Annotated in this window: 56 protein-coding genes (2 of these 56 only partly in view); 27 read left to right on the forward strand and 29 right to left on the reverse strand. The window is 65.1% G+C overall.

Annotated features, from left to right (window positions below; translation table 11 throughout):
* The 6 genes from B5M41_RS18470 to B5M41_RS18495 form a co-directional block, all read left to right on the forward strand.
* On the forward strand, positions 1–330 hold the 3' portion of the coding sequence (locus tag B5M41_RS18470; protein ID WP_134649312.1) for a COG4223 family protein. It extends 888 nt beyond the left edge of the window; the window shows 330 of its 1,218 coding nt (coding positions 889–1,218); the start codon falls outside the window, past its left edge; it ends in the stop codon at positions 328–330.
* Between the two features lie 13 nt (positions 331–343).
* Positions 344–1,960 carry a heme biosynthesis protein HemY gene (locus B5M41_RS18475; protein ID WP_134649311.1) on the forward strand — a complete coding sequence of 539 codons (1,617 nt, stop codon included), beginning with the start codon at positions 344–346 and terminating at the stop codon, positions 1,958–1,960.
* A 104-nt stretch (positions 1,961–2,064) separates the two neighbouring features.
* Entirely contained in the window at positions 2,065–2,553 is a 489-nt protein-coding gene (locus B5M41_RS18480; RefSeq protein ID WP_134649310.1) for a tellurite resistance TerB family protein, read from the forward strand.
* Positions 2,554–2,556: 3 nt separating this feature from the next.
* Complete coding sequence (locus tag B5M41_RS18485; protein WP_134649309.1) at positions 2,557–3,273, forward strand: glutamine amidotransferase; 717 nt, start codon at positions 2,557–2,559, stop codon at positions 3,271–3,273.
* 99 nt (positions 3,274–3,372) lie between these two features.
* Positions 3,373–3,666, forward strand: a complete 294-nt coding sequence (locus B5M41_RS18490) for a YggT family protein (RefSeq protein ID WP_134649308.1) — start codon at positions 3,373–3,375, stop codon at positions 3,664–3,666.
* 4 nt (positions 3,667–3,670) lie between these two features.
* Positions 3,671–3,997: a DUF167 domain-containing protein gene (locus B5M41_RS18495; protein WP_230640219.1), complete on the forward strand. Its 327-nt coding sequence runs from the start codon at positions 3,671–3,673 to the stop codon at positions 3,995–3,997.
* 2 nt (positions 3,998–3,999) lie between these two features.
* On the opposite strand, the gene ppa is transcribed toward B5M41_RS18495, so the two are convergent.
* Positions 4,000–4,533 (reverse strand): inorganic diphosphatase, encoded by a 534-nt coding sequence (gene ppa, locus B5M41_RS18500; protein WP_134649307.1) that lies wholly within the window; start codon positions 4,531–4,533, stop codon positions 4,000–4,002.
* A 135-nt stretch (positions 4,534–4,668) separates the two neighbouring features.
* On the opposite strand from ppa, the gene B5M41_RS18505 reads away from it, so the two are divergent.
* The gene (locus tag B5M41_RS18505; protein WP_134649306.1) at positions 4,669–5,283 is read left to right on the forward strand and encodes a hypothetical protein; all 615 of its coding nucleotides are present in this window, start codon (positions 4,669–4,671) and stop codon (positions 5,281–5,283) included.
* 6 nt (positions 5,284–5,289) lie between these two features.
* On the opposite strand, the gene B5M41_RS18510 is transcribed toward B5M41_RS18505, so the two are convergent.
* From B5M41_RS18510 to B5M41_RS18525, 4 genes are all read right to left on the reverse strand, one after another.
* A complete protein-coding gene (locus tag B5M41_RS18510) occupies positions 5,290–5,796 on the reverse strand; it encodes a GNAT family N-acetyltransferase (RefSeq protein WP_134649305.1) in 507 nt (168 codons plus the stop codon).
* Positions 5,797–6,000: 204 nt separating this feature from the next.
* Entirely contained in the window at positions 6,001–7,827 is a 1,827-nt protein-coding gene (typA, locus tag B5M41_RS18515) for a translational GTPase TypA (RefSeq protein WP_134649304.1), read from the reverse strand.
* A gap of 134 nt (positions 7,828–7,961) precedes the next feature.
* Positions 7,962–9,524, reverse strand: coding sequence for an alkaline phosphatase D family protein (locus B5M41_RS18520; protein ID WP_134649303.1), 1,563 nt, complete (start codon positions 9,522–9,524; stop codon positions 7,962–7,964).
* A gap of 270 nt (positions 9,525–9,794) precedes the next feature.
* Positions 9,795–11,855 (reverse strand): M3 family metallopeptidase, encoded by a 2,061-nt coding sequence (locus B5M41_RS18525; protein WP_134649302.1) that lies wholly within the window; start codon positions 11,853–11,855, stop codon positions 9,795–9,797.
* Between the two features lie 379 nt (positions 11,856–12,234).
* Here B5M41_RS18525 and B5M41_RS18530 point away from each other — a divergent pair, with 379 nt between their 5' ends.
* Positions 12,235–13,353, forward strand: coding sequence for a DUF475 domain-containing protein (locus B5M41_RS18530; protein WP_134649301.1), 1,119 nt, complete (start codon positions 12,235–12,237; stop codon positions 13,351–13,353).
* A 122-nt stretch (positions 13,354–13,475) separates the two neighbouring features.
* Here B5M41_RS18530 and B5M41_RS18535 read toward each other — a convergent pair whose 3' ends face one another.
* The 5 genes from B5M41_RS18535 to B5M41_RS18555 all read right to left on the reverse strand — a co-directional run bounded on the left by B5M41_RS18535 (position 13,476) and on the right by B5M41_RS18555 (position 18,006).
* Positions 13,476–13,640, reverse strand: a complete 165-nt coding sequence (locus B5M41_RS18535; protein WP_167719080.1) for a hypothetical protein — start codon at positions 13,638–13,640, stop codon at positions 13,476–13,478.
* A 153-nt stretch (positions 13,641–13,793) separates the two neighbouring features.
* Positions 13,794–15,311 (reverse strand): tripartite tricarboxylate transporter permease, encoded by a 1,518-nt coding sequence (locus B5M41_RS18540; RefSeq protein ID WP_134649300.1) that lies wholly within the window; start codon positions 15,309–15,311, stop codon positions 13,794–13,796.
* Positions 15,312–15,321: 10 nt separating this feature from the next.
* A complete protein-coding gene (locus tag B5M41_RS18545) occupies positions 15,322–15,810 on the reverse strand; it encodes a tripartite tricarboxylate transporter TctB family protein (RefSeq protein WP_134649299.1) in 489 nt (162 codons plus the stop codon).
* On the reverse strand, positions 15,807–16,751 hold the full coding sequence (locus B5M41_RS18550; RefSeq protein ID WP_134649298.1) for a Bug family tripartite tricarboxylate transporter substrate binding protein: 945 nt from the start codon (positions 16,749–16,751) through the stop codon (positions 15,807–15,809). Before B5M41_RS18550 ends, B5M41_RS18545 begins: the two co-directional genes overlap by 4 nt.
* Before the next feature lie 211 nt (positions 16,752–16,962).
* Complete coding sequence (locus B5M41_RS18555; protein ID WP_413713181.1) at positions 16,963–18,006, reverse strand: ABC transporter substrate-binding protein; 1,044 nt, start codon at positions 18,004–18,006, stop codon at positions 16,963–16,965.
* A 100-nt stretch (positions 18,007–18,106) separates the two neighbouring features.
* Between B5M41_RS18555 and B5M41_RS18560 the strand changes: the two genes are divergently transcribed.
* Positions 18,107–18,781 carry a response regulator gene (locus B5M41_RS18560; protein ID WP_134649296.1) on the forward strand — a complete coding sequence of 225 codons (675 nt, stop codon included), beginning with the start codon at positions 18,107–18,109 and terminating at the stop codon, positions 18,779–18,781.
* 5 nt (positions 18,782–18,786) lie between these two features.
* Positions 18,787–20,169, forward strand: a complete 1,383-nt coding sequence (locus tag B5M41_RS18565) for a sensor histidine kinase (RefSeq protein WP_413713182.1) — start codon at positions 18,787–18,789, stop codon at positions 20,167–20,169.
* Between the two features lie 99 nt (positions 20,170–20,268).
* Here B5M41_RS18565 and B5M41_RS18570 read toward each other — a convergent pair whose 3' ends face one another.
* The gene (locus tag B5M41_RS18570; protein ID WP_134649294.1) at positions 20,269–20,910 is read right to left on the reverse strand and encodes a LysE family translocator; all 642 of its coding nucleotides are present in this window, start codon (positions 20,908–20,910) and stop codon (positions 20,269–20,271) included.
* A gap of 177 nt (positions 20,911–21,087) precedes the next feature.
* Between B5M41_RS18570 and B5M41_RS18575 the strand changes: the two genes are divergently transcribed.
* On the forward strand, positions 21,088–21,573 hold the full coding sequence (locus B5M41_RS18575; RefSeq protein ID WP_134649293.1) for a MarR family winged helix-turn-helix transcriptional regulator: 486 nt from the start codon (positions 21,088–21,090) through the stop codon (positions 21,571–21,573).
* Complete coding sequence (locus tag B5M41_RS18580) at positions 21,570–22,805, forward strand: multidrug effflux MFS transporter (protein WP_134649292.1); 1,236 nt, start codon at positions 21,570–21,572, stop codon at positions 22,803–22,805. Before B5M41_RS18575 ends, B5M41_RS18580 begins: the two co-directional genes overlap by 4 nt.
* Before the next feature lie 51 nt (positions 22,806–22,856).
* Here the strand turns inward: B5M41_RS18580 and B5M41_RS18585 are convergent, their stop codons facing one another.
* Positions 22,857–24,080, reverse strand: coding sequence for an argininosuccinate synthase (locus B5M41_RS18585; RefSeq protein WP_134649291.1), 1,224 nt, complete (start codon positions 24,078–24,080; stop codon positions 22,857–22,859).
* A 184-nt stretch (positions 24,081–24,264) separates the two neighbouring features.
* Here B5M41_RS18585 and B5M41_RS18590 point away from each other — a divergent pair, with 184 nt between their 5' ends.
* Positions 24,265–25,116 (forward strand): SDR family NAD(P)-dependent oxidoreductase, encoded by an 852-nt coding sequence (locus B5M41_RS18590; protein WP_134649290.1) that lies wholly within the window; start codon positions 24,265–24,267, stop codon positions 25,114–25,116.
* Between the two features lie 83 nt (positions 25,117–25,199).
* Positions 25,200–25,841, forward strand: a complete 642-nt coding sequence (locus tag B5M41_RS18595) for a LysE family translocator (RefSeq protein WP_134649289.1) — start codon at positions 25,200–25,202, stop codon at positions 25,839–25,841.
* Positions 25,842–25,872: 31 nt separating this feature from the next.
* Here the strand turns inward: B5M41_RS18595 and B5M41_RS18600 are convergent, their stop codons facing one another.
* The 8 genes from B5M41_RS18600 to B5M41_RS18635 form a co-directional block, all read right to left on the reverse strand.
* Positions 25,873–26,667, reverse strand: a complete 795-nt coding sequence (locus tag B5M41_RS18600) for an ABC transporter ATP-binding protein (RefSeq protein ID WP_134649288.1) — start codon at positions 26,665–26,667, stop codon at positions 25,873–25,875.
* Positions 26,667–27,545: an ABC transporter permease gene (locus tag B5M41_RS18605; protein ID WP_134649287.1), complete on the reverse strand. Its 879-nt coding sequence runs from the start codon at positions 27,543–27,545 to the stop codon at positions 26,667–26,669. Before B5M41_RS18605 ends, B5M41_RS18600 begins: the two co-directional genes overlap by 1 nt.
* A gap of 125 nt (positions 27,546–27,670) precedes the next feature.
* Positions 27,671–28,624, reverse strand: coding sequence for an ABC transporter substrate-binding protein (locus B5M41_RS18610; protein ID WP_134649286.1), 954 nt, complete (start codon positions 28,622–28,624; stop codon positions 27,671–27,673).
* A 118-nt stretch (positions 28,625–28,742) separates the two neighbouring features.
* Entirely contained in the window at positions 28,743–29,393 is a 651-nt protein-coding gene (locus B5M41_RS18615; protein ID WP_134649285.1) for a septation protein A, read from the reverse strand.
* The gene (ftsY, locus tag B5M41_RS18620; RefSeq protein WP_134649284.1) at positions 29,390–30,901 is read right to left on the reverse strand and encodes a signal recognition particle-docking protein FtsY; all 1,512 of its coding nucleotides are present in this window, start codon (positions 30,899–30,901) and stop codon (positions 29,390–29,392) included. Before ftsY ends, B5M41_RS18615 begins: the two co-directional genes overlap by 4 nt.
* Positions 30,902–30,913: 12 nt before the next feature.
* Positions 30,914–32,191, reverse strand: coding sequence for a tRNA (N(6)-L-threonylcarbamoyladenosine(37)-C(2))-methylthiotransferase MtaB (gene mtaB / locus B5M41_RS18625; RefSeq protein ID WP_134649283.1), 1,278 nt, complete (start codon positions 32,189–32,191; stop codon positions 30,914–30,916).
* Positions 32,188–33,087, reverse strand: a complete 900-nt coding sequence (dapF, locus tag B5M41_RS18630; RefSeq protein WP_134649282.1) for a diaminopimelate epimerase — start codon at positions 33,085–33,087, stop codon at positions 32,188–32,190. Before dapF ends, mtaB begins: the two co-directional genes overlap by 4 nt.
* 78 nt (positions 33,088–33,165) lie before the next feature.
* Positions 33,166–34,248, reverse strand: a complete 1,083-nt coding sequence (locus tag B5M41_RS18635; RefSeq protein WP_134649281.1) for an MBL fold metallo-hydrolase — start codon at positions 34,246–34,248, stop codon at positions 33,166–33,168.
* Between the two features lie 307 nt (positions 34,249–34,555).
* On the opposite strand from B5M41_RS18635, the gene ffh reads away from it, so the two are divergent.
* From ffh to trmD, 5 genes are all read left to right on the forward strand, one after another.
* On the forward strand, positions 34,556–36,112 hold the full coding sequence (ffh, locus tag B5M41_RS18640) for a signal recognition particle protein (RefSeq protein ID WP_134649280.1): 1,557 nt from the start codon (positions 34,556–34,558) through the stop codon (positions 36,110–36,112).
* An 11-nt stretch (positions 36,113–36,123) separates the two neighbouring features.
* Positions 36,124–36,450 (forward strand): chorismate mutase, encoded by a 327-nt coding sequence (locus B5M41_RS18645; protein WP_134649279.1) that lies wholly within the window; start codon positions 36,124–36,126, stop codon positions 36,448–36,450.
* A 36-nt stretch (positions 36,451–36,486) separates the two neighbouring features.
* On the forward strand, positions 36,487–36,849 hold the full coding sequence (rpsP, locus tag B5M41_RS18650; RefSeq protein ID WP_134649278.1) for a 30S ribosomal protein S16: 363 nt from the start codon (positions 36,487–36,489) through the stop codon (positions 36,847–36,849).
* A gap of 137 nt (positions 36,850–36,986) precedes the next feature.
* The gene (gene rimM / locus B5M41_RS18655) at positions 36,987–37,568 is read left to right on the forward strand and encodes a ribosome maturation factor RimM (protein WP_134649277.1); all 582 of its coding nucleotides are present in this window, start codon (positions 36,987–36,989) and stop codon (positions 37,566–37,568) included.
* Between the two features lies 1 nt (position 37,569).
* Complete coding sequence (gene trmD, locus B5M41_RS18660) at positions 37,570–38,265, forward strand: tRNA (guanosine(37)-N1)-methyltransferase TrmD (RefSeq protein ID WP_134649427.1); 696 nt, start codon at positions 37,570–37,572, stop codon at positions 38,263–38,265.
* Here trmD and B5M41_RS18665 read toward each other — a convergent pair.
* Positions 38,247–38,993, reverse strand: a complete 747-nt coding sequence (locus B5M41_RS18665) for a sulfite exporter TauE/SafE family protein (RefSeq protein ID WP_134649276.1) — start codon at positions 38,991–38,993, stop codon at positions 38,247–38,249. The two genes, trmD and B5M41_RS18665, sit on opposite strands and share 19 nt — an antisense overlap.
* A 286-nt stretch (positions 38,994–39,279) precedes the next feature.
* On the opposite strand from B5M41_RS18665, the gene rplS reads away from it, so the two are divergent.
* From rplS to B5M41_RS18690, 5 genes are all read left to right on the forward strand, one after another.
* Positions 39,280–39,816 (forward strand): 50S ribosomal protein L19, encoded by a 537-nt coding sequence (gene rplS / locus B5M41_RS18670; RefSeq protein WP_134649275.1) that lies wholly within the window; start codon positions 39,280–39,282, stop codon positions 39,814–39,816.
* A 149-nt stretch (positions 39,817–39,965) separates the two neighbouring features.
* Positions 39,966–40,763, forward strand: a complete 798-nt coding sequence (locus B5M41_RS18675) for a basic amino acid ABC transporter substrate-binding protein (RefSeq protein ID WP_134649274.1) — start codon at positions 39,966–39,968, stop codon at positions 40,761–40,763.
* Positions 40,764–40,772: 9 nt separating this feature from the next.
* Positions 40,773–41,588, forward strand: a complete 816-nt coding sequence (locus B5M41_RS18680) for an amino acid ABC transporter permease (protein ID WP_134649273.1) — start codon at positions 40,773–40,775, stop codon at positions 41,586–41,588.
* A gap of 230 nt (positions 41,589–41,818) precedes the next feature.
* Positions 41,819–43,228 carry a 3-isopropylmalate dehydratase large subunit gene (gene leuC / locus B5M41_RS18685; RefSeq protein ID WP_134649271.1) on the forward strand — a complete coding sequence of 470 codons (1,410 nt, stop codon included), beginning with the start codon at positions 41,819–41,821 and terminating at the stop codon, positions 43,226–43,228.
* An 89-nt stretch (positions 43,229–43,317) separates the two neighbouring features.
* Positions 43,318–43,830 carry a SixA phosphatase family protein gene (locus B5M41_RS18690; RefSeq protein ID WP_134649270.1) on the forward strand — a complete coding sequence of 171 codons (513 nt, stop codon included), beginning with the start codon at positions 43,318–43,320 and terminating at the stop codon, positions 43,828–43,830.
* A gap of 210 nt (positions 43,831–44,040) precedes the next feature.
* Here B5M41_RS18690 and B5M41_RS18695 read toward each other — a convergent pair whose 3' ends face one another.
* Positions 44,041–44,871 carry an aldo/keto reductase gene (locus B5M41_RS18695; RefSeq protein ID WP_134649269.1) on the reverse strand — a complete coding sequence of 277 codons (831 nt, stop codon included), beginning with the start codon at positions 44,869–44,871 and terminating at the stop codon, positions 44,041–44,043.
* 102 nt (positions 44,872–44,973) lie between these two features.
* A complete protein-coding gene (locus B5M41_RS18700) occupies positions 44,974–45,519 on the reverse strand; it encodes a L,D-transpeptidase family protein (RefSeq protein ID WP_134649268.1) in 546 nt (181 codons plus the stop codon).
* A gap of 111 nt (positions 45,520–45,630) precedes the next feature.
* Between B5M41_RS18700 and B5M41_RS18705 the strand changes: the two genes are divergently transcribed.
* Positions 45,631–46,314, forward strand: coding sequence for a response regulator transcription factor (locus tag B5M41_RS18705; RefSeq protein WP_134649267.1), 684 nt, complete (start codon positions 45,631–45,633; stop codon positions 46,312–46,314).
* A 69-nt stretch (positions 46,315–46,383) separates the two neighbouring features.
* Positions 46,384–46,839 (forward strand): cyclic nucleotide-binding domain-containing protein, encoded by a 456-nt coding sequence (locus B5M41_RS18710; RefSeq protein WP_134649266.1) that lies wholly within the window; start codon positions 46,384–46,386, stop codon positions 46,837–46,839.
* A gap of 151 nt (positions 46,840–46,990) precedes the next feature.
* Here the strand turns inward: B5M41_RS18710 and B5M41_RS18715 are convergent, their stop codons facing one another.
* The 6 genes from B5M41_RS18715 to tesB all read right to left on the reverse strand — a co-directional run bounded on the left by B5M41_RS18715 (position 46,991) and on the right by tesB (position 54,420).
* The gene (locus B5M41_RS18715) at positions 46,991–47,797 is read right to left on the reverse strand and encodes an exodeoxyribonuclease III (RefSeq protein WP_134649265.1); all 807 of its coding nucleotides are present in this window, start codon (positions 47,795–47,797) and stop codon (positions 46,991–46,993) included.
* Positions 47,798–47,883: 86 nt separating this feature from the next.
* A complete protein-coding gene (locus B5M41_RS18720) occupies positions 47,884–48,558 on the reverse strand; it encodes an outer membrane lipoprotein carrier protein LolA (protein WP_167719077.1) in 675 nt (224 codons plus the stop codon).
* A 122-nt stretch (positions 48,559–48,680) separates the two neighbouring features.
* Complete coding sequence (locus B5M41_RS18725) at positions 48,681–51,332, reverse strand: FtsK/SpoIIIE family DNA translocase (protein ID WP_134649263.1); 2,652 nt, start codon at positions 51,330–51,332, stop codon at positions 48,681–48,683.
* Between the two features lie 241 nt (positions 51,333–51,573).
* Complete coding sequence (locus tag B5M41_RS18730; RefSeq protein ID WP_134649262.1) at positions 51,574–52,935, reverse strand: ammonium transporter; 1,362 nt, start codon at positions 52,933–52,935, stop codon at positions 51,574–51,576.
* 30 nt (positions 52,936–52,965) lie between these two features.
* Positions 52,966–53,316 carry a P-II family nitrogen regulator gene (locus B5M41_RS18735; protein WP_160872107.1) on the reverse strand — a complete coding sequence of 117 codons (351 nt, stop codon included), beginning with the start codon at positions 53,314–53,316 and terminating at the stop codon, positions 52,966–52,968.
* A gap of 216 nt (positions 53,317–53,532) precedes the next feature.
* On the reverse strand, positions 53,533–54,420 hold the full coding sequence (gene tesB, locus B5M41_RS18740; RefSeq protein ID WP_134710992.1) for an acyl-CoA thioesterase II: 888 nt from the start codon (positions 54,418–54,420) through the stop codon (positions 53,533–53,535).
* 84 nt (positions 54,421–54,504) lie between these two features.
* Here tesB and B5M41_RS18745 point away from each other — a divergent pair, with 84 nt between their 5' ends.
* A protein-coding gene (locus B5M41_RS18745) for a ubiquinone biosynthesis hydroxylase (RefSeq protein WP_134649259.1) crosses the window boundary here: on the forward strand, positions 54,505–55,288 show its 5' portion. 455 nt of this gene lie beyond the right edge of the window; 784 of the gene's 1,239 nt are visible here — the first part of the coding sequence; it begins with the start codon at positions 54,505–54,507; the stop codon falls past the right edge of the window.

Genomic DNA, 55,288 nt, shown 5'->3' on the forward strand with positions numbered 1-55,288 from the left:
ACGGCCGACGCCATTCTCGACGCGGTGCACCAGCCGGACGGCGAGCAGGGCATCATGAGCCGCCTGATGGCGAGCGCCGCTTCGGCCATCCGCGTTCGCCCGGTCGGCAGCATCGAGGGCGACAGCCCCGAGGCCGTCGTCGCCCGCATCGAGAACAAGCTGCAGAACGGCGATTTCAAGGGCGCGCAGATCGAATGGCAGACCCTGCCCGAAAAAGGCCAGGCTGCCGGCGCGGATTACAAGCGCAAGCTCGACGAGCGCGTCGCGGTGGAGGAGCTGATCGGCAACGTCGTGTCCGGCGCGCTCAACGCAACGGCGAAACAGGGCTGACGGGAGAAGCTTCATGATCCGCATACTCGTTTTCGCTCTCTTCGTCCTCGCGCTTGCTGCCGGCTTTGCCTGGCTCGCCGATCGTCCGGGCGAACTTTCCATCATCTGGCAGGGCCAGCGCGCCGATATGAGCCTGATGGTGGCGGCGACGCTCGTCGTCTCATTGATCGCGGCCGTGATGTTCTGCTGGTGGCTGGTGCGGGTCGTCTGGACCTCGCCGCACTCCATCCAGCGCTATTTCCGCGCCCGCAAGCGCGACCGCGGCTATCAGGCGCTGTCGACCGGCCTGATCGCCGCCGGCGCCGGTGATGCCGCCGGTGCCCGCAAGATGCTGTCGCGCACCAGGGGCCTGCTCAGCGCCGACCAGGAACCGCTCATCCACCTGCTCGAAGCGCAGGCCGCGATGATCGAGGGCCGCTACGACGACGCGCGCAAGAAGTTCGAACTCATGGCCGATGACCCGGAAACGCGCGAACTCGGCCTGCGCGGCCTCTATCTCGAAGCCCGGCGGCTCGGCGCCAACGAGGCGGCGCGGCAATATGCCGAGCGTGCTGCCGAAAAGGCGCCCCAGCTTCCCTGGGCGACGGAAGCCGCGCTGGAATATCGCTCGGAAGCAGGCGATTGGGACGAGGCGCTGAAACTGCTCGGCGATGGCCGCTCCGGCTCGCCGGAGGACAAGAAGACCTTCGCCCGCCGCAAGGCCGTGCTGCTCACCGCCCGCGCCGCCGACAAGCTCGACGCCGACCCGAAGGGTGCGCGCGAGGATGCCCACCAGGCGCTGAAGCTGGACGAGACCTTCGTTCCCGCCTGCCTGATCGAGGCCAAGGCCTATCTGCGCGAAGATAACCTGCGCAAGGCGGCCGGCATCCTCGAAAAGCTCTGGAAGGCGACGGCGCATGCCGACGTGGCCAAGCTCTATGTCCGCGCCCGCAGCGGCGATTCGGCCACCGATCGCCTCAAGCGCGCGGAAAAGCTGGAGGCGCTGCGCCCCAACAACGCCGAGGCGCTCTATGTCGTGGCCGAGGCCGCGCTGGAAACGCGCAACTTCCCGCTTGCCCGCGCCAAGGCCGAAGCCTCCGCACGGCTTTCGCCGCGCGAAAGCGTCTTCCTTCTCCTGGCCGATATCGAGGATGCAGAGACCGGCGATCAGGGCCGTATCCGCCACTGGATGAACCAGGCGCTGAAGGCGCCGCGCGATCCGGCCTGGACTGCCGATGGCATCACATCGCCGGAATGGCGCGCCGTTTCGCCCGTCACGGGCCGCCTGGATGCCTTCGAATGGAAGACGCCGGTCAGCGAATTGCAGGCGCCCGTCGAAGACGGCGCCGCCAACTCCGTCGAGGAGGCGATCCGCACCCTTCCTCCGCTCGCAATCGAGACGAAACCCGTCGCGGTCGTCGAGAACGTCGTGACCGTCGCCAAGGCCGAGCCCGAGAAACCCGTCGTTGTCGCTGAAACGGCGGTCGAGCCTGTCACGGTGAAGAGCACCAGAACGGAGACCGCCCCTGAAAAGGCTAAGCCGGCACCGGTCGAGCAGGAAGAACGTCCCTTCTATGGCCTGCCGGATGATCCGGGCGTCAAGGAAGGTCCGCTCAAGCGTGACGGCACGAGCGGGTTCAGGCTGTTCTAGAAGGCGAAGTCTGCCGGGTCGGGGGGCGGGCGACGGACATGACAACAGATGGGCGCCTGCCGCAAGAAGCGGACAGGGCCTTGCGACAATGGGGCTGATAGCAGATGTTCGAACGCCTGCAGCACTTTCTGGCGAGCCTTTCCGGCGGAGACGACAGACGGGCCTTTGCCGTCGATGACCCGCGCGTGGCGGTCATGGCGCTCTGCATCCAGGTGATGGAGGCCGACGGCAAGGTGCTGGATGTCGAGAAGGCCGCACTGCGCGCCCGCTTCAAGGACTATTACGACATCGATGAAAAGGAACTGGATGCGCTTGTCGCCGCCGGCGCCGACGCCGAAAGCGAGGCCATCGATTTCTTCCACTTCACCTCGGAATTGAAGCGCCAGCTTTCGGAAGAACAGCGCATCGGGCTGATCGGCCTGCTCTGGGAAATCGTCTATGCGGATGGCGAGCGCAGCGAGATGGAGGATCACGCCATCTGGCGCATCGCCGACCTGCTCGGTGTCTCCGGCCGCGAACGCATCATGAAGCGGCAGGAAGCGGCCCAGCGCGCCGGCGCACAAGCGGCGCACGAGGAGACCGGCGAAACCTGAACCATGCCTGATCTGTCCAATTTCCCACCGCGCAAGCGCCCGGTTCTCGTGGTGCTGCACCAGGAGAGATCGAGCCCCGGCCGTGTCGGGCAGATCCTGGAAAGCATGGGCCACGCGCTGGATATCCGCCGCCCGGTGCTCGGCGATCCGCTGCCGGCAACGCTTGCCCATCATGCCGGCGCCGTCGTCTTCGGCGGGCCGATGAGCGCCAACGACGACGAGCCCTATATCCGTGACGAGGTCGACTGGCTCGCCGTTCCGCTGCGCGAGAACCGTCCCTTCCTCGGCATCTGCCTTGGCGCGCAGATGCTCGTGCGCCAGCTCGGCGGCAGGGTTTTCGGCCATAGCGAGGGCTGGACGGAAATCGGCTGGTATCCGCTGAATGCCACGCAGGCCGGCACCGCCCTGATGCCCTGGCCCGACATGGTCTACCAGTTTCACCGCGAGGGCTTCGATCTGCCGTCCGGCGCCACCCTGCTTGCCACGGGCCATCACTACGAGAACCAGGCCTTCCGTTACGCCGACAATGCCTGGGGCATCCAGTTCCACGGCGAGCTGACGCTGGCCATGATGCACCGCTGGGTCGTGCACGGCGCGCATCGTTTCGAGCTGCCGGGCGCGCAGGTGGGCAGCCTCCATCTCCATGGCCGCCTGCTGCACGACGCCGCCCTGCGGCTCTGGATGACCGCCTTCCTGGAAAGGGTCTTCCACGAGGATTGAGCGTCCGCGTTAAACATGTTGCCGCGGCGTCCGGCGCCGGCCTTGCTGGCTGCGCCCGCAATGGCTACATGTCAGCACGAAAACCATTTGGAGACATCAATGATAGCGGTCATCAACACCCTATTGTTCATCATCAATATCGCCTGGTTCCTGGTGATCGCCTCGGCGATCTTCTCCTGGCTCTATGCGTTCAACGTGATCAACACGAACAATCAGGTCATCGCCACCATCGGCCGCTCGCTCTACCAGCTGACCGAACCGATCTACCGGCCCATCCGCCGCGTGCTGCCCAATTTCGGCGGCGTGGACCTGTCGCCGCTCGTCGTGCTCGTCATCCTGTTCTTCCTGGAGCAGGTGATCCGCACGGTCCTGGCCCCGGCTCTCCTCTCCTGACCCCGTGACGACCGCGCCGGGCGCCGCGATCCGGCGCCGTGACGACCATGTGCGCCTGTCGGTGCGGCTGACGCCGAACGGCGGGCGCGATGCGGTCGACGGCTGGGAAACCGGCGCCGACGGCGAAGGCTACCTCAAGGCCCGGGTCAGCGACCCGCCCGACAAGGGCAGGGCCAACAAGGCTTTGATCGCTCTTGTCGCCAAGGCCGCGGGCGTGGCGAAATCCGCCGTCAGCCTGGTGAGCGGCGATACCCAGAGAAAGAAAATCCTCCGGATCGAGGGCGACCCGGAGGATATCGTCTTGAGGCTGGACGCCGCCGTGCGGCGCTGAGCTTACTTCTGCGCGTTGTAGCGCTCGACGGCTTCGAGGATCAGCTTCTTGGCCACGGTCACGTCCTGCCAGCCGCCGATCTTCACCCACTTGCCGGGCTCCAGATCCTTGTAGTGCTCGAAGAAGTGCTCGATCTGCTTCAGCGTGATTTCCGGCAGGTCGGTATAGTTCTCGACCTTGTCGTAGCGGCGCGTCAGCTTCGGCACCGGAACGGCGATGATCTTCTCGTCCTGGCCGCCATCGTCTTCCATGACCATGACGCCGATCGGGCGCACGTTGATGACGCAGCCGGGGATGAGCGGACGCGTGTTGCAGATGAGAACGTCGATCGGGTCGCCGTCTTCGGACAGCGTGTGCGGCACGAAGCCGTAATTGCCCGGATAGGTCATCGGCGTATAAAGGAAGCGGTCGACGACAAGCGCGCCGGCGTCCTTGTCCATTTCGTACTTGATCGGATGACCGCCGACCGGCACCTCGACAATCACGTTCACGTCATCAGGCGGATTCTTGCCAACGGAAATCGCATCGATACGCATGGGGGCTCCCTCGATTGGAAAAGCAATGATTTGCGGGCTTCCTAATGCGAATCCCGCTGCGGCGCAACATGACTTTCGCCCAAGCCGAATAGACCGGGTCCAAGCCCCGTCTTCCCCCATGACCGGAGGATCCCCATGCGCCTGACGTCCCTTCTTCTTTCCGCCGCTTTCGTCTTCGGCCAGACCGCTGTCGCGAGCGCCAACGAAAGCACCTATACGGACCGCAATCTCGATGCCTGCAAGACGATTGCGCAGGAGGATGAAGGGCCGAGCGTCACGCTGCAATGCGCCGGCTACAAGGACCTCTCCGTCTATTTCAAGGAGGGGGACCTGCGCCAGAGCCAGGCCTACGGGCCGATCGGAAAGCCCTATCTCGACCAGGCCTTCGAGACCTTCGGGCCGTTCAACCATACGGGTGCCAAGATCGAGTGGCGGCTGGGTGCCGACGGCACGCCGATCGCCGCCGTCGCGCGCTGGTTCGTCGCGGACCCGGAGCAGACCGACAGCGCCGATACCCGCTACGGCCAGATCCTCGTCGTCTCCACGATTGCGACGGCAAAGAACCCGACAAGCTGCGTCGTGGGCTATGTCGATGCGCTCGAAAACAAGGACGCCAACGCGCTGGCCCGCGACATCGCGGACGAAAAGGCCGCCGGTTTCATTTGCGGAACGTCGCAGCCGCAATGGCGCGGCAAACAGGGGAAGTTCTCAGAACAGCCGATGCGCTATCTGCCCGACGCGGTGCAATAGGACCGCCTAGGGCCAGACAAAGCCGACCTTCTTGAGGTCCTTCTCGCCGAAGTTCTCCATGCCCTCGGCGATATCGCGACCGCCGGAGGAGCGGAAAAAGCGATAGGCGTGCTCGCTGTCCTCCAGGCACCAGACGATGAGGCCCTTGCAGCCCAGCGACTTCAGCAACAGTTTCGCCTCGCCGAAAAGCTGCCGGCCAAGGCCGATGCCCTGATATTCCGGCCGCAGGTAGATTTCGTAGATTTCCCCTTCCTGGGGGAGCGCACGGGCGCGGTTCAGGCCGAGCGTGGCATAGCCCGCGACCGTTCCGGCGACATCCAGCACGAGCAGCGTGGCCGGGCCGCGGGTCGCCTTGCGCCACCACGTCTCGCCGCGGCGGTCGACCATCTGGATCAGCGGCTTGTGCGGGATGAGGCCGGCATAGGCTTGCAGCCACGAGATCCGGTGCGTTTCGGATATCGCGCGTGCGTCCTGCGGCTCGGCGCGCCGCACGTCGATCGACAGTGTCTTCATAACACCACTCATATTCCTGCACCGACTCCACCGGAATCCCGCAGGACCTGAAGGCATGCATTGCCCACAGCCGAGTTCCGGACGGCGCATGGAAAAGTTAACGCATTTTTAACAAGCGTCACAAGCCGTAAAAAGACGGCACACACATGAAAAACCCCGGCACGAAGGCCGGGGTCCAATGTGTTCCGATACGGGAAAGAGCGATCAGGCGGCGCCGGCGGCACGCTGCTTGTCGAATCGCTTGCGGTCGTTGGCATCGAGGAACATCTTGCGCAGACGGATGGACTTCGGCGTCACTTCCATCAGCTCGTCGTCCTGGATCCACGACAGCGCGCGGTCGAGCGTCATGCGGATCGGCGGGGTCAGCTTCACGGCTTCATCCTTGCCGGCAGCGCGGATGTTGGTGAGCTGCTTGCCCTTCAGCACGTTGACCTCGAGGTCATTATCACGGGTGTGGATGCCGATGATCATGCCCGCATAGACCTTTTCGCCCGGCTCGATGATCATCGGGCCGCGGTCTTCGAGGTTGAACATGGCATAAGCGACGGCTTCGCCCGAACCGTTCGACAGCAGCACGCCATTGACGCGGCCACCGATGGCGCCCTTGTAGGGCTGGTAGTCGTGGAAAAGGCGGTTCATGACGGCCGTGCCGCGCGTGTCCGTGAGCAGTTCCGACTGGTAGCCGATCAGGCCGCGGGTCGGTGCCAGGAACTTCAGGCGAACGCGATTACCGCCCGACGGACGAAGCTCGGTCATCTCGGCCTTGCGCTCGGACATCTTCTGCACGACGATACCCGAATGCTCCTCGTCAACGTCGATGACGACTTCTTCGATCGGCTCGATAGTCGTGCCGTTCTCGTCTTTTTGCATCACGACGCGCGGGCGCGATACGGCCAGTTCGAAACCTTCGCGGCGCATGGTTTCGATGAGAACCGCGAGCTGAAGTTCACCGCGACCGGAAACGTAGAAAGAGTCCTTGCCTTCGGCTTCTTCGATCTTGAGCGCGACGTTGCCTTCGGCTTCCTTGAACAGACGGTCGCGGATGACGCGGCTCGTCACCTTGTCGCCTTCGGTGCCGGCAAGCGGGCTGTCGTTGACGATGAAGGACATGGTGACGGTCGGCGGGTCGATCGGCTGCGCAGTCAGCGCTTCGGAGACCGATGGGTCACAGAACGTGTCGGCGACCGTGCCCTTGGAGAGACCGGCAATCGCGACGATGTCGCCTGCATGGGCTTCGTCGATGGCCGTGCGTTCGATGCCGCGGAAGGCGAGGATTTTGGAGATACGGCCGGTTTCGATGAGCTTGCCGTCCTGGCCGAGAACCTTGACGGCCTGGTTCGGCTTGATCGAGCCGGAATGGACGCGGCCGGTGATGATGCGACCGAGGAAAGGGTTGGCCTCGAGGATCGTACCGATCATGCGGAACGGGCCTTCGGCAACCGTCGGCTCCGGCACGTGCTTGAGCACGAGGTCGAGCAGCGGCGCCATGCCTTCGTCCTGCGGTCCCTCGGGGTTGACGTTCATCCAGCCGTTACGGCCCGAACCGTAGAGGATCGGGAAGTCGAGCTGCTCATCGGTGGCGTCGAGATTGGCGAAAAGGTCGAAGACCTCGTTCAGCACTTCCTCGTGACGGCCGTCCGGACGGTCGATCTTGTTGATGGCGACGATCGGCTTGAGGCCGACCTTGAGCGCCTTGCCGACCACGAACTTGGTCTGCGGCATCGGGCCTTCCGACGAGTCGACGAGAACGATCGCGCCGTCCACCATCGAGAGGATGCGCTCGACTTCGCCGCCGAAGTCGGCGTGGCCGGGCGTGTCGACGATATTGATGCGAACACCCTTCCACTCGACCGAGGTGGCCTTGGCGAGAATGGTGATGCCGCGTTCCTTTTCGAGATCGTTCGAGTCCATCACGCGTTCGGCGACGCGCTGGTTTTCACGGAACGAGCCGGACTGCTTCAGAAGTTCGTCAACGAGCGTGGTCTTGCCATGGTCGACGTGCGCGATGATCGCGATATTGCGGATGGACATGGTTTAATCTCTGAGGTTAAGGGGCGCGCGCAAAACGAGGGCACCATCTTCAATGGCCGGGCTCTTACATGTTTTTCCGCAATTGCGAAAGGGGCGGTCGGCAACTCCGTTGCATTTCCGGCATTCGCGCGCCCTCAGGAGGAGAGCACGGGCGGCAGCGTGATGCGCCAGAGCTCCTGATCTTCCCTGTCCATGAGGCGCACCGTCATCTCGCGGCTTGCGCCGTGAATGTCGACGAGGCCGAAGAACTGGAGGCCCGCCGACGGCGGAAGGTTGCTGTCGATCCCGCCTTTCGAGGACTTGATGAACCGCACCTCCGGTCCGAAGGTCCGGTCGAGCGGCTTCGGTCCGTAGGTACCGGAATGCAGCGGCCCCGACACGAACTCCCAGAACGGCAGGAAGTCCTTGAAGACCGCGCGTGACGGATCGTAGTGGTGGGCGGCGGTATAATGCACGTCCGCCGTCAACCACACGACATTGTGGATCGCATTGTCCCGCATGAAGGCGAGAAGATCGGCGATGTCACGCTCGCGGCCCGCCGGCGGGCCGTTCAGCCCGTCCGCCACGCCCTCGAATCCCAGGCTGTTGGTATAGTCGTCCCAGATGACGAGGCCGAGCGGCATGTCGCAGGCGATGACCTTCCACGTCGCGCGCGACGCCGCCAGCTCCCGGCGCAGCCAGGCCGCCTGCCGGGGACCGAAGAGATCGTGGTCGGTCGCGGAGCGGTTGGCGCTGCGATAGGAGCGCAGGTCGACGAAGAACACGTCGAGCAGCGGTCCGTAGGCGACCTTGCGGAAGATGCGGCCGGGCTCGTCCGCGCAGTAGCGGATCGTCGTCATTTCCTGGAACGCCTGCCTGGCGCGCGCCTCGTAGACGTGGATGTCCTTGTCCGGGTAGCGCCGGTCGCCGGTCAGGTCGCTGGAGGCCGACCAGTTGTTCAGCACCTCATGATCGTCCCACTGGAAGAAAGTCGGGCACTGCGCGTTGAAGGCGAGCAGGTGATCGTCGAGCAGATTGTATTTCCACTGGCCGCGGAATTCGTCCAGCGTGCGCGCCACATCGCGCTTCTCGTCGGTGACGATGCGGTTCTTCCACACGCCGCCGTCCCGCAGCGTGATCTCGTCGGGCATCGGTCCGTCGGCATAGATCGTGTCGCCGGAATGGATGAAGAAGTCCGGCTCGTGGCGCAGCATGGTCGAATAGGTCTTCATGCCCACATCGTCGATGCCCCAGCCCTGCCCCGCCGTATCGCCCGACCAGACGAAGCGCACCGAGCGGTTGCGCATCGGCGCGGTGCGGAAGCGCCCGACGACCGGCTCCGAGACGAGATGGCTGGACGTGGGGTCGCTCGCCGTGAAACGGTAGAAGATATCCTGATCCGGCAACAGGCCCTGCAACAGCGCCTTCACCGTATGGTCGGACGCACCGGTCGCCTTGAGCAGCGGCATGCGCGCCGCATTGGTGAAGCTCTCGGTCGTCGAATACTCCAGCAAGACCTCGGCCGGGCGATCCGTGCGCGTCCACACGACGCCCGATGCGCAGTCCACGTCGCCGGACTGTACGCCATGCGAGAAGGACGGGCTGCCATGCCGGCGCGCGTAGAAGGGGACGGCGAGCGCCGAGGAGGTTGCAAGCGCACCGGCGCCGGCGGTCAGAAGAAACGACCGCCGCGTCAGCGTTTCCGGAACAATCGCCATGCCACCTCCGGCCATACCCGCGAATCGACGGGCAGACCTTCGGTCCTCGGCATGTCAGTCCGGTAACGGCACGATGACGGTTCGCCGAAAGTTCGGTAACGGGATGATGACGGCAGCGATCTCGCAGCCCCCTCATCCGCCTGCCGGCACCTTCTCCCCGCTGGGGAGAAGGTGGTTCAACCGCGACGCCTCCTTTCCCTTCTCCCCTCGCGGAGAAGGTGGCCCGATAGGGCCGGATGAGGGGGCCGCCCGCCCAAACGACAGCGCGCCCTAAGCGGCCAGCCCCTTCTTCTCCAGCATGGCCTCCGGGCTCGGCAGCTTGCCGCGGAAGGCCTTGTAGGCGTCTTCCGGGTCCACCGAACCGCCGACGGAATAGATGTAGGTCTTCAACCGTGCCGCCATCTGCGGGTTGAAGGCATCGCCCGTCTCGGTGAAGGCGGAGAAGGCATCCGCATCCAGCACCTCCGACCACATGTAGGAATAGTAGCCGGCCGAGTAGCCGTCGCCGGAGAAGACGTGCTGGAAGTGCGGCGTGGCATGGCGCATGACGATGGATTTCGGCAGGCCGATCGTCTGCAGGACCTCGCCCTGAACAGCCATCGGATCCTCTACCGGTCCACGGGTGTGGAACGCCATGTCGACCAGCGCCGAGGAGGTGAACTCCACCGTCGCGAAACCGGAATTGAAGGTGCGCGCGGCAAGAACCTTGTCGAGCAGCGCCTGCGGCATCGGCTCGCCCGTCCGGTAGTGCACGGCATAGCGCGTCAGGATTTCCGGCACCGTCAGCCAGTGTTCGTAAAGCTGCGAGGGCAGTTCCACGAAATCGCGCGAAACGCCGGTGCCGGAGACCGAGGGATAGGTGACATCGGACAGCATGCCGTGCAACGCATGGCCGAATTCGTGGAACAGCGTGCGCGCATCGTCGAGCGACAGGAGCGCCGGCTTGCCCTCGGCAGGTTTCGCGAAATTGCAGACATTGTAGATGATCGGGATCTCGCCGACCGAACCGTTCGGCAGCGGCAGACGGTGCTGGCTCTGGTAGGAGCTCATCCAGGCGCCCGACCGCTTCGAGGAGCGGGCGAAATAGTCGCCCAGGAACATCGCGACCAGCCTGTCGTCCCGGTCGCGGATCTCGAAGACGCGCACATCGGGATGATAGACCGGCACGCCCTTCTTCTCGACGGCGCGAATGCCGAACAGGCGCTCTGCGACGTCGAAGCAGGCGTCGATGATCTTCTCCAGCTGGAGATAGGGCTTCAGCTCGGCCTCGGAGAAGTTGAATTTCTTGGCGCGCAGCTTTTCGGCGTAATAACGCCAGTCCCACGGCATGACCTCGTGGTTGCGCCCCTCCTCCGCGATGAGGTCGGCCAGTTCCGCTTCCTCCTCGCGCGCCCGCGCCACGGCCTTTTCCCAGACCTGCATGAGCAGGCCGTTTACCGCCTCGGGCGTCTTGGCCATGGTGTTGTCGAGCTTCAGGGCGGCAAAGTTTTCGTAGCCGAGCAGCCCCGCCTTTTCGGAACGAAGCGCCAGCGTTTCCTTCACGATGCCGCGATTGTCCGTGTCGCCGGCATTCTCGCCGCGCGCCACCCAGGCCCGGAACGCCTGCTCGCGCAGCTCCCGGCGGGCAGAGAATGTCAGGAACGGCTCGATGATCGAGCGCGACAACGTGACGGCATAGCGCCCCTCCGCGCCGCGTTCGCGGGCCGCAGCAGCCATCGCGTCCTTCAGGGAATCCGGCAGGCCGTCGAGCGCCTCGCCTTCGTCGAGGAACAGCACCCAGTTCTTTTCGTCTGCAAGCACGTTCTGGCCGAATTTCGCGCCGAGCCCCGCCAACGTCTCGTTGATCGCCGAAAGCCGGTCCTGATCGGCCTTCTCCAGCTTGGCGCCCGATTTCACGAAGCCTTTCCAGTGCCGTTCCAGCACGCGCAGCTGCTCGAGCGAGAGATTGAGGCCGGCGCGCCCTTCCCACAGCGCATCGATGCGCCTGAAGAGGGCGGCATTGGTGCCGATCTTCGAATAGTGGCGCGACATCTTCGGCGCGATCTCGCGTTCCAGGGCCTGGATCGTGTCATTGGTGTTGGCGCCCGCACGACTCCAGAACAGCGCGGAAACGCGCGAAAGCGCGTCGCCGGCGATCTCCAGCGCCACGACCGTGTTCTCGAAGGTCGGCACGTCGGGATTGTTGGCGATCGCGTCGATTTCCGCTTCATGGGCAGCAAGTGCTGCATCGAAGCTTGCGGCGAAGGCCTCGTCCTTGACCAGATCGAACCGCGGCAGGCCGTTGAGGCCGGTCCACTCGACGAGGGCGGGATCGATCGACGTTTCGGTCATGGAAGTTCCTTTCTGGCAAATCAGCGTGCGGCGAATATAGGAATGGACAGGGGCGTTGGTACAGGGTGCCGATGCAAAATCGGGGAACGAAAGCCGCGGCAACGCGTTTGTCGCCTGCGGCACGCTGCATCTTGACGCGGAGGGCAACTTCGGTGAAAACAGCCTTACCCGCGGCCCTTTGACATCGTTTGCCGCGGCGAACCCTGGTGCCGGGCCCCTCTGGCGAGAGTTTTTACGGCGCTCTCGTGATGTCGGTACCGCCAGCAATCAGCCGGCGGATTCATACGCACATGACTATTTTCACCATGCCTCACCCGCATGCCCGTCGTGGTATGCGCAACGTCACTTCGTCTACCTCCATGAAGATGGAGGCGCTGTCATGATCGGCACCGGCGAAGGCAAGACCACACTTTCCTATCTCAAATGGGCTCTGATCTCGACCGTCATCGGCCTCGCGCTCGGCGCGTGGCTGGGCTGGCAGACCGAAGGCACGCTCGCCGGCATGGCGACCGTCTTCTTCATCTGCGCCGTCCTGGCGGTGCTCGAAATCTCGCTCTCCTTCGACAATGCCATCGTGAATGCCAACAAGCTCAAGGACATGACGCCGGTCTGGCAACGCCGGTTCCTGACCTGGGGCATTCTCATCGCCGTCTTCGGCATGCGCATCGTCTTCCCGCTCCTGATCGTCGTCATCGCCGCCGGTATCGGCCCGATCGACGCGCTCATCCTTGCTGCCCGCGAGCCGGCGGAATATGCCCGCATCATGCACGACGCGCACCTGCCCATCGCGGCATTCGGCGGCACCTTCCTGATGATGGTCGGCCTCACCTACTTCTTCAACCATGAGAAGGACGTGCACTGGATCGGCTTCATCGAGAAGCACATGGCCCGCTCGGCGACCGTCAAGGGCATCGAGATCGCCTTCGTGCTGCTGCTCATCGTGCTGTTCTCACGGCTGCTCGATGGCGAGGATGCCAACACCTTCGTCTTTTCCGCCATCTACGGTCTTCTGACCTTCCTGGCGGTGGAAGTCATCGGCGGCCTGCTCGATGCTTCGCAGAAGGCGATGTCGGAAGCCGCCAAGGGCGGTCTGGGCGCGTTCATCTACCTGGAAGTGCTGGATGCCAGCTTCTCCTTCGACGGTGTCATCGGCGCCTTCGCGCTGACGCAGAACCTGTTCATCATCGCCATCGGTCTCGGCATCGGCGCCATGTATGTGCGCTCGATGACCATCATGCTGGTGGAGAAGGGCACGCTTGCGGAATACCGCTACCTGGAGCACGGCGCGTTCTACGCGATCCTGATCCTGTCGGTGGTCATGTACTGCCAGACGCTGGTGCACATTCCCGAGGTCATCACGGGCCTGGGCGGCGCGACGCTGATCGGCATCTCGCTCTGGTCCTCGATCCGCTACAACAGGCGCGAACAGGCTTTGGGCCACCATCCCGACGCCCCCGCCTCCGACCGCGTGGCGACCCAACTCGGCGAGAACGCCTGACGACGGCAGCCGGCCGTTCCGACGGCCGGCCTCTCCCAAGTAGAGAGAAAAGCAACGCCAAATACAGAAGGCCCGCCGGTCTTGCGACCAGCGGGCCTTTTCATTCGGGAATTGGTTCTGCGTTAAACGCGGGGGAAGTCGACGGGATTGATGCCCAGCGTCTTCAGGTCGCGTTCCTTCGGGCGGCGGTGCCCTTCCACGGCCGCAGCAGCTGCGTTGGCAGCGCTCAGCACGGCGAAGGCCCGGCCGAAAAAGCCCTGGGCGAAGGAATTGCGGAGGGAAGTCATTGTATTGCTCGCTTTCTGTTTTAGCTTACGTGCAATAGATGATGCCTTTCGCGCGAAAGTACAACAGACGCTTTCTCAGCCCAGCCATGCAACGGACGCAGGCCGGAAACGCAGTTCCCGGCCTGCATTGTTTTCAACGATGGACGAAAGACTTCAGTCTTCGTTGGCGGCAAACTGCGAGAGAACTTCCCCCTTGCCCCGCGCCCGCAGAACGAGCGGCACGAGCACCGCAAGCAGGGCGAGCCCGAACAGCACGGCGGCAATCGGCGACATGAAGAGCGCCGTCACATCGCCCTGGCTGATCGCCAGCGCGCGGCGTAGCTGCTGCTCGGCCATCGGACCCAGGATCAGGCCGACGACGACGGGCGCGATCGGGTAGCCGAAGATGCGCATGGCAAAGCCCAGTAGGCCGAATACCAGGAGCATGCCGAGTTCGAAGACCGATGGATTGGCGCCGATGGTGCCGAGCGTCGCAAACAGCAGGATGCCGGCATAGAGCCACGGCTTGGGAATGGTCAGCAGCTTCACCCACAGGCCGATCAGCGGCAGGTTCAGCACCAGCAGCATGAAATTGGCGATGAGCAGGCTGGCGATCAGGCCCCAGACCAGCTGCGGGTTGGTCGCAAACAGCAGCGGGCCGGGCTGAAGGCCGTATTGCTGGAAGCCGGCGAGCATGATGGCCGCCGTCGCGGTCGTCGGCAGGCCGAGCGACAGGAGCGGCACCAGCGTTCCGGCGGCCGAGGCGTTGTTGGCCGCTTCCGGCCCCGCCACGCCCTCGATCGCCCCCTTGCCGAACTCGTCCTTGTGCTTGGAGAACTGCCTTTCCGTGGAATAGGACAGGAAGCTTGCAATATCCGCCCCGCCGGCCGGCATCGCGCCGATGGGAAAGCCGATGGCGGTGCCGCGCAGCCAGGGCTTCCAGGAGCGTGCCCAGTCCTGCGCGTTCATCCAGACAGAGCCCTTCACCGCCTCCACCTTTTCGGGGATGCGGTTGCCCTGACAGGCGACAAAGAGCGTCTCGCCGATGGCGAACATCGCCACGGCCAGCGTCGTCACCTCGATACCGTCGAGCAGGTCGGGAACGCCGAAGGAAAGGCGCGCCTGCCCGGTCTGCTGGTCGATGCCGATCACGGCAAGGCCGAGCCCGACGAAAAGCGCCGTCAGCCCGCGCAGGGTGGAATCGCCGAACGCTGCCGACACCGTCACGAAGGCGAGCACCATCAGCGCGAAATATTCGCGCGGCCCGAAGGAGAGCGCGAACTTCACGACGAAGGGCGCGATGAAGGCAAGGCCGAGCGTGGCGATGAGGCCTGCGACGAAGGAGCCGATGGCTGCCGTCGCCAGCGCCGGGCCGCCGCGCCCCGCCCGTGCCATCTTGTTGCCTTCGAGCGCCGTGACGACGGAAGCGCTTTCCCCCGGCGTGTTGAGCAGGATCGACGTCGTCGATCCCCCATACATGCCGCCGTAATAGATGCCGGCGAACATGATGAGCGAACCGGCCGGATCGAGCTTGTAGGTGACGGGAAGAAGCAGGGCGACCGTCAGCGCCGGGCCGATGCCGGGCAGAACGCCGACGGCGGTGCCGAGCGTCACGCCGATCAGCGCATAGAGCAGGTTCATCGGCTGGGCGGCGATGACGAGCCCTTGCAGGAGGAATTCGAATGTATTCATCGCCAGGCCCTCAGAAGAACAGGTGCTCGAGCGGCCCGGTGGGCAGCGAGAGTTGCAGGAAGCGGCCGAAGATCACATAGATGACGAAGCTCAGCGCAATGCCGATCGGCAGGGAGATCCAGAGCTTGCGCCGGCCGAAACCGAACGCCGTCAGCGCGAAGAGCACGCCCGTCGCGATGGAGAAGCCGGCGGTCTTCAAAAGCAGCATCTGTCCGGCGAGGCCCGCGACGATCATCACGACCGGCTGCACCTCGACGGGTTCGCGCTCGGGAAAATCGCCGCGCCAGGCCTCGAAGGCCGTCCATACGGCAAGCAGCGCCAGCCCGATGGCGACGACATGCGGCACGGTCGCGGGGCCGATGCGCGAATAGTTGGTCACTTCCGCAAGCCGGCCGGCATCCCACCAGATGACGCAGGCAAGCAGGAACAGGACCGGCGCGATGAACAGCGCCGCCCGGTCGGGGCGGCGCTTTGCGTGAGAGGACGGGACCTCGCTCATTTGACGAGCCCGATGTCCTTGAGGATGCTTTCGGTCGCGGCCACATCCTTGTCGAGCTGTTCCTTGAAGGCGTCGCCGGCCAGATAGGTATCCTGCCAGCCCTTGGTCTTCAGCGTGTCCTTCCAGGCGGCGGACTTCACCATCTTCTCGATGTCGCCGTTGATGGTCGCGACCTGCTCGTCCGAAAGGCCGGGAGCAGCGGCGACCATGCGCCAGTTTTCCACGACGACGTCGAGGCCGCCTTCCTTGAGGGTCGGCCCGTCGATGCCTTCGATGCGCTCGGCGCTGGAAATGGCGATCAGCCGCAGCGTGCCGGCCTTCACCTGGGCCTCGAACTCGCCATAGCCGGAAATACCTGCCGTCACCTGGTTGCCAAGGATCGCGGCAAGCGCTTCGCCGCCGCCGGCATAGGCGACATAGTTGATCTTGGTCGGATCGACGCCGGCCGCCTTGGCGATCAGACCTGCCGTGATGTGGTCCGTACCGCCGGCCGAGCCGCCCGCCCAGGACACCGCGCCCGGATCGGCCTTCAGCGCCTTGACGAGGTCTTCCAGGTTCTGGATCGGCGAGGCGGCGGGAACGACGATCGCCTCATATTCGCCGGTCAGGCGGGCGATCGGCGTCACGTCCTTGAGCGTCACCGGCGACTGGTTGGTGAGGATGGCGCCGACCATGACGTAACCGCCGACGATGAGTGCGTTCGGATTGCCATTGTTCTGGCTGGCGAACTGGGCAAGGCCGATCGTGCCGCCGGCGCCCGGAACGTTCACCACCTGCACGCTGCCGGAAATCTTCTCGTCCTGCAGCACGGTCTGGATCGAGCGGGCCGTCTGGTCCCAGCCGCCGCCCGGGCCGGCCGGCGCGATGATCGTGTAATCGGCGGCCGCAGCCGGAAGCGCGAGGGCGCCGGCGATAAGGGATGCCAGGAAGAAATGTTTCAAGGGTCTGTCCTCCGTCAGGCGCGGATTTCGCGCATATCGTTGCTTGGCGAGAGGACACGCGCAGCCACGAACGGCAGACGCCCGTTGACGGGCGCGTTGCGACGGAATTCTCCTCCCGGTCTTCCCTCCGCCTCCACGGACGAGAAGACCCCTAAGCCAACACAGGAAGCTGACATCTACCTGACATGGCGGCGCGCCGTCTTTCGGCACGCTACTGCATGCGCAGAACGTCGTTCCAACGGGCAATGAGCCGCGCCCGCTTCACCTGGTCGAGATAGACCATCAGGCCGGGACTGACCGGCACGGGCTTGAGCTGCGCGCCGAGCAGGGCCCGCATGGTGCGCGCGGTGTTGGAGCCGGAAACCTCCGGGCTGACGGCCGCGATCTGCAATTCGCGCGACAGGATTTCCTGCCCCTCCTTCGACATGAAGAAGGCAAGGTAGCGCCGGCCGAGTTCGGGAGACGCCGCCGCCTGCGGCACGAGGCCGATGCGCGACATGACGACGGTATAGTCCTTCGGCAGCACGATACCGACATTGGGATTGCGCGAGGCCCAGTCCGCCGCATAGGAGCCCAGAATGTTGTAGCCGAGCACGAACCGCCCGTCCGCCACACGTTCGAGAATGGCCGAGCTGGTGGAGTAGAGCTTGACGCCGGCCGCGCCCATCGCCCGGATCACCGTCCAGATATCGCCGAACTGTTCCTGGTCGCGTGCCATGAAGAGAAAGCCCACGCCCGAGCGCTCGATATCGTAGGTGCCGATCCGGCCATAGACCGCTTCGCCTTCGCTCTTCAGGTATTCGACGAACTCGGCGCGCGAGGCGGGCGGCTTGCGGCCCTTGAAGCTCGGCTTGTGGTAGACGAAGACGGCCGGCTCGAAGGTCAAGGCATAGGCCGTGTTGCGCCAGTTGGCCCATTGCGGCCAGAATTCGCTCATTGGCAGGTCGCTGCGCTGGGCATAGCCGTCGTTGCTCAGCTTTACCTGCAGGTCCATGGCCGAGGAGAAGGCGAAGTCGGCGGTCTTCCGGCCGGCATCGGTCTCGTGCACGATGCGGTCATGCACCTCGCCGGTCAGCATTTCCTCATAGCGTACCGCCACATCCGGATTGGCCGCCTGGAAGCCCTCGATCATCGGCCGGGCGAGCGGCTCGTCGAGCGAGGAATAGACGACGAGAACCGGCGCATCCGCATTGCCGTCCCGGGCCGGAAACAGCGTGCCCTCCGCGAAGGCGCGCGGCATCATGGCAAGCAGCATCAGGAAGGCGAGGACAAGGCGCATCGCGAGACCTTGCCAAAGCGCAAGGCCGTTCACAAGTCCGCCGCCGCCCGCTACGTTGGCCGCGGGAGGACAAAACGTGCGTATTCTGCTGGTCGAGGACAACGAAGCCCTGGCGGACGGCCTGTCCGCGATCCTCAAGGGCACCGGTCATGCCGTGGACGTGGTGCGCGACGGTGCATCCGCCGATGCGGCCATCGCGACGGAAAACTTCGATCTCGTCGTGCTCGACCTGACCCTGCCGGAAATGGACGGGCTCGACGTTCTCCGCTCCATGCGCGCGCGCCAGAACAAGGCGGCCGTGATGATCCTCACCGCCCGCGGCGCGCCGGAGGAGCGGGTGCGCGGGCTCGACCTCGGCGCCGACGACTACATGATCAAGCCCTTCGACATCTCGGAATTCGAGGCGCGCGTGCGCATGCTGCTGCGCCGCCAGGCCGGGCTGCGGTCCGCCGCCGTCACCTATGGCGGCGTGGCGTTCGACCTCAATTCCCGCACCTTTTCCGCCGATGGCGCGCCGCTCGACATTCCCGCCCGTGAGCTCGGGCTGCTCGAAATCCTCTTCCTGCGCGCCGGCAAGGTGGTCGCCAAGGAGGCGATCATGCAGTCGCTTGCCGCCTTCGACGACGATCTCTCGGCCAATGCCATCGAGCAATATGTTAGCCGGCTCAGGAAACGGCTCGCACCGCATGGCCTGACGGTGCGCACGGCCCGCGGCATCGGCTACTATCTCGACAAGGCGACCGTCGCTTGACGCTCCTGCCCGCCTCCTCGCTGCGCCGCCGCCTGCTGGCCTGGCTGCTCGTTTCGACGGCGGTGATCGGCGTCATCGCTCTGGTCGACACCTACCGCGAGGCCGTGAAGACGGCGAATTCCGTCTCCGACCGCGTGCTCGCCGGCTCCGCGCTTGCCATCGCCGAACGCGTCGTAGTGACGGAAAACGGCGCGCTGGAGGTGGACATCCCCTATGTCGCGCTGGAAATGCTCACCTCGGCGGCGCAGGACCGCGTCTTCTACCGCGTGGACGGGCCGCCCGGCCAGTTCATCACCGGCTACCAGAACCTGCCGACCATTCCCCAGGTGGAAGGCCAGTCGATAGGCTTTGCGGATGCGACCTTCCGCGGCGAGCCGATCCGCATTGCCGTGCTTCACCGCTCGGCCTCGACGGGCATCAATTCCGTGCCCTTCGCGGTCACTGTCGCCGAGACCACCATCGCGCGCCGGCAATTGACGCAGGCCATCCTCATCCGCTCGGCGCTGCGTCTTGCCATGATGATCGCAGGTGCCGCCGCCATCGTGTGGATTGCGGTTACCGTGTCGCTGCGGCCGCTCTATCGCCTGAGCGATGCCATCGCCGAGCGCAGCCCCGATGATCTCCACCCCATCGAGCAGCGCGTGCCGAGCGAGGTGCAGGGGCTGGTCGACACGGTCAATTCCTTCATGGTGCGCCTGCAATCCGCGCTCGATGCGCTGCGCCATTTTTCCGGCAATGCCAGCCACCAGCTGCGCACGCCGCTCGCCATCATCCGCACCCAGCTCGCGCTGGCGAGCCGTGCCGCGACGCTGGAGGAGGCCCAGGAGGCCGCGCGCAAGGGCGATGCCGCCGTCGCCCATGCCGAACGCATCCTCGCCCAGCTTCTCCTGATGGCGAAGGTCGACGCCGCCGGTTCGAACGAGCCGCGCCGCCCCGCGCCGATCGATATCGCCGCCCTTGCCCAGCAACTCACCGCCGACCGCGTGCCGTCGGCGGCCGAAGCCGGCATCGATCTCGGCTATGAGGGTGACGGTCCCGTTCTTGCCCGCGCCGAGCCGTTGCTGTTCGGGGAATTGCTGCGCAACCTCGTGGAAAACGCCATCGCCTATGCCGGGCACGGCGCGGAGGTCACGGTCAGCGTTCGCCAGGTGGCCGATGCGGTGCTTCTTGCGGTAGAGGACAACGGCCCCGGCATTCCGCCCGAACGCCGTCCGCTGGTGCGCCAGCGGTTCTCGCGCGGCGAACACCGCGATGCGCCGGGCATGGGGCTCGGCCTGCCGATCGTCGAGGAGATCGCGGCACTGTTCGACGCGGCGGTTTCGCTGGAAAGCGGTCAGGACGATCGCGGGCTGCGCGTGACGGTCCGCTTCCCGCTCCCCGCCGGCTAGAGCATTTCCAGCCGAAGCGAAATCGCTTCGGCGTCGGATAATGCGGTAAAAACAGGAATCTAGAGCATTTCCGGTGAACCGGAGTTCACCGGAAATGCTCTAGGCCTTGCGCCAGCCAAGGAGGCCGGGCGCCGCGTGCCACACGGCCTGGACGGCAAAGCCCATGAAGAGCAGGCCCGACAGGCGCACGATGGCGAGTTCATGGCGGCGATAGAAGCGCCGCACCAGGCCCGCGCCGATGATCCCGATCAGAATGACATCGGCCACGAGGAAGCCAAAGAAGGACACGCCGAGCAGGGCCGGCAGCGCGGAAAAATCGAGCGCGTTGGAGGACCCCGCCAGCAGCGCCGTGAACGTGGCCAGCGCGACCGGATAGCCCTTCGGATTGGTGAGCCCGAAGACGAGCCCGCGCCGCAGCGGCCGCTCCACCGTCATCACGGCACTGCCGTCCTGCCTTGGCTTCGCCCGCAGAGCCGACCAGCCGATCCATGCCAGATAGAAGCCGCACAGAAGACCGAGCACGTCGAACACCGTCGTGCCGATCGTTCTGGCACCCACGATGGCCACCAGCGCCAGCGCCGACCAGAGCAGGTCGCCCGCCAGATGCCCTCCCATGAAGAGCGCGCCCGCCTTGCGCCCCTGCCCCGCGCCGATACCGAGAAGCGCGAGGAAAGCCGGTCCGGGAATGAGCACGTAGAGAAGGGCGGCCATAAAGGCGCCGAAGAACATCGTGGCTGTCATGGTTGCCCCCAAAGAGATGGTCCAATCTCCGGGGATTCAGGGGATTCGTCAAGATGGGCGCGAAACGCCTCGCCTTCGCGCTGCAAGGCAGCCATGCAAAGGAAAACCGGCTTTCCCGGTTGCGGCAAACCCTGTGAAATCGTAAGCAAGGCTTACAATATACATTGGAAAGCGGTCATGTCGTCCCGTCCCGATCCCGATGCGCTCGGCTTCGTCCTCATCGATGTCGCGCGCATGTTGAGAAGTGCCTTCGAGCGGCGCATCGCCTCCGCCGGTCTCGGCCTCACGCCGGGCGAGGCCCGCACGCTCGTCCGCATCGCCTCGCTCGAAGGCAGCCGCCAGTTCGATATCGCCCGGCGCATGGGCATCGAACCGATGACGCTCTCCACCTATTTGGACCGCCTCCAGAGCCTCGGCCTCATAGAACGGCGGCCCGATCCGGCCGACCGGCGCGCCAAGCTGATCTTCACCACCCCCGCCGCCAGCGCCCTGATAACGGGCATCCGCACGGAACAGCTCGATCTTATGCAGCAGGTGACGAGCGGCATCGGCGCAGACGAGCTGGCGCAGATCCATGGCCGCCTGAAGCTTCTGCGCGCCAACCTCTCGGCTCTGGAAGAAGACGATGCCGCCCTGACGCTTGCCCGGGAGACCGGACGATGACCCGGGCCCGGATGAGCGAGCGCCGCACCTCCATCATCAGCGCTTTCCTGGTCGCCATCGGCCCCGTCTCCATGGCGCTCTATACGCCCGCCATGCCGGAGCTGGTGCATGCCTTTGCCTCGACCGAATCGGCGATCAAGCTGACGCTTTCCTTCTATTTCGCGGGTTTCGCGCTCTCGCAGCTGGTGTCCGGCACCATGTCCGACGTGCTCGGCCGGCGAAAGACGACGCTGATCTTCCTGTCCGTCTACCTCATCGGCAGCCTGATGGCGGCCTTCGCGCCGACGGTGGACGTGCTGCTGGCCGGCCGCCTGGTGCAGGGCATCGGCGTCTCGGTCGGCACGACCGTCTCGCGCGCCATCGTGCGTGACCAGTTCACCGGCAGCGAGGCCGCCCGCATCATGAACATGGTGGGCATGATGCTGGCCATCGGCCCGGCCGTGTCGCCGACGCTCGGCGGTTTCGCACTCGGCCTGTTCGGCTGGCAGTCGATCTTCTTCCTGATGGTTGGCTTCGCGCTATCGGCCTGCGGCATCGTCTGTTTCTGCATGGCCGAGACGACGACGCCCGATTCCACCCGGGGCCATATCCGGCCGATCCTGAGCGCCTACCGCGCCATCGCCACCAGCGCGCGCTTTCTGTCGGCGACATTGGTGATAGCGGGCGCGCTGGGCGCCCTTTACGGCCAGGCGACCATGCTGCCCTTCATTCTCATCGGTCGAGTCGGGCTGACACCCACCCAGTTCGGCGTCGGCATGCTCATGCAATCCGGCTTCTTCTTCCTCGGCACGGTCGCCGTGCGGCTCCTGATGCGCCGGCTCACGCCGAACGGGATCGTCATTGCAGGCCTCTGTTCCATCGGCACCGCGAGCATCCTCATCGTGCTGGCATCGCATGCGCTGGCGCAACCGACCTTTCTCAGCGTCATGGGCCCGGTCGGCCTCTATGCCTTCGGCATCGCCTTCGTCATGCCCTACATGATGACGGCCGCCATGGAGCCCTTTCCGCATATCGCAGGCTCCGCCTCGGCGGCGATGGGCTTTATCCAGATGGGCTCCGGCTTCCTCGCCGGCGTGATCGCCGCCGCCATCGGCAAACCGCTCTTCGCCTTCGGCATCATCATCCCGTCCATGGGTCTCATGGCGGTTCTGGCCTATGCTTGGCATCGCGCGGTCTGCGCGCGCGAGCGGAGCCTTGCGGGCAAAACCGCAGCCGTAAAACCCGCGGAATGAAAAAGCCCGCCGCCGTTTCCGGCAGCGGGCCTTGTCTTCAATGCCTGAAAATCAGCCGCGCTTGTTGCGGGCGGCGAGCGTGCGCAGGCGCAGCGCGTTCAGCTTGATGAAGCCGGCGGCGTCCTTCTGGTCGTAGGCGCCCTGGTCGTCCTCGAAGGTGACGAGCTTGTCGGAATAGAGCGACTTCTCCGATTCACGGCCGATCACCATGACATTGCCCTTGTAGAGCTTCAGCGTCACTTCGCCCTCGACATGGGTCTGGCTCTTGTCGATCAGCGCCTGCAGCATCTCGCGCTCCGGCGAGAACCAGAAGCCGTAATAGATGAGTTCCGCATAGCGCGGCATCAGCTCGTCCTTGAGATGCGCGGCGCCGCGGTCGAGCGTGATGCTCTCGATGGCGCGGTGCGCGGCAAGCAGGATCGTGCCACCGGGCGTCTCGTAGACACCGCGCGACTTCATGCCGACGAAGCGGTTCTCGACGAGGTCGAGACGGCCGATGCCGTTGTCGCGGCCATAGGTGTTGAGTGCGGCCAGCAGCGTGGCCGGCGACATGCGCACGCCGTTGATGGACACGGCATCGCCGCGCTCGAAGCCGACCTTGATGATGGTCGCCTTGTCGGGTGCGGCTTCCGGCGAAATGGTGCGCATATGCACATATTCGGGGGCTTCGATGGCCGGATCTTCCAGAACCTTGCCCTCGGAGGAGGAGTGCAGGAGGTTGGCGTCGACGGAGAACGGCGCTTCGCCCTTCTTGTCCTTGGCGACCGGGATCTGGTGCTGCTCGGCGAATTCGAGCAGGTGCGTGCGGCTCTTGAACGACCAGTCGCGCCAGGGGGCGATGATCTTGATGTCGGGGTTCAGCGCATAGGCCGAAAGCTCGAAGCGGACCTGGTCGTTGCCCTTGCCGGTCGCGCCATGCGCGATGGCGTCGGCGCCGGTCTTTGCGGCGATCTCGATCAGGTGCTTGGAGATGAGCGGCCGGGCGATCGACGTGCCGAGCAGGTAGACGCCTTCATAGACCGCATTGGCACGGAACATCGGGAAGACGAAATCGCGCACGAATTCCTCGCGCACGTCCTCGATGAAGATCTCCTTGATGCCGAGCATCTCCGCCTTCTTGCGCGCCGGCTCCAGCTCTTCGCCCTGGCCGAGGTCGGCCGTGAACGTCACGACTTCGGCGTTGAGTTCGGTCTGAAGCCACTTCAGGATGATCGAGGTATCGAGGCCGCCGGAATAGGCCAGCACGACTTTCTTTACGTCTTTATGTGATGCCATGATGATGAGGTCCGTTGCATGAGGGACGCCGCAAACCCGCGAAGGCCCGGTTTCGCGGGCACTTTTAGCGAGATTGGCGCGTGACGCAAGGGCGATGCCCGCCGCCTCCTGCCGCAAGCAGGGTTTGACGCCGCCGCGGGCGACCCCATATTGCGCAGACAGGACCATGGAAGGGGATGAACCCATGACCGACCTCAAGGACATCATCAAGGAAGCCAATGTCGCCGTCATCACCGGCGGCGCCTCCGGGATCGGCCTTGCCGCCGCGCGGCGCTTTGCCGAGGCCGGCATGTTCGTGACGATCGCCGACCGCAATGCCGGCCAGCTTGCCGAAGCGCGTGCCGAACTCGAAGCCATTGCCGGCGAAGCCAACATCATGGCGGTGGAGACCGACGTCGCCCACCGCCACGAGCTGGAAGCGCTGGAACGCGCCGTCCAGCAGCGTTTCGCCCGCGTTCATGTGCTGATGAACAATGCCGGCATCCAGCCGGACACATCGATCTTCAGCGCCGAAGCCAACTGGGACCACATCCTCGCCGTCAACCTGATGGGCGTCATCCACGGCACGCAGGTCTTCGGGCCCAACATGCTGGCCCATGGCGAGCCCGGGCTGATCATCAACACCGGTTCCAAGCAGGGCATCACCACGCCGCCCGGCAATCCCGCGTATAATGTCTCCAAATCCGGCGTGAAGGTCTTCACCGAGGCGCTGCAGCACGAGCTGCGCAACACCGAGGGTGTGAGGCTTTCCGCCCATCTCCTCATCCCCGGCTTCGTCTATACCGCGCTCACGAAGGGCGACCGCACGGAAAAGCCGGATGCCGCCTGGACACCGGCGCAGACCGTCGATTTCATGATGGAAAGCCTCGAACGCGGCGATTTCTATATCCTCTGCCCCGATAACGACGTGCCGCGCGCGCTCGACGAACGTCGCATGGCATGGGCGATCGGCGACGTCATCGAAAACCGCCCGCCGCTGTCGCGCTGGCACCCCGACTATGCGGAGAAATTTCGCGCCTTCGTGGAAGAAACGTAACGGGCCATAACAAGCTTTGATTGGTAATCGGCGGAAAGCCGGATAAGAGTTTTCGACCTTTTCCGGCTTTCGAGACCCTTGCCATGGACTTCCTGCCCACGCTTCCGACACTGCTCGCCTTTTCCGCGGCAAGCCTGCTGCTCGCCGCCACGCCCGGCCCCGACATGACATTGTCGATCAGCCGGGCGCTGTCGCAGGGCCGCGGCGCCGCGCTGTTCGTCGTTCTGGGCACGGGGCTCGGCATCTGCGTGCACACGCTGCTCGTGGCTTTCGGCATCGCGGCCCTCATCACCGCCTCGCCCACCGCCTTCATGATCCTCAAGACCGGCGGCGCGGCCTACCTGCTGTGGCTTGCCGTGCAGGCCATCCGCCACGGTTCGAACTTCACGGTGAAGGCCACGACGGGCCCGCGCGGCACCGCACTCGCCAATATCTCGACGGGCTTCTGGGTGAACCTGCTCAATCCCAAGGTCATCATCTTCTTCATGACCTTCCTGCCGCAGTTCGTCTCGGCGGGCGACCCGCACGTCACCGGCAAGCTCATCTTCTTCGGCGTCTTCTTCATCCTGATCGGCATGCCGGTCAACGCCATGGTCGTGCTGGCCGCAGACAAGCTCGCCGCCTGGCTTCAGCAGAACCCGAAGGTGCTGCGCGGCATCGACTACACCTTCGCCGGCGTCTTCTCGGTCTTCGCGATGAAGATCTTCCTCACGCAGGCGCGCTGACGCGAAGGGCGAACCGCCTGTTGCAGATCCCTCAGCCGATCAGCAGGGCGTCGTCATCCAGCGTCTGGCCGCGCATCTTGCGGAACATGGCGATGAGATCCTCGACCTGCAACGTCTTGCGGCTGTCGCCGGCCACATCCAGCACGATCTCGCCGCCGTGCAGCATCACCGTGCGGTGGCCGTAGTCGAGGGCCTGGCGCATGGAGTGCGTCACCATCAGCGTCGTCAGCTTGCGCTCCGAAACGATCTTCTGCGTAAGGGTCATGATGAACTCCGCCATGCCCGGATCGAGCGCCGCCGTGTGTTCGTCGAGCAGCAGCACGTCGGAACCGGCAAGCGTGGCCATGACGAGCGAGACCGCCTGACGCTGGCCGCCGGAGAGCAGGTCCATGCGGTCGCGCATGCGGTTCTCAAGCCCGAGATTGAGCTCGGCGATGCGGTCGCGGAAGAGTGCGCGCCGCTGCGGGCCAAGCGCGGAGGCAAGCCCGCGCCGTTCGCCGCGACGGGCGGCCAGCGCCAGGTTCTCCTCGATCGAGAGCGCGCCGCAGCTTCCCGTCAGCGGATCCTGGAAGACGCGCGCGACGCGGCCCGCACGGGCGGCCGTGCCCTGCCGCGTGACATCGGCCGTGCCGATCGTCACCTTGCCTTCGGTCGCGATCACGTCGCCGGCGAGAACGCCGAGCAGGGTGGACTTGCCCGCACCGTTGGAGCCGATCACGGTAACGAACTGCCCCTCCTCGATGGTGAGGCTGACGCCGTTCAGCGCCTGCTTCTGCAGCGGCGTGCCCTTGCCGAAGGTGACCTTGATATCGGAAACGGAAATCATCAGGCGGCTCCTCCGCGGCGAAGGCGCGGCAGAACGAGCGCCACGGTGACGAGCAGCGCCGTCACGAAGTTGAGGTCCGAGGCCTGGAGGCCGAGAATATCGGACGACAGCGCGAGCTGGATGGCGATGCGGTAGAGGATCGAGCCCACGACGCAGCCGATCAGCGCGATCAGGATGCCGCGCGCACCAAACAGCGTCTCGCCGATGATGACGGCGGCAAGGCCGACGACGATCGTGCCCACACCCGACGTCACGTCGGCAAAGCCGTTGGTCTGGGCAAACAGCGCGCCGCCGAGCGCGACCAGCGCGTTGGAAAGCGCAATCCCGAGATAGATCTGCTTGTTGGTGTTGACGCCCTGCGCGCGGGCCATGCGGGCGTTAGCCCCGGTCGCGCGCATCGAAAGGCCGGCATCGCTTTCAAGGAAGCGCCAGACGACGATGACCGCAATGACGACGAGGACGCCGACGAACAGCGGGCGGACATAGAAATCCCGCAGGCCATGGCCGAAGAACGGGCTGATCATCGTCTCGGCATTGATCAGCGCGACATTCGGCTTGCCCATCACACGCAGGTTGACGGAGAAGAGCGCGATCATCGTCAGGATCGAGGCGAGCAGGTTGAGAATGCGGAACCGCACGTTCAGCACGGCCGTCACCAGTCCGGCGAGCGCGCCCGCCACCATGGCGACCGCGGCGGCCAGCCACGGATTGACGCCCGCGATGATCAGCACGGCGGCCACGGCGGCCCCCAGCGGAAACGACCCGTCGACCGTCAGGTCGGGAAAGTCCAGCACGCGGAAGGCAAGGTAAACGCCGATCGCGACGAAGGCATAGACCAGCCCCAGTTCGACGGCACCCCAGAAGGCAATCAGGCTCACGGTTCTCGGCTTTCTCTTGGGTCACCTCCCGCACGCATGCGGATCGGTCCTCTTAACAGATCAACCGCTGCCGGGCGATCCGGCAGCGGTTGATTCCGATTGGCGATGCGCGGGGGGACCCGCGTTTAGTCGATCACGCGGGTCGCGCGGCCGACGACGGCTTCGGGAAGCGTGACGCCCATCTTGGTCGCCGCGCCCTTGTTGACGACGAGATCCGTGCCGGCGGCAACCTTCACGGCGATATCGCCCGGCTGCTCGCCCTTGAGGATGCGCACGACGATATCGCCCGTCTGCTTGCCCACGTCCTTGTAGTTGAAGCCAAGAGCCGCGATGGCGCCGCGCGAGACGGAATCCGTGTCGGCGGTGAAGAGCGGCAGCTTGGCTTCCTCGGCAACGGCGACCGCGCCTTCCAGCGCGGAGATGATCGTGTTGTCCGTCGGGATGTAGATCGCGTCGGCACGGCCGACCAGCGCGCGGGCAGCGCCCTGCACTTCGGCGGACTTGGTGGCGGCGGATTCGACGACGGTGAGGCCGGCCTTTTCAGCTTCGGCCTTCAGCACGGCAAGCAGCGAAACCGAGTTCGCCTCACCGGAATTGTAGAGATAGCCGATGGTCTTCGCCTCCGGCAGGATTTCCTTGATCAGCGCCAGATGTTCGGCGACCGGCGACATGTCGGACAGGCCCGTCACGTTTCCGCCCGGCTTGTCCATGTCGGTGACGAGCTGTGCGCCGAGCGGATCCGAAACGGCCGTGAAGACCACGGGAATGTCCTTCGTCGCGGACACGACGGCCTGGGCCGACGGCGTGGAAATCGGCACGATCACCGTCGGGTCCTCACCGACGAACTGGCGGGCGATCTGCGCCGCCGTCGCGGGGTTGCCCTGCGCCGACTCGTAGAAGAACTTCAGGTTCTCGCCGTCCTTGTAGCCTGCCGCTTCCAGCGTTTCCTTCACGCCGTCGCGCACCGCATCCAGCGCCGGATGTTCGACGATGGCCGTTACGGCAACAGTGACGTTTTCGGCTTTCGCAGGCAGCGAAAGGGCAAGCGTTGCCGCACAGGCGAGCAAAAGGTGGCGCATGAAGTCTCTCCCTTGAACGAATTTTGGCCTTTCTAGGCAAATCGCCCGGCCAGATCAATTGTCGGACTTCGGTCGTTCAATCACATTTTCTGATGGAATCGCCGTACTGATGAAAACCTCAGGACGCCTTGCCCTCTTCCGTCTGGTCGGCGGAGTAGCGCATGATGAGCGGCATCTGGGCGAGCGTGAACACGATGGTGATGGGCATCGTGCCCCAGACCTTGAACGCCACCCAGAAATCAGTCGAGAACGACCGCCAGACGACCTCGTTCAACACGGCCAGGAAGAGGAAGAACAGGCCCCAGCGCAGCGTCAGCTTGCGCCAGCCCTCGTCGGTGAGCTTGAAGGCGGCATGGAAGACGTAGCCGAGCAGCGACTTGCCGAACAGAAGTCCGCCGAGCAGGATCGCGCCGAACAGCGTGTTGACGATGGTGGGTTTCATCTTGATGAACGTGTCGTTCTGCAGCCAGAGCGTCAGCGCGCCGAAAACGAAGACCACGATGCCCGAGATCAGCGGCATCATCGGCAGCGTGCGCGTCAAGATCCAGGAGACGATGAGCGCGATCGCCGTCGCGGCCATGAAAAGCCCGGTGGCGATGAAGATCGGGCCGCCCATTTCGGCCAGCACGGGAAAGTGCGAGGCCAGCCATTCGCCGCGCGAATTGGCGAAGAAGAACACGACGAGCGGACCGAGTTCCAGCACCATCTTGAGGAGCGGGCTGACCTTCTCCTCCGTCTTCGCCGGGGCGTCCATCGTTGCCTTGCTCATGCCTGTACTCCTGCAATCGCTTCCGCGAAATCCTTGGCCTCGAAGGGTTCGAGATCGTCGATCCCTTCGCCGACACCGATGAAATAGACAGGCAGCTTGTGTTTGGCGGCAATCGCCACAAGAATGCCGCCGCGGGCCGTACCGTCCAATTTTGTCATGATCAGGCCCGAAACGCCCGCGACGTTGCGGAAAATCTCGACCTGGTTCATGGCGTTCTGGCCGGTCGTGGCATCGAGCGTCTGGAGCACGGTGTGCGGTGCGTCCGGATCGAGCTTGCCGAGCACGCGCACGATCTTCTCCAGTTCCGCCATCAGCTCCGTCTTGTTCTGGAGCCGCCCGGCCGTGTCGATGATCAGCACGTCGCTCTTGCTTTCCTTCGCCCGCTCATAGGCCTCGTAGGCGAGGCCCGCCGCATCGGCGCCGAGCTTGGAGGAAACGATGTCCGAGCCGGTGCGCTCCGCCCATATCTTCAGCTGCTCGATGGCCGCCGCACGGAACGTATCGCCGGCGGCGAGCATCACCTTGAGGCCCGCGCCGGAGAGTTTTGCGGCAAGCTTGCCGATGGTCGTGGTCTTGCCCGTGCCGTTCACGCCGACGACGAGAATGACATGCGGCTTGTGATTGAGGTCGAGTTCCAGCGGCCTTGCGACCGGCGCGAGCACCTTGGTGATCTCGCTTGCCATGATGCGCGACACGTCGGCGCCCGTCACATCCTTGCCGTAGCGCTCGGACGCCAGCGTATCGGTGATGCGCAGCGCCGTCTCCACGCCGAGATCGGCCTGGATCAGCAGATCCTCCAGATCCTGCAACGTGTCGTCATCGAGCTTGCGCTTGGTGAAGAGGCTGGTGATCTGCCCCGTGAGCTGCGAGGAGGTGCGCGAAAGCCCCTCGCGCAGGCGCTGGAACCACGTGCGCTTCGGCTCCGGCGCCGCGACCTCGGCGACGGGCTTGCTTTCAGCCGTGGCAAAGCCCTTGGGCAGCGCCTTCGGCTCGACTGAAACAGCCTCTTCGAGAACGGGATCCTCGGTTGCGGCGGCCACGGCCTGCTCTTCGGCCGGCGCAACGCTTTCTTCGGGCTCGAAAACATCCTCGACAGGAGCAACCGGCTCCTCCACCACGTCAATGTCTTCGCTCGGCGCGTCCGGTTCTTCGTCGGGCGCCGGGTCTTCGATTGCCTCTTCCGGAACGTCGTCCGAAGGCCCGCCCGCCGTTTCCATCTCGGCCGGCGCGACCGGGTCCTTGGCGACCGGCAGGTTCGGCGCGTGCGGCAGCGGATAGATATCCGGCTCCGGCTCGTCGGGAACGTGGCTGCCGGCCTCCGGGTTGGCGGCCTCGGCCTCGTCGAGCAGCGCGTCGCGCTCTTCCGTCACGACGGGTTCTTCCGTGGCCGGCGCGGGCGCCACCGCCGCATCGTCAGGCACGACGGCGGGAACCTCCACCTCCGGCTTCTGCTCGGGCGCGGTGTCTTTTCCGAAGGTGAAGATCTTCTTGATGAAGCCGAGGGCCATGAAAGGTGTCCGCTAGTTATGCGAGAAGGCGGTTACGGGCCGCATCGTCAGGTGCTTGCCATTGTGGCCGGTGATCGTCACCGGCACAAGGTCGCGCGGCTTGAGACCCGCGGCATCGACGAGCGTGAAGTTTTCCGTGTGGGCAAGGCCGTTGTTCTCGACGAGGATCATTTCCTCTCTCCCGATCATGGAGACGAGATGGGCCTCGGCGAGCCGTTTTCCAGTCTCGCGCAGGCGCCCCGCGCGCTCCTTGACCAGCGCCCGGTCGAGCTGCGGCATGCGCGCGGCCGGCGTTCCCGGGCGCGGGCTATAGGGAAAGACGTGCAGATGCGCGATGCCGCAATCCTCCGCGAGCCGTCCGGCATTGGCGAACATCTCCTCCGTCTCCGTCGGGAAACCGGCGATCATGTCCGCGCCGAAGCTCGCCTCAGGCCGCAGATCGCGCACGCGGTCGCAGAAGGCGCGCGCATCGGCGGCCGAATGGCGGCGCTTCATGCGCTTGAGGATCATGTCGTCGCCATGCTGCAAGGACAGATGCAGATGCGGCATGAAACGCGGCTCGTCGGAAATCAGGTCCCAGAGATGATCGTCCGCCTCGATGCTGTCGATGGAGGAAAGCCGAAGGCGCCGGATCTCCGGCACCTGCTTCAAAAGCGTCTTGGCAAGCAGGCCGAGGCTCGGTTTTCCGGGCAGGTCGGCGCCGTAGCTGGTCGCGTCCACGCCGGTCAATACGATCTCGCAATAGCCGCCTTCGACGAGTTTGCGCGCCTGCTCCACCACCGCGCCCATCGGCACCGAGCGCGAATTGCCGCGGCCGTAGGGAATGATGCAGAAGGTGCAGCGGTGGTCGCAGCCGTTCTGCACCTGCACGAAGGCGCGCACATGGCCGTCGATGAGCTTCACCATCTGCGGCGCGGTTTCCCGCACGCTCATGATGTCGTTGACAACAAGCTTCTCTTCGGCCGAGACGCCGAAATCCGGCAGCCGGCGATAGGAGGCGCTTTTCAGCTTCTCCTCGTTGCCGAGCACGGCGTCCACTTCCGGCATGCCGGCGAAGGTTTCGCTTTCGGTCTGCGCGGCGCAGCCGGTGACGATGATGCGGGCGTGCGGATTGTCGCGGCGCGCACGGCGGATTGCCTGCCGCGCCTGCCGCACGGCCTCGCCGGTCACCGCACAGGTGTTCACCAGCACGGCATTGTTCAGCCCCGCCTTCTCGGCTTCCGCACGCATCACTTCCGATTCGTAGGTGTTGAGCCGACAGCCGAAGGTTATGACCTCGACCCCGCTCAAAGGGCGGCCGCCTCGGCGTCATCCCGGCGGAACGCGCCGGTTGCGGGATCAAGCATGCCCGACCATTCCCATTCGGCCGGGCCGGTCATGACGACGTGATCGTCTTCGCGCCATTCGATGGTGAGCTTGCCGCAGTTGGGGCTGCTGGCGACGGTGATCTCCACCGTGCGGCCCGTGCGGCCGGTGCGCGCGCCCGAAACGCCCGCCGAGCAGGCGGCCGATCCGCAGGCGAGCGTCAGCCCCGCGCCGCGCTCCCAGGTGCGCGTCGTCATCGTGGTCGGCGAGGTCACCTGCGCCAGCGTGATATTCGCCTTTTCCGGAAACATCGGGTGGTTTTCGAGAAGCGGGCCGAAACGGTCGAGATCGAAGCTCATCGGGTCGCGGTCGACCCAGAAGATCGCATGCGGATTGCCCATCGACATGACCGAGGGCGAATGCAGCACCGGATCGTCGATCGGCCCGATCTGCAGCTCGATCCGGCTCGTATCGTAGAATTCCTCGGCGAGCGGGATGCGGTCCCATTCGAAGACCGGCCTGCCCATGTCGACGGAAATCGTGCCGTCCGCGTGCTCGACGGCGTTCAGGATGCCGGCGACGGTCTGGAAGGTGAAGGCCTTCTTGCCCGTCTCGGCGGCCAGCGCCTGCACCACGCAGCGTGTGCCGTTGCCGCAGGCCTGCGCCCGCGTGCCGTCGCAATTCAGGATATCGATGAAGGCATCGGTGCCGTCGACCTTCGGATCGTGGATCGCCATGATCTGGTCGAAGCGGGTCGCGGGATCGGCATTGAGCGCGATCGCCGCCGCCGGCGTGACGACATCCGGACGCCCGCGCATGTCCACGACCAGGATCATGTTTCCCAGCCCGTTCATCCTTGCGAATTCGACCGTTTCTGTCATTGCGCCTGCCCGATTGGGCCCAAGGTGGCCCGTTGGGCCGTATATGGCGGAAAAGCCCGCGGATTTCCAGTACTTTGCTCAGACGGTGGAGCGGGGAACCTCAAACGTCTCGCCGGGCCTCAAAGCGCGAAAACGCTCGCGCCCGATGCCGGCTGCGTCCAGCGCACTTTCCAATGCCGCCAGCGGTTCGTCCACGCCCTCGTTGGTCAGCCGGAACGTGCCCCAATGATGGCCGGCGACAAAGGCGGCACCGCTCGCTACCATGCCCTGCACCGCCTCATCCGGATTCTGGTGCTGCGGGCGCATGAACCAGCGCGGTTCGTAGGCGCCGAAGGGCAGGTTGGCGAGGCGGATCGGGCCATGCTTCTCGCGGATCGCCCGGTAGTTGATGCCCCGGTGAAAGCCGGTATCGCCGATATGGTAGATCTTACCGCCCGGCGTCTCGATGAGGAAGGCCGACCACAGCGCCATGCGGCGATCGGCCAGCCCGCGCGCCGACCAGTGGTGGCACGGTTCGCAATGGAGCGTCACATCGGCCGTCAAGGGCGCACTGTCGTCCCAGTCCATGGTCGCGACGCGCCCCTTGCCGGCGGCCGGTCCGATGATCCTGTCATTGCCGAGCGGCGTGAAGATCAGGCAATCGTCCCGCCTGGCCAGCGTTTTCAGCGTCGCGAGGTCGAGGTGGTCGTAGTGGTTGTGCGTGACGAGCACGACGTCGATCTTCGGCAGGTCGGCGAGCCGGACGCCCGGCGGATTGACGCGCTTGGGCCCGGCAAAGGGCAAGGGGCTCGCCCGGTCGCTCCAGACGGGGTCGGTCAGGATGTTGAGGCCGGCGGTCTGGATCAGGAGGGTGGCATGGCCCACCATGGTCACGACGAGGCGATCTCCCTCGACCCGCGCCTCCGGCACGGCCGGCGGAAACGGGCTCGGCCAGTCGGCGGGCCAGGCCACGCGTCCGCCGCCGAATTGCCAGCGCAGCAGCTCGACAAAATTGTTCGGCTCCTCGCCATCGGGATTGAAGAAGCGCGTTCCGTCGAAATGGTCGCTGACGGGGCCGTCATAATAGCGGTTCGCCGCCCGGCCCGTGCTTGCGGCCGCGCCGCCCGCAGGCATCGCGAGAGCGCCTATACCGGACCATTTGAGAAACTTGCGACGATTCATCGCCAGAAGATAGGTGCGCGCGCCTTTTGCCGCAACGGCGCGGCGCCGGCTCGCGCAAATGTGACGACGGGCCGGATTTGGGTGATGTCCTTGACTTTCCGGCACCGATGGGGTTAAAGCCGCGCCATCAGCGACAAGTGAGAATGCTTGAAGCCGCCGACCGGGACCCGCGAAGGTATAAAGAGATCCCGGAGGTCAACACCCGACAGCGCGATGCGCCCTCGGGTGCTTTTTGGCTTTGCGTCTTGTTTTCGTCGCCGATAGCACTGACGTTTCCGGCGAACACGGAAACAAGAAGGAAGACGTGATGTTTGAAACACTCCAGGACCGCCTTGGCTCCATTCTGAATGGACTGACAGGCCGTGGCGCGCTTTCCGAGGCCGATGTCTCGGCAGCGCTGCGCGAGGTCCGCCGTGCGCTGCTGGAAGCGGACGTGGCGCTGGAAGTGGTGCGTTCCTTCACCGATGCGGTGCGCGAAAAGGCCGTCGGCGCCGAGATCCTGAAGTCCATCAAGCCCGGCCAGATGGTCGTGAAGCTGGTGCATGACGAGCTCGTGTCGATGCTCGGCTCCGAGGGCGTTTCGATCGATCTCAACGCGGCTGCCCCCGTCGTCATCATGATGGTCGGCCTCCAGGGCTCGGGCAAGACGACCACCTCGGGCAAGATCGCCAACCGGCTGACCACGCGCGACAAGAAGAAGGTCCTGATGGCCTCGCTCGACACGCGCCGTCCGGCCGCGCAGGAGCAGCTTCGCCAGCTCGGCGTGCAGACCGGCATCGACACGCTGCCCATCATCGCCGGCCAGTCGCCGACCGATATCGCCGCGCGCGCCGTGCAGGCCGCCAAGCTCGGCGGCCACGATGTCGTCATCCTCGACACCGCCGGCCGCACCCATATCGACGAGCCGCTGATGATCGAGATGGCGGAGATCAAGCGGAAGTCCAATCCGCATGAAATCCTGCTCGTCGCCGATGCGCTGACCGGTCAGGACGCCGTCAACCTCGCCCGCAATTTCGACGAGCGCGTCGGCATCACCGGCCTCGTTCTCACCCGTATGGACGGCGACGGCCGCGGCGGTGCGGCCCTCTCCATGCGCGCCGTCACCGGCAAGCCGATCAAGCTGATCGGCGTCGGCGAGAAGATGGGCGAGCTGGAGGAATTCCACCCCCGCCGCGTCGCCGACCGCATCCTCGGCATGGGCGACATCGTCTCGCTCGTGGAGAAGGCTGCGGAGAACATCGATGCCGAGAAGGCGGCCGCCATGGCCGCCAAGATGGCCAAGGGCAAGTTCGACCTGAACGACCTCGCCGACCAGCTGCGCCAGATGCAGAAGATGGGCGGCATGGGCGGCATCATGGGCATGATGCCCGGCATGGCAGGCATGAAGGACAAGATGTCGGCCGCCGGCCTCGACGACAAGCTGTTCGGCCGCCAGATCGCCATCATCAATTCGATGACCAGGGCCGAGCGCGCCAACCCCGATATCCTCAAGCATTCCCGCAAGAAGCGCATCGCCGCCGGCTCCGGCACCGATGCCTCCGACATCAACAAGCTTCTCAAGATGCACCGCCAGATGGCGGACATGATGAAGATGATGGGCGGCAAGAAGGGCGGCATGATGAAGCAGATGATGGGCGGGCTTGCCGGCAAGATGGGCCTCGGCGGCCTTGGCGGAGGCATGCCGGACCTGTCGAAGATGGACCCCAAGCAGCTCGAGGCGCTGGCCAAGCAGGCCGAGGCCGCCGGCATCAAGCCGGGCAGCATGCCGGGTCTGGGCGGCGGCGGTCTGCCGGGTCTTGGCGGCGGACGCCTTCCCGGTCTCGGCGGCCTTCCGGGCCTGCCCGGCCTGCCGAAGAAGAAGTGAGGGGCTGAGGCATGAGCATCGATCCGAAGATCAAAGAACAGCTGGGCCAGTACCGGCAGTCGATCGACAATATCGACGCCGCCCTCGTGCATATGCTCGCCGAGCGCTTCCGCTGCACCCAGGCGGTGGGCGTGCTGAAGGCGACGCATGAACTGCCGCCGGCCGATCCGGCGCGCGAAGAATACCAGATCGAACGCCTCCGCCGCCTGGCGAAGGACGCCAATCTGGATCCGGATTTCGCGGAGAAGTTCCTGAACTTCATCATCCGCGAGGTGATCCGGCATCATGAAGCCATTGCCGCTGAACACAGCGGTGCAAACCAGAATGCTCCTGCGTAAACCAAGCGCAGGCTCACCACATCGAAGGAGAAAAACATGTCCCTGAAAATTCGTCTCGCCCGCGGTGGCTCCAAGAAGCGTCCGTATTACCAGATCGTTGTTGCCGACGCCCGTTCGCCGCGTGACGGCCGCTTCCTCGACCGCCTCGGCGCCTGGAACCCGATGCTCGCCAAGGACGACGCCAACCGCGTCCAGATCGACGCCGACCGCGCCAAGGAATGGATCGCCAAGGGCGCACAGCCGACCGACCGCGTTGCCCGCTTCCTGGACGACGCCGGCGTTCTGAAGCGCGAAGCCCGCAACAACCCGAACAAGGCAAAGCCGGGCAAGAAGGCCGTCGAGCGCGCCGCCGAGAAGAAGCAGAAGGAAGAAGACGCCGCTGCTGCTGCCGCCGAATAATCGACGGCAAGACCATCTGGAAGCGGGCGGCGTGTCTCATGCCGCCCGTTTTCGTTTGGAGCGCGGCGCGGAACGTCGTAAAGCGTCTTCGCCCGCTCTCATCTGAAACCGGAACGATAGAACGCTCGGAAGCCACCATGGTGAAACTGGAAAATCCCGTCCTCATGGGCAGCATCGGCGCCGCGCAGGGCCTGCGTGGCGAAGTCCGCGTGAAATCCTACACCATCGACCCCACCGCCATCGGCGATTACGGCCACCTGCACACCGAGGACGGCCGGTCCTTCGAGGTTCTGGAAATCCGCGAGGCGAAGAATGTGGTCGTCGTGCGCTTCCGCGGCATCAACGACCGCAACGCCGCCGAGGCGCTGAACGGCCTCGACCTCTATATCGAGCGCGACAACCTGCCGGACGAGGAACTGGACGAAGACGAGTTCTTCTATGCCGATCTCGAAGGGCTGGAAGCCGTCGACGAGAGCGGCCGCAGCCACGGCACCGTCACGGGCATCTTCGATTTCGGCGCCGGTGACTTGCTGGAACTCAAGGGCCCCGGCAAGCGCCCGGTGCTCATCCCCTTCTCCGAAGCCGCCGTGCTGGAGATCGACGTCGAGGGCGGACGCCTGCTGATCGATCCCGTCGCCGCTGGCCTGGTGGACGACGAGAAGGACAATGGACCGGGCAGCCGTCGCCGCCGCCCGCCGCTGTCCGACAGCGGTGAATGACGTGGCTTTCCGCGCCACCGTCCTGACCCTTTATCCGGAAATGTTTCCGGGCCTGCTCGGCCAGTCGCTGTCCGGCAAGGCCCTTGCGCGCGGCGACTGGGCACTGGATTGCGTGCAGATCCGTGATTTCGCCACCGACCGGCACCGCTCCGTCGACGATACGCCGGCCGGCGGCGGCGCGGGCATGGTGCTGAAGCCCGACGTCTTGGCGAGGGCCATCGACCACGCCGGCGAAGGCGATAACCGTCCCCGCCTGCTGATGAGCCCGCGCGGCCGGCCGCTCACCCAGCAGCGCGTGCGCGAACTGGCGGCCGGCGAGGGCGCCATCATCGTCTGCGGCCGCTTCGAGGGTGTCGACCAGCGCGTCATCGAGGGGCGCGGGCTGGAGGAGGTCTCGATTGGCGACTACATCCTCTCGGGCGGCGAGCCGGCGGCCATGATCCTGCTCGACGCCGTCGTGCGCATCCTGCCCGGCGTGATGGGCAATGCCCTGTCGGGCGAACACGAGAGCTTCGAGGGCGGCCTGCTGGAGCATCCGCATTACACCCGCCCGCAGATCTGGGAAGAGCGCGAAATTCCCGCGGTGCTGACGTCAGGCAACCACGCGGCCATCGAGAAATGGCGTTCCGAGGAAGCGCTGAAGCTGACGCGCGAACGCCGGCCCGATCTTCTGGCCGCTCAGCCCATCACGAAATAGTAGACCGTCAGCGCCAGTCCTACCGCGACGACAAGGCCGCGAATGACCGGCTGCGGCACGCGCCGCGCCGCCCAGACGCCGGCATAGCCGCCGATGGCCCCGGCCGGCACCATGATCGCGGCCTGCGGCCAGGCCACCACGTCGCCGCTCGCGAAGACGACGATCGCCATGGCCGCGATGACGAGGGCGAGGAAATTCTTGAGCGCGTTCAGCCGGTGGTAATCCCCGCCCTTGGTGAGGCCCAGCACGGCGAGCGTCATGATGCCCATGCCCGCGCCGAAGAACCCGCCATAGATCGAGGTCACGAACTGTCCCGCAAGCCCGGCCGGCGAGACCGGCTTTTCCGGCGAAAGCGTCTTCGGGCGCAGATAGGGCCCCGCCGCGAAGACCAGCGTCGCGCCGAGGATCAGCCAGGGAACGAGCACGCGGAAGGCGGCGTTCGACATCGAGACCAGGATGAGCGCGCCGATCAGCCCGCCCACCAGCGACCATGCGCCGAGCACCATCGCCTCGCGCCTGTCCGCGCGGATTTCGCGCGCATAGGCGAGCGTCGAAGTGACATAACCGGGAAACTGCGTGATGGCGGATGTGGCGCTGGCCACGATCGGCGGCAGGCCGGTGAGCGTCATCGCGCCGAAGGTCAGGAAGGTGCCGCCGCCGGCAATGGCGTTGACCACGCCGGACAGGAATCCGGCGACGAACAGGAAAACGGCGTCGGCAATGGTCATCTCACTCCCACGGGCCTGAAAAGGCCTCCCCTCGATTGCTGATAGCGGCAGGTGCGGGAGCCGGCAAGGCGAGAAAATTCGCCCCGCCGCCTGATTCTTCCGGCATAAGGGATGACAAGGCGGCGCGATTGGTGTATTGGCCCGCTCGGATTTGGGATTATCCCGCCGACCTGCAATCAAAGAATGGCGAATCCGCTCCGTCCGGCAACGGACTACCACACGAGGCATGACCTCCGAGGGACCGTCGAGCGCTCTGGCTGTTTCAGAACAACCGAAGGTTAGACCGATGAGCATCATCAAGCAGCTCGAGGCCGAACAGGCCGCCAAGATTGAAGCCAAGCGCACCCTGCCGGAATTCTCCCCGGGTGACACCGTTCGCGTCAACGTACGCGTTACGGAAGGCACGCGTACCCGCGTTCAGGCCTATGAAGGCGTCTGCATCGCCCGTTCGGGCGGCGGCATCAACGAGAGCTTCACCGTTCGCAAGATTTCCTACGGCGAAGGCGTCGAGCGCGTATTCCCGGTTTACTCGCCGCTCGTCGAAGGCGTCGAAGTCGTCCGCCGCGGTAAGGTCCGCCGCGCCAAGCTCTACTACCTGCGCGATCGTCGCGGCAAGTCGGCCCGTATCGTCGAGAACGTCGGCACGCGCGCCCGCAAGCTGAACGACGCCGAGCGCCAGGCCATTGCCGAGGAAAAGGCACGCCTGGAAGCCGAGAAGGTCGCAGCCGCTCAGGCGCTCGCCGCTGAAAAGGCCGCCGCCGAAGCCGCCGAGAAGGCCGCTGCTGAAGAAGCAGCAAAGGCTGCCGAAGGCGCCGCCGAATAATCGGCAGACCCTGGAAGAATTGAAAGCCGTCGGCCCTGGCCGGCGGCTTTTTGTTTTATGCAAACGCCTTGCGGCGAACGCGTCGTGCTTGCCTGACCGCCTGAACCTGTGACAGTGTTTCGCCGCCACAATTCCAGGAGTTCAGCCCGATGTTTTCCCGACGCACCGTTCTTGCAGGCCTCGCCGCCGCTGTCCTCATGCCTGCCGTCGCCCTCGCCTCGGAGCTACCCGATCTCGGCGGAAAGACGGTCGTCGTGGTCACGGAGAACGCCTACCCGCCGCTGCAGTTCGTCGATCCCAAGACCGGCGAGCAGATCGGCTGGGAATACGACGCGATGAACGAGATCGCCAGGCGGCTGAATTTCAAGGTCGAGTATCAGAACACGTCCTGGGACGCGATGATCCAGGCCGTCTCCGACAACCAGTACGCCATCGGCATGACCGGCATCACCATCAAGGATGACCGCAAGGAGAAGGTCGACTTCTCCGATCCCTATATGCGCTCGCAGCAGTTCATGCTGGTGCGCGCCGATGAAAATCGCTTTACGGACGCCAAGTCCTTCACCGCGCTCAAGGACGGCCTGATCGCTGCCCAGCCCGGCACCTCGCCCTTCTACACCGCCGTCTACGAAATCCTCGACGGCAACGAGCAGAACCCGCGCATCAAGCTGTTCGAGACCTTCGGCGCCACGGTGCAGGCGCTCCAGGCCGGCGACGTCGACCTGGTCCTGACCGACAGCGTCGCGGCCAAGGGTTATGTCGATTCCTCGGGCGGCAAGCTCAAGGTGGTGGGCGAGCCGCTCGGCACGGAGGATTTCGGCTTCATCTTCCCCAAGGGCTCCGACCTCGTCGCGCCCGTCAACGCGGCGATCGCCGCGCTCAAGGCGGACGGCACGCTCGACGCGCTCAACAAGAAATGGTTCCTCGACTACAGGATGGGTGAGTGACGGACCGGCATGGCCTCCGTTTCCCCCGGTGCGGACAAGGGTGACTATCCCTGGTGGCTTGTTGCCCTTGCCCTGATCGCGCTGGCGCTTGCCGGCGTCATCGTCGCGAACGATCTCTACCGGCAGGTCTTCTCCATCGTCCTGAAGGGGCTGTGGGTGACGATCTTCGTCACCCTCGTCGCCTTCCTGCTCGCCACCCTGCTCGGTCTCGCCATCGCCCTGATGGCGCTTTCCGAAAGCAAGGCGCTGCGCCAGATCGCGCGCTTCTACACGGAAGTCATCCGGGGCGTTCCGGTCCTGGTGCTGCTCTTCTACATCGCCTTCGTCGGCGCACCGGCGCTGGTGGCCGTGATCAATGTCGCGATCAGCCCGCTTGTCTCCGCAGGCGTGATGGAACCGATGCTGGTGCGCGACCTCTCGCTGATGTGGCGCGCGATCATCGCGCTGATGATCGGCTATTCCGCCTTCATCGCCGAGGTTTTTCGCGCGGGCATCCAGTCGGTCGACAAGGGGCAGGTGGAGGCGGCCAAGGCGCTTGGCCTCTCGCGCGTCCAGCGCTTCCGGCTGGTGGTCTTTCCGCAGGCGATCCGCGTCATCCTGCCGCCGCTCGGCAACGATTTCGTGGCGATGGTGAAGGATAGTTCGCTGGTCTCCGTGCTCGGCGTCGCCGACATCACGCAGATGGGCAAGGTCTATGCCTCCGGGTCCTTCCGCTTCTTCGAGACCTATTCCATCGTCGCCTATGTCTACCTCATCCTCACCATCGGCCTGTCGCTGGCGCTGCGGGCGCTGGAAAGACGGCTGCGGCGCGGTGCCCATCCATGATTCTTCGTGGATTGCCGAAACCCGTAAAAATCGCTATATGCGGGATCATGGAATCCAAATTCGGATGCACGGAAAAGCATGTCGTCGTGCTGCAGGACCACAAGCGCCTGCCGGCACGCTTCTTTGCGCGTGTCTTCGGGGCGCTCACCAGCCGCCTATCCTGATCCCTTGCGATCCGCAGCCTCGCGCTGCCTTTCCCTCATTTCCACATGCCAGATGGATGAAAAGCCATGAGCGCACCCCGTACCCTCTATGACAAGATTTTCGACGACCACATCGTCAGCCGCCAGGAAGATGGCACCTGTCTTCTCTACATCGACCGTCACCTCGTTCACGAAGTGACGTCGCCGCAGGCCTTCGAAGGCCTGCGCATGACCGGCCGCAAGGTGCGCGCGCCGGGCAAGACGCTCGCCGTCGTCGACCACAACGTTCCCACCTCGCCGGATCGCGCCCAGGGCATCAAGAACGAGGAAAGCCGCATCCAGGTCGAGGCGCTGGCCAACAATGCCGCCGAGTTCGGCGTCGAATACTATTCGGAAAAGGATGTCCGCCAGGGCATCGTGCACATCGTCGGCCCCGAGCAGGGCTTCACCCTGCCGGGCATGACCATCGTGTGCGGTGACAGCCACACCTCCACGCACGGTGCCTTCGGCGCGCTCGCGCACGGCATCGGCACGTCGGAAGTGGAACACGTTCTGGCCACCCAGACGCTGATCCAGAAGAAGGCCAAGAACATGCTGGTGCGCGTCGACGGCCAGCTGCCGGAAGGCGTGACCGCCAAGGACATCATCCTCGCCATCATCGGCGAGATCGGCACGGCCGGCGGCACCGGCCACGTCATCGAGTTCGCCGGCGAGGCGATCCGCTCGCTGTCGATGGAAGGCCGCATGACGGTCTGCAACATGACGATCGAAGGCGGCGCGCGCGCCGGCCTTATCGCGCCCGACGAGAAGACCTTCGAATACATCAAGGACAAGCCGCGCGCGCCCAAGGGCAAGGCGCTGGAAATGGCGCTCGACTACTGGAAGACACTCCACACCGACGAAGGCGCGCATTTCGACCGCGTCGTCGTTCTGGATGCCGCCAACCTGCCGCCCATCGTGTCCTGGGGCTCCTCGCCGGAAGACGTCGTCTCCGTCGAAGGCGTCGTGCCGAACCCTGACGATATCGAAGACGAGACCAAGCGTTCGTCCAAGTGGCGCGCCCTCGATTACATGGGCCTGAAGCCGGGCACGAAGATCACCGACATCGCCATCGATCGCGTCTTCATCGGCTCGTGCACCAACGGCCGTATCGAGGACCTGCGCGCCGTCGCCGCCGTCGTCGAAGGAAAGAAGGTCGCCTCCACCGTCAACGCCATGATCGTTCCGGGCTCCGGCCTCGTGAAGGAACAGGCCGAGAAGGAAGGTCTCGACAAGATCTTCAAGGACGCCGGTTTCGACTGGCGCGAGCCGGGCTGCTCCATGTGCCTTGCCATGAACGACGACCGCCTGAAGCCGGGCGAGCGCTGCGCCTCCACCTCGAACCGCAACTTCGAGGGCCGCCAGGGCTTCAAGGGCCGCACGCATCTCGTGTCGCCCGCCATGGCCGCCGCCGCCGCCATTGCCGGCCACTTCGTCGACATCCGCGACTGGCAGTAACGTTGGCGCCGTCGCCATCGTGATGGAAGGCCGGGACATGCTCCCGGCCTTTTTCTTTGCCTGACCTTTTTTCTTTAAAGGAGACCTTCTTGAAACGCCTTCTCCTGCTGCGCCACGCCAAATCCGCCTGGCCCGACGGCGTTGAAGACCACGACCGCCCGCTGAGCGACCGCGGCCGCCGCGACGCGCCGAGAATGGGCGCCTGCATCGCCGCCGCCGGTCTCCGACCCGACTTTGCACTGGTGTCTTCCGCCCGGCGCACGCAGGAGACCTGGGCGCTGGTCGCGCCGGCGCTCGGCGGAACGTGCCCCTCCCTTGTGGTGCCAGCGATCTACGAGGCGGAACCGGCGACGATTCTCGCGGCGATACAGGGCGCGCCCGAAGAGAGCGAAACACTGCTCGTCATCGGGCACAATCCGGGTTTCGAGGCATTGGCCGCCCTGCTCGTCCGACAGGGTGACCCGGACGCCCTTGCACGGATAAGAATGAAGTATCCGACCGCAGGGCTGGCGGTGATAGAATGCAACAGCCCGCGCTGGGCGGACGTCACGCCCGGCGCAGGCCGCCTTGAAGCGTTCGTCACACCGAAGACGCTGCCCTAACCAAAAAATCGACGGCAGGGCCTGCGGCATCCCCCTCATCCGGCCCTTCCGGGCCACCTTCTCCCCACGGGGGAGAGGGGAAACGAGACGTTTGCGATACTCCCCTTCTCTCCAGCAGGAAGAAGCGAAGCGAGACGTCTGCGATCTTCCCCTTCTCCCCAACGGGGAGAAGGTGCCGGCAGGCGGATGAGGGGGGCTCTCTTCAATCCATCAGAACGTCGCGGTCTTCGGATCCGGCCCGATACGCCTGCCGTCCTTCTCGAGGCCGGCGAGCGTCGCCATGTCCTCGGCATCCAGCCTGAAATCGAAGACCTTGAAGTTCTCGGCGATGCGCGACGGCGTCACCGATTTCGGGATCACGACAAGCCCGTTGTCGATATGCCAGCGGATGATGACCTGCGCCGGCGTGCGGCCATGCTTTGCGGCGACCTGCGCCACGACAGGGTTCTCCAGGAGCTTGCCCTGACCGAGTGGGCTCCACGATTGCGTGACGATACGGTGCTTGTCGTGCCAGGCACGCGCCTCGGTCTGCGGGAAATCAGGGTGCAGCTCGATCTGGTTGATGACAGGCGTGATGCCGGTCTCGTCGATCAGGCGCTGGAGATGTTCGGGATAGAAGTTGGACACGCCGATGGAGCGGGCGCGGCCTTCCTTCTGGATCTGGATGAAGGCCTTCCAGGTATCGACATACCGGTCGCGGTTCGGCGCCGGCCAATGGATGAGGTAGAGATCGACATAGTCGGTGCCGAGGCGTTTCAGGCTGGCATCGAACGCCTTCAGCGTCGAGTCGTAGCCCTGTTCCGCGTTCCAGAGCTTGGTGGTCAGAAAAATCTCCGAGCGGTCGACGCCGGAAGTGCGGATACCCTCGCCCACCCCCTGCTCGTTCTCGTAGATCGCCGCCGTGTCGATATGGCGGTAGCCCTGCGAAAGGGCCGCCTTCACCGCGGTCACGGCCGTGTCGTTCGGGGTCTGCCAGACGCCGAGGCCGACCTGGGGAATGCTGTTGCCGTCATGAAACAGGATTGTTGGTTGATCGCTCATCGGAATATCTCCCTGAAATGCGGGCGCGCCGAGCCGTCGGGGCTCCCGGCGCCAAGGACAGGTGCCGGTGCGGCAACCGATATAGGGCCGCGGCCTGCGACTTTAAAGAACACGCACCGTGGTTCCGCGGCGCAGATAGGGCAGGATGCGCAGCATGTCGCGCCGGGCCACGGCGATACAGCCGGCGGTCGGTTCGTAACCGGGGCGGGCCAGGTGGAAGAAGATCGCCGAGCCGCAATGGCGCCGCCGCGATGTCACGTTCCAGTCCAGCACGAGGCAGATGTCGTAGAGCTCGTCGGCGCGCCGCATCTCCTCATGGCTTGGCCGGAAGGGCGCCCTCACGAGCCGGTTGTAGCTCGGATGGCCGGGCGCATCGCACCAGAGCATGGACGGCCGGATGCGCCGCAGCGAAAGACCGCTCGCCGGCGCGCGGAGCCGGTCCCCGCGCAGGAAGCCATGGAGCAGCGGCATGGCGGCGATCGGTGTCGCCCCATCGCCCTCGCGCTTGCGGCTGGTGCGGCCAGAGCGGCCAAGCGCTGCGGGCAGGCGCAGGGGCCCGACCTGCACGATGGCCCGGCTGCGGTTTCCCGCCACCGGCCGCACGAGAATGGTCTTCACGCGATGTTCATCAGATGTGATCCGGCTCATATTCTTCCGCCATATTCGCGCCACGCCACGATCCTCTTGGCTAAGTCCATGGGCGGGCTTGCCAAAAGCGCCAGTTCCCTTACTTTCCAGAGGAATGCCGAGAGGTAAAGCATGACATCCCGCACCATCCTTCTTGTCGATGACGACAACGACCTCCGCGAGACGCTCGTCGAGCAGCTTTCGCTCTACGAGGAATTCTCAACGCTCGAGGAATCCACCGCCGGCAAGGGCATCCAGACCGCGCGCGCCAGCCAGGTCGATCTGCTCATCATGGATGTCGGCCTGCCGGATATGGACGGCCGCGAGGCCGTGAAGCTGCTGCGCAAGGGCGGCTTCAAGGCGCCCATCATCATGCTGACCGGGCACGACACCGATTCGGACACCATTCTGGGGCTGGAAGCCGGCGCGAACGATTACGTCACCAAACCCTTCCGCTTCGCCGTGCTGCTCGCGCGTATCCGCGCCCAGCTGCGCCAGCACGAGAGCAGCGAGGACGCCACCTTCACCGTCGGCCCCTACACGTTCAAGCCCGGCCAGAAGCTGCTGACGCTGGAAAACGGCCAGAAGATCCGCCTGACGGAGAAGGAAGCGGCGATCATCCGCTACCTCTACCGCGCCGACCAGAAGGTGGTGACGCGCGACGTGCTTCTGGAAGAGGTCTGGGGCTACAATTCCGGCGTTACCACCCATACGCTGGAGACCCATGTCTACCGGCTGCGCCAGAAGATCGAGCGGGACCCTTCCAATGCGGAGATTCTCGTGACAGAAAACGGCGGCTACAAGATCGTACCGTAACGTTTTTCGCGGCCGGATGGAGCAGCCTCACCCGGCTCCATGCCGACCGCCCACAAGGAGACGCCGACCGTGGCTCTCAGCGACGACATCGCCCTTCTCTCGCGCGTGCCGCTTTTCGCGGGCCTTGCCGATGACAAGCTGCGCCTGATGGCCTTCGGCGCCGAACGCCGGCGGCTGGTCGAGGGGCAGACGCTGTTTCGCGAGGGCACCTCGGCCGATTGCGGCTTCGTCGTCGCGGAAGGCGCGTTCCAGCTCACCTCGACGCTGCGCGACGGCTCGGTGCGCGACGAAGGCACGGCGGGCGCCGGCACGCTCCTGTCGGAACTCGCGATGATCTCCGCCGTCGAGCGCAAGTATACGGCGCTCGCGCTGGAAGACAGCGAGGTCATCCGCATCAACCGCCCGCTCTTCCGCCGCATGCTGGAAGAATACCCCGACGTCGCCGTGCTGGTCGACGCCCGCATCCGCGAGAACCTCGCCGCGATGATAACCCGGATGAAGGGGTTGGCGGGGCGATTTGCCTAACGCAACGCCGTAGCGGGCGGGATTACCCCTCACCCTAACCTTCGCCCCGCTTGCGGGGAGAAGGTGGCCGGCAGGCCGGATGAGGGGCGTTATCCGCGGGACCTATCCTCGCTGGAAAGACGCCAGCGCGAAAACCTGCCCGCCCACACCCTCAGAAATCGAATTCCGCAATGACAGGCACATGATCCGACGGCCGTTCCCAGCCGCGCGCCTCGCGGATGACGGCGATGTTGGAAAGATGCGGCTCGAGATCGGCGGACGACCAGATATGGTCGAGGCGGCGGCCCTTGTTGGCGGCCTGCCAGTCGGCCGAACGGTAGCTCCACCACGTATAGAGCTTCTCCGTCTCCGGCACCTTGCGCCGCATCAGGTCGACCCAGGCGCCCTTCGTCATCACGTCGATCAAACCCTCGGTCTCGATCGGCGTGTGGCTGACGATCTTCAGGAGCTGCTTGTGCGACCACACGTCATGCTCCAGCGGCGCGATATTGAGGTCGCCGACAAGGATGGAGGAGATGCCGGCCTCGGCCTCCGCATGCAAGAGCTTCATCTCCTCGATGAAATCGAGCTTGTGGCCGAATTTCACATTGATGGTGCGGTCCGGCTCGTCGCCGCCGGCCGGCACATAGAAATTGTGCAGGCGGATCGACTTTCCCCGGTGATGGAACAGCACCGAGACATGGCGCGCATCGCCGACGCCGCAATAATCGCGCCGCTCGACCAGCTCCGTCAGCGGCAGGCGCGAGACGGTGGCGACGCCGTGATAGCCCTTCTGGCCATGCATGACGATATGCTCGTAACCCAGCGCCTTCAGCGGCTTCGAGGGGAACTGGTCGTTCGGGCACTTGGTTTCCTGCAGGCACAGGATATCGGGTGAAAACGTCTTGAGGAAATGCTCGACGAGCGGCATGCGCAGCCGAACGGAGTTGATGTTCCACGTTGCAATCGAAAGTGCCATGCCCGTCCCCGAAAACTGGTCCGGCCCGTCAGGCGGGCCGGTCGGGGCGTCTTAGCGCATGTGCCGTGAAAACGGAAACGTCTTTGTCACTTGGGGCCGCGGTTGCGGATCTCGTCATAGGGGATGGCGAAGACCCGGTCGTCGAGCTTCATGCCGGTCTGCACGTTGAAGATCATGACCGACGTGTCCTTGCCCTGCGCATCGGTGATCGTCCACTGCCGCAGGTCGTAGGTCTTCGGATCGAACATCATGGTGATGGTGGAATCGCCGAACATGCTCTTGTCGCCGAGCACGATGGTGGTGAGGTCCGCCTCTTCCTTCACATTGCGCACCATCTTGGCCGACAGGTCGATCTTGTTGCCGAGCAGCAGGTTCAGCGGCGTCTTGGAGAGCGGGTAGATGTCCCAGGTCTTGAGCTTGCGATTGCCGATGACGACGGACTTGCCATCCGCGATGACGCGCATCGGCGACGGGTCCTCGTAGTTGAAGCGGATGCGGCCGGGGCGGTCGATATAGAACTTGCCGCCGGTCTGCTCGCCGCGCGGGCCGAACTGCACGAACTCGCCCATCATGGTCTTCACGGAGGCGAAGTGGTCGGCGATCTTCTGCGCGGCGGCACTTGCCTGCGCGGAGGCCGCGCCCGGCGACAGCACCGAAAGGCCGGTCGCAAGCACGAGACCCATCAGACCGGTGAAACCACGACGGGTGAGAGAGGGGGCCAGGCGGCCGGTTGCGGATCGGTTCATGTCGGTCTCCTTCATGCGTCTGTCATGCGGGCCAAACGCGGCGCCATAATGGCATCGGCCGGCGCACGCTTGGCGCGCGGGGCTTGCCGGGCGAAACGCCGCACCGGGCGGCGCGTTCCCGTTCGCCGCCGCGAAATTTAGTCTTCCGTCGGCACCAGGATCTCGCGCTTGCCCGCATGGTTGGCGGGGCCGATCAGCCCCTCCTGCTCCATGCGCTCGATCAGCGAGGCGGCGCGGTTGTAACCGATGCCGAGGCGGCGCTGGATATAGGAGGTCGATGCCTTGCCGTCGCGCAGGACCACGGCGACGGCCTGGTCGTAGGGATCGTCGGAATCCTCGAGATTGGCCGTGCCGGCCGGGCCGTTGCCCTCGCCGTCCTCGTCGTCATCCTCGGTGATCGCGTCGAGATATTGCGGGGCGCCCTGCGTCTTGAGGTGCGCCACCACGGCCTCGACCTCGTGGTCGGAAACGAACGGGCCGTGAACGCGCTGGATGCGTCCGCCGCCGGCCATGTAGAGCATGTCGCCCATGCCGAGCAGCTGTTCTGCGCCCTGTTCGCCGAGGATCGTGCGGCTGTCAATCTTCGATGTCACCTGGAAGGAGATGCGGGTCGGGAAGTTCGCCTTGATCGTGCCGGTGATGACATCGACCGACGGGCGCTGCGTCGCCATGATGACGTGGATACCGGCCGCGCGCGCCATTTGGGCGAGGCGCTGCACCGCGCCTTCGATATCCTTGCCGGCCACCATCATCAGGTCGGCCATTTCGTCGATGATCACGACGATGTAGGGCATCGGCTGGAGATCGAACTCCTCCGTCTCGTACATCGCCTCGCCGGTCTGGCGGTCGAAGCCGGTCTGCACCGTGCGGGTGATCTGCTCGCCCTTGGCCAGCGCCTGCTCCACGCGGCTGTTGAAGCCGTCGATGTTGCGCACGCCGATCTTCGACATCTTCTTGTAGCGCTCCTCCATCTCGCGCACGGTCCACTTCAAGGCCACGACGGCCTTCTTCGGATCGGTCACGACAGGCGAGAGCAGATGCGGGATGCCGTCATAGACGGAAAGTTCCAGCATCTTCGGATCGATCATGATCAGGCGGCACTGCTCCGGCTTCATGCGGTAGAGCAGCGACAGGATCATGGTGTTGATGGCGACCGACTTGCCCGAGCCGGTGGTGCCGGCGACGAGAAGGTGCGGCATCTTGGCGATGTCGGTGATGACGGGCTCGCCGCCGATCGTCTTGCCGAGCGCCATGGCGAGGCGCGACTTCGAGGTCTCGAAATCGCGGCTGGCGAGCAGTTCGCGCAGATAGACGGTCTCGCGGGTAGCGTTGGGCAGCTCGATGCCGATGGCGTTGCGGCCCGGCACGACCGCCACGCGCGCGGCGATCGCGCTCATCGAGCGGGCGATGTCGTCGGCAAGGCCGATGACGCGCGAGGACTTGATGCCGGGCGCCGGCTCCAGCTCGTAGAGCGTCACGACGGGGCCGGGGCGCACATGGATGATCTCGCCCTTGACGCCGAAATCCTCCAGCACGCCTTCCAGCATGCGGGCGTTCTGCTCCAGCGCGTCGGCCGAAAGCGTGGCGTCGCGCACCTGCCCCTTGGCCTCGGCAAGCAGATGCAGCGAAGGCAGCTGGAAGCCGTCCTGGCCGACGAAGGAGGCCTGGGCTTCGCGCTCGATGCGCTGGCCGGGCTTCGGTCGCGTCGCGGGGGGCACGACGCGGGCGCTGGCCGACGGCAGCGGCGCGCGGGCCGGCGCGCGGCGCGGCGCCCAGTCGGCGGCGATGTCGTCGGAATCCTCGTCCGGCAGGATGCCGCTCGGATGCGACAGCGGACCATCGTCGAAGGGCATGTCGTCGTCATCGTCGAGCGCAATGGAGGGGGCCGATACGGCGCGGCGGCCTTCCATGGACGGCTCGACGCGCTCGGCCGACCGGCTGGCGCGCGCGCGCACCGGCTCGTTCAGTGTGCCGAACTCGTCCTCGTTGAAATCGTAGGGCTGCTCGATGCCGCGCGCCCGGCGCCGCTGGTTCGACAGGCCGAACAGCCGGCGCACGCGCGCCTGCGCGGTGTACCATGCGTGGGTCGTCGCACCGGCCAGAACCGTGAACGGTCCACCGCGCTCCTCATCCTCGTCGTCATCGTCCTGAACGGCGGGGCGGTTGCGGCTTGCCACCGGCACCGGCGCGAAGTCCTCCTCGTCGTCGATCGACACCGTTCCGACGAGGCCGGACGAAAATACCATGAGCCAGATCGCGGGAACGGCGATAATCGCGCCGACGATGCTGGCGAACATGCCGGTTGGATAGGCGCCGGTGAAGAGGGCGGGGAAGCGCAGGATCATGTCGCCGAACACGCCGCCAAGCCCCGTCGGCAGCGGCCAGGTCACCGGGCCGGGCACGCAGGCGAGTGCGGCGGAGGCCAGGATGGCGCCGCCAAGCCAGGCGGCGGCGCGCTGCAGGATGCGGTTGAAACGGCGCCCGGTGATCAGGCCGATCGCCCAGGCGACGACGGGCAAGAGCGCGATCACGCTGGCAAGCCCGAAGAACTGCATGAAGACGTCGGCGAAAACGGCGCCGGCATAGCCGAGGATGTTCTTCGGCTCGCCGCTCGACGCATAGGACAGGCTCGGATCGGACACGTTCCAGGTCGACAGCGCGGCGATGGCGAGTGCCAGGAACAGGAAGACGCAGAGCCCGATGAGGATCTGCACCTGCCGCCACACGAAGGCCGACAGCACGAAACGGTCGTGCCGGTTGTCCAGTCCTGCCGAGATGCTTCTGCTCATGGTTCAGCCTGTGTCCGCTCAGGGAAGTTTGCACCGGCCCCGCATGATTCGCGCGCGGTGCCTCACTGCAAACCCTACGAAGGAAGCCTTAATGGCGTGTTAACCATGCATATTCGCCATTCGTTTATTATCACGGCATGGAAACGAAAAAGGCCCGGACACGGGGTCCGGGCCAGGAACGGCATGGTTTCCCATGACCGCGACGGGATCGTGGCGGCGGCCTTTCGGCCGCCGCGAGCCCTTAGGAGTGATAGGCTGCTTCGCCGTGCGAGGACAGGTCGAGACCTTCGCGCTCGGCTTCGACCGGCACGCGCAGGCCGACGACGAGGTCGACGACCTTGTAGAGGATCGCCGAGACAACGGCGCACCAGACGATGGTGATCGCAACCGCGATGATCTGGGTCGTGGTCTGCGACGCGATCGAGAAGTCGGCAGCGCCGGTGCCGCCAAGCGACGGAGCCGTCAGGATACCGGTGCCGACAGCGCCGATGATGCCGCCGATGCCGTGAACGCCGAAGACGTCAGCCGTGTCGTCGTAGCCGAATTTGTTCTTCACGGTTGCAACGAAGAAGTAGCAGACGGGCGAAGCGATGAGGCCGAGGACGATGGCGCCCATCGGGCCGACCGAGCCGGCGGCCGGGGTGACGGCGACGAGACCGGCGATCATGCCGGAGGCAGCGCCGAGCATAGAAGCCTTGCCGCGGGTGAAGGTTTCAACCAGCGACCAGGCAACGATTGCGCCGGCCGTTGCGAGGAAGGTGTTGATGGTTGCGAGAACCGCACCACCCGAAGCTTCGAGATTGGAGCCGGCGTTGAAGCCGAACCAGCCGAACCACAGCATGGCGGCACCGACGAGGGTGAGCGTCATGGAGTGGGGTGCCATCATGTCCTTGCCGTAGCCGGTGCGCTTGCCGACCATGATCGCGCCGACGAGGCCTGCGACACCGGCATTGATGTGAACGACGGTGCCGCCTGCGAAGTCGAGGGCGCCCATGTTGAAGATGAGGCCCGCACCATCCCAGACCATGTGAGCGATCGGGAAGTACACGAAGGTGGCCCAGAGCACGCAGAACAGCACCGCGGCGGAGAACTTGATGCGCTCCGCGAACGCGCCGACGATGAGCGCCGGCGTGATGGCGGCGAACGTCATCTGGAAGGCGATGAAGGCATATTCGTAGATCACGACGCCGTCGGTGAAGGTGGCGGACGTGCTGTCAAGCGTAACGCCCGACAGGAACAGCTTGCCGAAGCCGCCGAAATAGGCGCTCGTGGATCCGCCGAAGGCGAACGAGTAACCGTAGACGACCCAGACGATCATCATGACCGCGCCGATGACCGTGCACTGCATCAGCACGGACAGCATGTTCTTGGCGCGAACGAGGCCGCCGTAGAACAGGCCCAGGCCCGGAATGAGCATGAAGAGAACGAGGATGGTGGCCAGATACATGAAGGCCGTATCGGCCTTGTCCGGAACAGGCGCGGCGGCGGCAGCCTCCGTGGCGGCCGGGGCGGCTTCCTGTGCGAAGGCGACGACCGGCGCCAGCACGGCCGTCGTGGCAGCGGCCACGCGGGATAGGGTGTGAGTAAGTTTGAATGACGACATTTTGAAAATGCTCCCTGATAGGCCGTTTGCTTAGAGCGCTTCGGAATCGGTTTCGCCGGTGCGGATGCGCACGGCATGGTCGATGGCGTAGACGAAGATCTTGCCGTCACCGATCTGGCCGGTCTTGGCGGCGGATGCGATCGCTTCCACGGCGCGGTCGACGAGGTCGCCGGGCACGGCGATTTCGACCTTCAGTTTCGGCAGGAAGCTGACGGCATATTCCGTGCCGCGATAGATTTCGGTGTGCCCCTTCTGACGTCCGTACCCCTTCACCTCGGTAACGGTCAGGCCCTGGATACCAACGGCGGTGAGGGCTTCACGCACCTCATCGAGTTTGAACGGCTTGATAATCGCCATTACGATTTTCATCTGGTTTCCCATCCTTCGTGCTTGTCCCCCAGCCGGGGCCATCTCTCCTCGCCGTTGAACGTCATGTCCGCAACGACTGGCGAGATACATTCAAGGGGCGTGCCAGATTCGAACGCACCAAATAAGTTATTGAAACAGAAGGGATAAAAATGACAGAAGCGGCAAGGCGTAAAAAAACGCCACCGCGAATGATCAAAAAATAGGCGCTATTGGAATAATGGGTAAAATTTAGTCAGTTGCCTTTTTCCGAATCAACCCTTCCTGGGCGACGGAGGCAATGAGGGTGCCGGTTCGGGTGAAAATCGCGCCACGCGTCATGCCGCGCCCGCCGAAGGCCGACGGGCTGTCCTGGCTGTAGAGCAGCCAGTCGTCGAGGTCAGGCGGACGGTGGAACCACATGGCATGGTCGAGGCTCGCCACCTGAAGGGAGCGGTCGAGCACGGAGGTGCCGTGCGCGAAGAGCGACGTGTCGAGCAGCGTCATATCCGAGAGATAGGCCAGCACCGCAGCTTGTAGGCGGCGATCGGCCGGCACCGGCCCCGTCGTGCGCACCCAGATGTTCTGGCGCGGCTCCAGTTTGTCGTTGGAGAGGTAGTGCGCCAGCGCGACCGGCCGGAGCTCGATCGGGCGCGGGCGCTCCCAGTAGGCGCGGATCGGCGGCGGCGCCTCCTGCATGAAGCGCGCCTTCAATTCGGCCTCGCCGGGCAGGTCTTCCGGCTGCGGCACGTCGGGCATCGCCACCTGGTGCTCGAAGCCCGCCTCGTCGTCCTGGAAGGACGCCGTCATGAAGAAGATCGGCTTGTCGTGCTGGATGGCGACGACGCGCCGCGTGGCGAAGGACCCGCCGTCCCTGATGATTTCGACCTCGTAGAGGATCGGCACGGCCGGGTCGCCCGGCCGCACGAAATAGGCGTGCAGCGAATGCGCGTAACGGTGCTCCTGCGTCACCGTGCGCGTCGCGGCGACCAGCGCCTGGCCGATGACCTGCCCGCCGAACACCCGCTGCCAGCCGACCTGCGGGCTGCGGCCCCGGAACAGCCGCCCCTCCAGCCGTTCGAGATCCAGCGTCTGGAGCAGCACATCCATGGCGGGGTTCGGAACATTCTGGCGCGACATTTGGACGTGGCTCCCACGGTAGGAAACGGGCTCTTCCTCCTCTATATAGAGCAAACAAAGACCTCAAGCGTCCAGGAGGACACCATGCCCGAAGCCACATCGCTCGACGTTCTGGTCGCCGGCGGCGGTTATGTCGGCCTGTCGCTCGCGGTGGCGGTCAAGAAGGCGGCGCCGCATCTGGCCGTGGAAGTGGTCGATGGCGCGCCGGAGCACGCCTGGCAGAAGGAGGAGCGCGCCTCCGCCATCGTCGCGGCCGCCCGCAACCTGCTCGATGTCCTCGGCGTCTGGAGCGAGATTGCGGCGGAAGCCGAGCCGATCCGCCGGATGGTCATCACCGATTCGCGCACGGCCGATCCCGTCCGCCCGGTCTTCCTCACCTTCGACGAAGACGCCGGCTCTGCCGAGGACGGCCAGCCCTTCGCGCACATGATCCCCAACCGCGCCATGATCGGAAGCCTGCTTCGCCAGGCCGAGACCCTCGGCGTCCCCGTGCGCTGGTCGACATCGGCAACGGACTTCAAGACCGGCCAGCACGCCACGCAGGTCACCCTCTCCGACGGCTCGGCGGTCAGCACGCGCCTCCTCGTCGCCTGCGACGGCGCCCGCTCGAAACTGCGCGACATGGCGGGCATCAAGACCGTGCACTTCGATTACGGCCAGTCCGGCATCGTCACCACCGTCGCGCACGAACGCCCGCATGACGGCACGGCCGAGGAGCATTTCCTGCCGGCCGGTCCCTTCGCGACCTTGCCTTTGACCGGCAACCGCTCCTCGCTCGTCTGGAGCGAGCGCACGGAGGATGCCAAGCGCCTGGTGGAAGGCGATGATCTGGTCTTCGAGGAAGAACTGGAGCGCCGCTTCGGCCACA

This window comes from Shinella sumterensis (genome assembly GCF_004514425.2).
Taxonomy (GTDB): Bacteria; Pseudomonadota; Alphaproteobacteria; order Rhizobiales; family Rhizobiaceae; genus Shinella; species Shinella sumterensis.

Bases quoted from the DNA above. Each gene is read 5' to 3' on its own strand.
- B5M41_RS18475 (WP_134649311.1), top strand. From the start codon at position 344: ATGATCCGCATACTCGTTTTCGCTCTCTTCGTCCTCGCGCTTGCTGCC.
- B5M41_RS18480 (WP_134649310.1), top strand. From the start codon at position 2,065: ATGTTCGAACGCCTGCAGCACTTTCTGGCGAGCCTTTCCGGCGGAGAC.
- B5M41_RS18485 (WP_134649309.1), top strand. From the start codon at position 2,557: ATGCCTGATCTGTCCAATTTCCCACCGCGCAAGCGCCCGGTTCTCGTG.
- B5M41_RS18490 (WP_134649308.1), top strand. From the start codon at position 3,373: ATGATAGCGGTCATCAACACCCTATTGTTCATCATCAATATCGCCTGG.
- ppa (WP_134649307.1), bottom strand. From the start codon at position 4,533: ATGCGTATCGATGCGATTTCCGTTGGCAAGAATCCGCCTGATGACGTG.
- B5M41_RS18505 (WP_134649306.1), top strand. From the start codon at position 4,669: ATGCGCCTGACGTCCCTTCTTCTTTCCGCCGCTTTCGTCTTCGGCCAG.
- B5M41_RS18510 (WP_134649305.1), bottom strand. From the start codon at position 5,796: ATGAAGACACTGTCGATCGACGTGCGGCGCGCCGAGCCGCAGGACGCA.
- typA (WP_134649304.1), bottom strand. From the start codon at position 7,827: ATGTCCATCCGCAATATCGCGATCATCGCGCACGTCGACCATGGCAAG.
- B5M41_RS18520 (WP_134649303.1), bottom strand. From the start codon at position 9,524: ATGGCGATTGTTCCGGAAACGCTGACGCGGCGGTCGTTTCTTCTGACC.
- B5M41_RS18525 (WP_134649302.1), bottom strand. From the start codon at position 11,855: ATGACCGAAACGTCGATCGATCCCGCCCTCGTCGAGTGGACCGGCCTC.
- B5M41_RS18530 (WP_134649301.1), top strand. From the start codon at position 12,235: ATGATCGGCACCGGCGAAGGCAAGACCACACTTTCCTATCTCAAATGG.
- B5M41_RS18535 (WP_167719080.1), bottom strand. From the start codon at position 13,640: ATGACTTCCCTCCGCAATTCCTTCGCCCAGGGCTTTTTCGGCCGGGCC.
- B5M41_RS18540 (WP_134649300.1), bottom strand. From the start codon at position 15,311: ATGAATACATTCGAATTCCTCCTGCAAGGGCTCGTCATCGCCGCCCAG.
- B5M41_RS18545 (WP_134649299.1), bottom strand. From the start codon at position 15,810: ATGAGCGAGGTCCCGTCCTCTCACGCAAAGCGCCGCCCCGACCGGGCG.
- B5M41_RS18555 (WP_413713181.1), bottom strand. From the start codon at position 18,006: ATGCTGCTTGCCATGATGCCGCGCGCCTTCGCGGAGGGCACGCTGTTT.
- B5M41_RS18570 (WP_134649294.1), bottom strand. From the start codon at position 20,910: ATGACAGCCACGATGTTCTTCGGCGCCTTTATGGCCGCCCTTCTCTAC.
- B5M41_RS18575 (WP_134649293.1), top strand. From the start codon at position 21,088: ATGTCGTCCCGTCCCGATCCCGATGCGCTCGGCTTCGTCCTCATCGAT.
- B5M41_RS18580 (WP_134649292.1), top strand. From the start codon at position 21,570: ATGACCCGGGCCCGGATGAGCGAGCGCCGCACCTCCATCATCAGCGCT.
- B5M41_RS18585 (WP_134649291.1), bottom strand. From the start codon at position 24,080: ATGGCATCACATAAAGACGTAAAGAAAGTCGTGCTGGCCTATTCCGGC.
- B5M41_RS18590 (WP_134649290.1), top strand. From the start codon at position 24,265: ATGACCGACCTCAAGGACATCATCAAGGAAGCCAATGTCGCCGTCATC.
- B5M41_RS18595 (WP_134649289.1), top strand. From the start codon at position 25,200: ATGGACTTCCTGCCCACGCTTCCGACACTGCTCGCCTTTTCCGCGGCA.
- B5M41_RS18600 (WP_134649288.1), bottom strand. From the start codon at position 26,667: ATGATTTCCGTTTCCGATATCAAGGTCACCTTCGGCAAGGGCACGCCG.
- B5M41_RS18610 (WP_134649286.1), bottom strand. From the start codon at position 28,624: ATGCGCCACCTTTTGCTCGCCTGTGCGGCAACGCTTGCCCTTTCGCTG.
- B5M41_RS18615 (WP_134649285.1), bottom strand. From the start codon at position 29,393: ATGAGCAAGGCAACGATGGACGCCCCGGCGAAGACGGAGGAGAAGGTC.
- ftsY (WP_134649284.1), bottom strand. From the start codon at position 30,901: ATGGCCCTCGGCTTCATCAAGAAGATCTTCACCTTCGGAAAAGACACC.
- dapF (WP_134649282.1), bottom strand. From the start codon at position 33,087: ATGACAGAAACGGTCGAATTCGCAAGGATGAACGGGCTGGGAAACATG.
- B5M41_RS18635 (WP_134649281.1), bottom strand. From the start codon at position 34,248: ATGAATCGTCGCAAGTTTCTCAAATGGTCCGGTATAGGCGCTCTCGCG.
- ffh (WP_134649280.1), top strand. From the start codon at position 34,556: ATGTTTGAAACACTCCAGGACCGCCTTGGCTCCATTCTGAATGGACTG.
- B5M41_RS18645 (WP_134649279.1), top strand. From the start codon at position 36,124: ATGAGCATCGATCCGAAGATCAAAGAACAGCTGGGCCAGTACCGGCAG.
- rpsP (WP_134649278.1), top strand. From the start codon at position 36,487: ATGTCCCTGAAAATTCGTCTCGCCCGCGGTGGCTCCAAGAAGCGTCCG.
- rimM (WP_134649277.1), top strand. From the start codon at position 36,987: ATGGTGAAACTGGAAAATCCCGTCCTCATGGGCAGCATCGGCGCCGCG.
- B5M41_RS18665 (WP_134649276.1), bottom strand. From the start codon at position 38,993: ATGACCATTGCCGACGCCGTTTTCCTGTTCGTCGCCGGATTCCTGTCC.
- rplS (WP_134649275.1), top strand. From the start codon at position 39,280: ATGAGCATCATCAAGCAGCTCGAGGCCGAACAGGCCGCCAAGATTGAA.
- B5M41_RS18675 (WP_134649274.1), top strand. From the start codon at position 39,966: ATGTTTTCCCGACGCACCGTTCTTGCAGGCCTCGCCGCCGCTGTCCTC.
- B5M41_RS18680 (WP_134649273.1), top strand. From the start codon at position 40,773: ATGGCCTCCGTTTCCCCCGGTGCGGACAAGGGTGACTATCCCTGGTGG.
- leuC (WP_134649271.1), top strand. From the start codon at position 41,819: ATGAGCGCACCCCGTACCCTCTATGACAAGATTTTCGACGACCACATC.
- B5M41_RS18695 (WP_134649269.1), bottom strand. From the start codon at position 44,871: ATGAGCGATCAACCAACAATCCTGTTTCATGACGGCAACAGCATTCCC.
- B5M41_RS18700 (WP_134649268.1), bottom strand. From the start codon at position 45,519: ATGAGCCGGATCACATCTGATGAACATCGCGTGAAGACCATTCTCGTG.
- B5M41_RS18705 (WP_134649267.1), top strand. From the start codon at position 45,631: ATGACATCCCGCACCATCCTTCTTGTCGATGACGACAACGACCTCCGC.
- B5M41_RS18715 (WP_134649265.1), bottom strand. From the start codon at position 47,797: ATGGCACTTTCGATTGCAACGTGGAACATCAACTCCGTTCGGCTGCGC.
- B5M41_RS18720 (WP_167719077.1), bottom strand. From the start codon at position 48,558: ATGAAGGAGACCGACATGAACCGATCCGCAACCGGCCGCCTGGCCCCC.
- B5M41_RS18725 (WP_134649263.1), bottom strand. From the start codon at position 51,332: ATGAGCAGAAGCATCTCGGCAGGACTGGACAACCGGCACGACCGTTTC.
- B5M41_RS18730 (WP_134649262.1), bottom strand. From the start codon at position 52,935: ATGTCGTCATTCAAACTTACTCACACCCTATCCCGCGTGGCCGCTGCC.
- B5M41_RS18735 (WP_160872107.1), bottom strand. From the start codon at position 53,316: ATGGGAAACCAGATGAAAATCGTAATGGCGATTATCAAGCCGTTCAAA.
- tesB (WP_134710992.1), bottom strand. From the start codon at position 54,420: ATGTCGCGCCAGAATGTTCCGAACCCCGCCATGGATGTGCTGCTCCAG.